Origin of the sequence: Sphingomonas sp. NCPPB 2930 (assembly GCF_042867205.1) — a bacterium.
In the GTDB taxonomy this organism is placed as follows: Bacteria; Pseudomonadota; Alphaproteobacteria; order Sphingomonadales; family Sphingomonadaceae; genus Sphingomonas.
The window spans coordinates 230686-288356 of sequence record NZ_JBHZQU010000003.1; the positions used below are offsets into that span (position 1 = coordinate 230686).

Annotated in this window: 44 protein-coding genes (2 of these 44 only partly in view); 12 read left to right on the forward strand and 32 right to left on the reverse strand. The window is 66.1% G+C overall.

The window, feature by feature from the left end; genetic code table 11:
* The 4 genes in view from ACFX59_RS06090 to ACFX59_RS06105 are tightly spaced (each overlapping or abutting the next) and all read left to right on the forward strand, a layout consistent with a single transcriptional unit that may run on beyond the window.
* Positions 1 to 867 carry the 3' portion of an ABC transporter substrate-binding protein gene (locus tag ACFX59_RS06090; RefSeq protein WP_387430612.1) on the forward strand. Its footprint begins 660 nt before the window's first position, so the window shows 867 of its 1527 coding nt (coding positions 661-1527); its start codon lies beyond the left edge, outside the window; it ends in the stop codon at positions 865 to 867.
* Entirely contained in the window at positions 864 to 1823 is a 960-nt protein-coding gene (locus ACFX59_RS06095) for an ABC transporter permease (RefSeq protein WP_387430614.1), read from the forward strand. The genes ACFX59_RS06090 and ACFX59_RS06095 overlap by 4 nt, the downstream gene beginning before the upstream one ends.
* Entirely contained in the window at positions 1820 to 2617 is a 798-nt protein-coding gene (locus tag ACFX59_RS06100) for an ABC transporter permease (protein WP_387430616.1), read from the forward strand. Before ACFX59_RS06095 ends, ACFX59_RS06100 begins: the two co-directional genes overlap by 4 nt.
* On the forward strand, positions 2614 to 4404 hold the full coding sequence (locus tag ACFX59_RS06105; RefSeq protein ID WP_387430618.1) for an ABC transporter ATP-binding protein: 1791 nt from the start codon (positions 2614 to 2616) through the stop codon (positions 4402 to 4404). The genes ACFX59_RS06100 and ACFX59_RS06105 overlap by 4 nt, the downstream gene beginning before the upstream one ends.
* Positions 4405 to 4451: 47 nt before the next feature.
* On the opposite strand, the gene ACFX59_RS06110 is transcribed toward ACFX59_RS06105, so the two are convergent.
* Complete coding sequence (locus ACFX59_RS06110) at positions 4452 to 5150, reverse strand: cupin domain-containing protein (protein ID WP_387430620.1); 699 nt, start codon at positions 5148 to 5150, stop codon at positions 4452 to 4454.
* A 2-nt stretch (positions 5151 to 5152) separates the two neighbouring features.
* A complete protein-coding gene (locus tag ACFX59_RS06115; RefSeq protein WP_387430622.1) occupies positions 5153 to 5815 on the reverse strand; it encodes a haloacid dehalogenase type II in 663 nt (220 codons plus the stop codon).
* 336 nt (positions 5816 to 6151) lie between these two features.
* On the opposite strand from ACFX59_RS06115, the gene ACFX59_RS06120 reads away from it, so the two are divergent.
* The 3 genes from ACFX59_RS06120 to ACFX59_RS06130 all read left to right on the forward strand — a co-directional run bounded on the left by ACFX59_RS06120 (position 6152) and on the right by ACFX59_RS06130 (position 10343).
* The gene (locus ACFX59_RS06120; RefSeq protein ID WP_387430623.1) at positions 6152 to 7579 is read left to right on the forward strand and encodes an aldehyde dehydrogenase family protein; all 1428 of its coding nucleotides are present in this window, start codon (positions 6152 to 6154) and stop codon (positions 7577 to 7579) included.
* Between the two features lie 192 nt (positions 7580 to 7771).
* A complete protein-coding gene (locus ACFX59_RS06125) occupies positions 7772 to 8980 on the forward strand; it encodes a DUF1624 domain-containing protein (RefSeq protein ID WP_387430625.1) in 1209 nt (402 codons plus the stop codon).
* A 49-nt stretch (positions 8981 to 9029) separates the two neighbouring features.
* A complete protein-coding gene (locus ACFX59_RS06130) occupies positions 9030 to 10343 on the forward strand; it encodes an NAD(P)/FAD-dependent oxidoreductase (RefSeq protein WP_387430627.1) in 1314 nt (437 codons plus the stop codon).
* 260 nt (positions 10344 to 10603) lie between these two features.
* Here the strand turns inward: ACFX59_RS06130 and ACFX59_RS06135 are convergent, their stop codons facing one another.
* The 23 genes from ACFX59_RS06135 to ACFX59_RS06245 form a co-directional block, all read right to left on the reverse strand.
* Complete coding sequence (locus tag ACFX59_RS06135) at positions 10604 to 12235, reverse strand: GH32 C-terminal domain-containing protein (RefSeq protein WP_387430629.1); 1632 nt, start codon at positions 12233 to 12235, stop codon at positions 10604 to 10606.
* 126 nt (positions 12236 to 12361) lie between these two features.
* On the reverse strand, positions 12362 to 15166 hold the full coding sequence (locus ACFX59_RS06140; protein ID WP_387430631.1) for a TonB-dependent receptor: 2805 nt from the start codon (positions 15164 to 15166) through the stop codon (positions 12362 to 12364).
* A 106-nt stretch (positions 15167 to 15272) separates the two neighbouring features.
* Complete coding sequence (locus ACFX59_RS06145) at positions 15273 to 16772, reverse strand: glycoside hydrolase family 32 protein (RefSeq protein ID WP_387430633.1); 1500 nt, start codon at positions 16770 to 16772, stop codon at positions 15273 to 15275.
* The gene (locus ACFX59_RS06150) at positions 16769 to 18145 is read right to left on the reverse strand and encodes a sugar porter family MFS transporter (RefSeq protein WP_387430635.1); all 1377 of its coding nucleotides are present in this window, start codon (positions 18143 to 18145) and stop codon (positions 16769 to 16771) included. The genes ACFX59_RS06145 and ACFX59_RS06150 overlap by 4 nt, the downstream gene beginning before the upstream one ends.
* Positions 18138 to 19100, reverse strand: coding sequence for an ROK family protein (locus ACFX59_RS06155; protein WP_387430637.1), 963 nt, complete (start codon positions 19098 to 19100; stop codon positions 18138 to 18140). The genes ACFX59_RS06150 and ACFX59_RS06155 overlap by 8 nt, the downstream gene beginning before the upstream one ends.
* A gap of 213 nt (positions 19101 to 19313) precedes the next feature.
* Positions 19314 to 20399 (reverse strand): ROK family transcriptional regulator, encoded by a 1086-nt coding sequence (locus tag ACFX59_RS06160; RefSeq protein WP_387430639.1) that lies wholly within the window; start codon positions 20397 to 20399, stop codon positions 19314 to 19316.
* Between the two features lie 211 nt (positions 20400 to 20610).
* Positions 20611 to 21078 (reverse strand): hypothetical protein, encoded by a 468-nt coding sequence (locus ACFX59_RS06165; RefSeq protein ID WP_387430641.1) that lies wholly within the window; start codon positions 21076 to 21078, stop codon positions 20611 to 20613.
* Between the two features lie 175 nt (positions 21079 to 21253).
* The gene (locus tag ACFX59_RS06170) at positions 21254 to 22339 is read right to left on the reverse strand and encodes a YdcF family protein (protein WP_387430643.1); all 1086 of its coding nucleotides are present in this window, start codon (positions 22337 to 22339) and stop codon (positions 21254 to 21256) included.
* A 5-nt stretch (positions 22340 to 22344) separates the two neighbouring features.
* Positions 22345 to 24864, reverse strand: coding sequence for a TonB-dependent receptor (locus tag ACFX59_RS06175; protein WP_387430645.1), 2520 nt, complete (start codon positions 24862 to 24864; stop codon positions 22345 to 22347).
* 91 nt (positions 24865 to 24955) lie between these two features.
* A complete protein-coding gene (locus ACFX59_RS06180) occupies positions 24956 to 26980 on the reverse strand; it encodes a glycoside hydrolase domain-containing protein (protein WP_387430647.1) in 2025 nt (674 codons plus the stop codon).
* A 275-nt stretch (positions 26981 to 27255) separates the two neighbouring features.
* The gene (locus ACFX59_RS06185) at positions 27256 to 27855 is read right to left on the reverse strand and encodes a hypothetical protein (RefSeq protein WP_387430649.1); all 600 of its coding nucleotides are present in this window, start codon (positions 27853 to 27855) and stop codon (positions 27256 to 27258) included.
* Between the two features lie 5 nt (positions 27856 to 27860).
* Positions 27861 to 28208 (reverse strand): thioredoxin family protein, encoded by a 348-nt coding sequence (locus ACFX59_RS06190; protein WP_387430651.1) that lies wholly within the window; start codon positions 28206 to 28208, stop codon positions 27861 to 27863.
* Between the two features lie 52 nt (positions 28209 to 28260).
* Positions 28261 to 29676, reverse strand: coding sequence for a metallopeptidase TldD-related protein (locus ACFX59_RS06195; protein ID WP_387430653.1), 1416 nt, complete (start codon positions 29674 to 29676; stop codon positions 28261 to 28263).
* Positions 29677 to 29702: 26 nt separating this feature from the next.
* Entirely contained in the window at positions 29703 to 31055 is a 1353-nt protein-coding gene (locus ACFX59_RS06200) for a TldD/PmbA family protein (protein ID WP_387430655.1), read from the reverse strand.
* Entirely contained in the window at positions 31052 to 32836 is a 1785-nt protein-coding gene (locus ACFX59_RS06205) for an ABC transporter ATP-binding protein/permease (protein WP_387430657.1), read from the reverse strand. The genes ACFX59_RS06200 and ACFX59_RS06205 overlap by 4 nt, the downstream gene beginning before the upstream one ends.
* Before the next feature lie 17 nt (positions 32837 to 32853).
* Complete coding sequence (locus ACFX59_RS06210; protein WP_387430659.1) at positions 32854 to 35172, reverse strand: TonB-dependent siderophore receptor; 2319 nt, start codon at positions 35170 to 35172, stop codon at positions 32854 to 32856.
* Between the two features lie 279 nt (positions 35173 to 35451).
* A complete protein-coding gene (locus ACFX59_RS06215) occupies positions 35452 to 36369 on the reverse strand; it encodes a LysR family transcriptional regulator (protein WP_387430661.1) in 918 nt (305 codons plus the stop codon).
* A gap of 260 nt (positions 36370 to 36629) precedes the next feature.
* The gene (locus ACFX59_RS06220; RefSeq protein WP_309703130.1) at positions 36630 to 37358 is read right to left on the reverse strand and encodes a GntR family transcriptional regulator; all 729 of its coding nucleotides are present in this window, start codon (positions 37356 to 37358) and stop codon (positions 36630 to 36632) included.
* A gap of 2 nt (positions 37359 to 37360) precedes the next feature.
* Entirely contained in the window at positions 37361 to 38254 is an 894-nt protein-coding gene (locus tag ACFX59_RS06225) for an N-acetylmuramic acid 6-phosphate etherase (RefSeq protein ID WP_387430771.1), read from the reverse strand.
* Complete coding sequence (locus ACFX59_RS06230) at positions 38254 to 39834, reverse strand: sodium:solute symporter (protein ID WP_387430663.1); 1581 nt, start codon at positions 39832 to 39834, stop codon at positions 38254 to 38256. The genes ACFX59_RS06225 and ACFX59_RS06230 overlap by 1 nt, the downstream gene beginning before the upstream one ends.
* 99 nt (positions 39835 to 39933) lie before the next feature.
* Entirely contained in the window at positions 39934 to 42672 is a 2739-nt protein-coding gene (locus ACFX59_RS06235; RefSeq protein ID WP_387430665.1) for a TonB-dependent receptor domain-containing protein, read from the reverse strand.
* Between the two features lie 118 nt (positions 42673 to 42790).
* Entirely contained in the window at positions 42791 to 43909 is a 1119-nt protein-coding gene (locus tag ACFX59_RS06240) for an anhydro-N-acetylmuramic acid kinase (protein ID WP_387430667.1), read from the reverse strand.
* The gene (locus tag ACFX59_RS06245) at positions 43891 to 44748 is read right to left on the reverse strand and encodes a hypothetical protein (RefSeq protein ID WP_387430669.1); all 858 of its coding nucleotides are present in this window, start codon (positions 44746 to 44748) and stop codon (positions 43891 to 43893) included. Before ACFX59_RS06245 ends, ACFX59_RS06240 begins: the two co-directional genes overlap by 19 nt.
* A 116-nt stretch (positions 44749 to 44864) precedes the next feature.
* Here ACFX59_RS06245 and dld point away from each other — a divergent pair, with 116 nt between their 5' ends.
* The 5 genes from dld to ACFX59_RS06270 all read left to right on the forward strand — a co-directional run bounded on the left by dld (position 44865) and on the right by ACFX59_RS06270 (position 50144).
* On the forward strand, positions 44865 to 46625 hold the full coding sequence (gene dld, locus ACFX59_RS06250; protein WP_387430671.1) for a D-lactate dehydrogenase: 1761 nt from the start codon (positions 44865 to 44867) through the stop codon (positions 46623 to 46625).
* A gap of 241 nt (positions 46626 to 46866) precedes the next feature.
* Positions 46867 to 48045, forward strand: a complete 1179-nt coding sequence (locus tag ACFX59_RS06255; RefSeq protein ID WP_387430673.1) for a serine hydrolase domain-containing protein — start codon at positions 46867 to 46869, stop codon at positions 48043 to 48045.
* Positions 48036 to 49100: a beta-N-acetylglucosaminidase domain-containing protein gene (locus ACFX59_RS06260; RefSeq protein WP_387430675.1), complete on the forward strand. Its 1065-nt coding sequence runs from the start codon at positions 48036 to 48038 to the stop codon at positions 49098 to 49100. Before ACFX59_RS06255 ends, ACFX59_RS06260 begins: the two co-directional genes overlap by 10 nt.
* A gap of 19 nt (positions 49101 to 49119) precedes the next feature.
* Entirely contained in the window at positions 49120 to 50004 is an 885-nt protein-coding gene (locus tag ACFX59_RS06265) for a BadF/BadG/BcrA/BcrD ATPase family protein (protein ID WP_387430677.1), read from the forward strand.
* Positions 50001 to 50144, forward strand: coding sequence for a hypothetical protein (locus tag ACFX59_RS06270; RefSeq protein WP_387430679.1), 144 nt, complete (start codon positions 50001 to 50003; stop codon positions 50142 to 50144). Before ACFX59_RS06265 ends, ACFX59_RS06270 begins: the two co-directional genes overlap by 4 nt.
* 11 nt (positions 50145 to 50155) lie before the next feature.
* Here the strand turns inward: ACFX59_RS06270 and dacB are convergent, their stop codons facing one another.
* From dacB to ACFX59_RS06305, 7 genes are all read right to left on the reverse strand, one after another.
* Positions 50156 to 51580 (reverse strand): D-alanyl-D-alanine carboxypeptidase/D-alanyl-D-alanine-endopeptidase, encoded by a 1425-nt coding sequence (gene dacB, locus ACFX59_RS06275; protein WP_387430681.1) that lies wholly within the window; start codon positions 51578 to 51580, stop codon positions 50156 to 50158.
* Entirely contained in the window at positions 51577 to 52461 is an 885-nt protein-coding gene (locus tag ACFX59_RS06280) for a LysR family transcriptional regulator (RefSeq protein ID WP_307098271.1), read from the reverse strand. The genes dacB and ACFX59_RS06280 overlap by 4 nt, the downstream gene beginning before the upstream one ends.
* Positions 52462 to 52470: 9 nt before the next feature.
* Positions 52471 to 53739 (reverse strand): dicarboxylate/amino acid:cation symporter, encoded by a 1269-nt coding sequence (locus tag ACFX59_RS06285; RefSeq protein ID WP_387430683.1) that lies wholly within the window; start codon positions 53737 to 53739, stop codon positions 52471 to 52473.
* Positions 53730 to 54728: an N-acetyl-D-Glu racemase DgcA gene (dgcA, locus tag ACFX59_RS06290; RefSeq protein WP_387430685.1), complete on the reverse strand. Its 999-nt coding sequence runs from the start codon at positions 54726 to 54728 to the stop codon at positions 53730 to 53732. The genes ACFX59_RS06285 and dgcA overlap by 10 nt, the downstream gene beginning before the upstream one ends.
* Positions 54686 to 55732, reverse strand: a complete 1047-nt coding sequence (gene dgcN, locus ACFX59_RS06295) for an N-acetyltransferase DgcN (protein ID WP_387430687.1) — start codon at positions 55730 to 55732, stop codon at positions 54686 to 54688. The genes dgcA and dgcN overlap by 43 nt, the downstream gene beginning before the upstream one ends.
* 71 nt (positions 55733 to 55803) lie before the next feature.
* Positions 55804 to 57390: an amidohydrolase family protein gene (locus ACFX59_RS06300; RefSeq protein ID WP_387430689.1), complete on the reverse strand. Its 1587-nt coding sequence runs from the start codon at positions 57388 to 57390 to the stop codon at positions 55804 to 55806.
* Positions 57387 to 57671, reverse strand: partial view of a penicillin acylase family protein gene (locus ACFX59_RS06305; RefSeq protein ID WP_387430691.1) — the end only. It continues 2052 nt past the right edge of the window; only the last 285 of its 2337 coding nucleotides appear in the window; its start codon lies beyond the right edge, outside the window; it ends in the stop codon at positions 57387 to 57389. The genes ACFX59_RS06300 and ACFX59_RS06305 overlap by 4 nt, the downstream gene beginning before the upstream one ends.

The window sequence follows — 57671 nt, forward strand, 5'->3', positions numbered from 1 at the left end:
CTCTTCTCCATTTCGGACGACAGCGCGCGGATCAATGCGCTGCTGTCGGGCGATGTCGACCTGATCCACGCGATCAATCCGCGTATCGCCCATCATCTGGAGCATGCGGGCTTCGACCTGCTGGTGACCAAGTCCGGCGGCTATACCAACCTGATCGCCCGGCTGGACCGGGGGCCGACCAGCCATCCGGATTTTGTGGCAGGCCTGAAGCTGCTGCTGGACCGCGAGACGATGCGCAACGCCATTTTCCGCGGCTATGCGACGATCGGCAACGACCAGCCGATCGCGCCGACCAATCCCTATTTCGACCCCAGCGTGCCGCAGCGCGCCTTCGACCCGGACCGCGCCCGCCATCATTTCGCGCGAGCCGGGATGATCGGCGCGCGCCTGCCCATCGTCACCTCGACGGCGGCGGACAAGTCGGACGACATGGCCGTGCTGATCCAGAATGCCGGGCGACGCGCAGGGGTTCGGTTCGATATCCGGCGCGTGCCTTCCGATGGTTACTGGACGAACAGCTGGATGAAGGTCCCGTTGGGCTTCGGCAACGTCAACGCCCGTCCGACGGCGGATATCATCTTCACCCAGTTCTTTGCCTCCGACGCGCCGTGGAACGAGAGCGGTTGGAAGAATACGCGTTTCGACAGCCTGCTTCGGGCCGCGCGCGGCGAGACGGACGAGGTACGCCGCAAGTCGCTCTATGGCGAGATGCAGCATCTGGTCCATGACCAGGCGGGTATCGGCATTCCGCTGTTCCTCAGCTCGCTCGATGCGCACAACCCGAGGGTGAAGGGCCTGCGACCCATGCCGCAGGGAGGATTGATGGGTTTCGACTTTGCCGCCGACGCATGGATGGAGGGCGCATGATCCACTCTCCCCTCATGGTGCTGATCGGCCGCCGGGTGGCTGCGGCGCTGGCGACGCTGATATTCGTGTCGCTGGCGGTGTTCGCCATCGCGCAGCTGATGGAGGGCGATGTGGCCGAGGCGATACTGGGCCAGAGCGCTACGCCCGAGGCACTGGCGGGCCTGCGCCAGGCTATGCATCTCGACCAGCCCGCCTGGCGACGATATCTGGAATGGGCGGGCGGCGTACTGACCGGCGACCTGGGCCATTCCCTGATCACCGGCCTGCCGATGCGTGAGATGATCGGGGCGCGATTGGTCAATTCGCTGACGCTGGCCGGGCTGACCGCACTGGTGTCGGTGCCGCTGGCCCTGGCGCTGGGCATCATGGCTGCGGTCAGGCGGGGTACCGCATTCGACCGGGCTATCAGCATCGCGACGATCGGCATCGTGTCCGTACCGGAATTCCTGATCGCGACGCTGGCGGTCATGCTCTTCGCGGTGACGCTGCGCTGGCTCCCCGCCCTGACCTCCACCCGCGACGTTCATTCGATCTGGGACCTGGTCCGGGTGTTCGCGCTGCCGGTATTCAGCCTTGCCTGTTTCGTCATGGCGCAGATGGTCCGCATGACCCGCGCGGCGGTGATCGACGCGCTCGACACGTCCTATTGCGAGGCGGCGCGGCTGAAGGGCTGCTCACCGGCCCGCGTGGTACTGCGCCATGCCTTGCCCAATGCCATCGGGCCGATCGCCAATGCGATCGCGCTCAGCCTGTCGACCTTGCTGGGGGGCGTCATCGTGGTCGAGATCATCTTCAACTATCCCGGCATCGCGCGACTGATGGTCGACGCGGTCGCCACCCGCGACCTGCCGCTGGTCCAGGCGGTCGCGATCATCTTCTGCACCGCCTATCTGATCCTGGTGACGACCGCCGATGTGGTCACGATCCTGGCCAATCCCCGGCTGCGTCACCGATGAGGAGGTTCACGACCAGCGGCCGGATCGGCCTGGCCCTCGTATCGGCATGGATCCTCGTCGCGCTGCTCGGCCCCGGCATCGCGCCCCATGGCGTGGGCGAGGTCGTGCATCTCGACGTGTTCGACGGGGTCAGCCGCCGCTTCCCACTGGGCACCGACTATCTGGGTCGCGATATGCTCAGCCGGGTGCTGTACGGCGCGCGCTATACCGTCCTCATCGCCTTTGTCGCGACCAGTATAGCAGCGATGTCGGGCATCCTGCTTGGCCTGGCCGCCGCGGCCGGCGGGTGGATCGACATGGCCCTGTCGCGAACCTTCGACATCATTATCGCCATCCCCAGCCTGATGCTGGCGCTGGTGGTGATCGCGGCGACCGGCGCTTCGATACCCGTGCTGATCGGCACGCTGGCGATCATCTATACCCCCGGTGCCTTCCGCACCGCCCGCGCGCTGGCGGTGGGCGTGATGGCGCTGGATTTCGTCGCCGCCGCCCGCGCCCGCGGCGAGCGTCTGCCCTATATCGTCGTGCGGGAGGTGCTGCCCAACGTCACCGGCCCCCTCGCCGCCGATTTTGGTCTGCGTTTCGTGTTCATCGTCCTGCTTCTCAGTGGCCTGTCCTTTCTGGGCCTCGGTGTCCAGCCACCCCAGGCGGACCTGGGCGCGCTGGTTCGCGAGAATATCGCCGGGCTGGGCTTCGGCGCGCCCGCCGTGCTGTTCCCGGCGGTGGCGATCGCTTCCCTTACGATAGGAATGAACCTGGTGATCGACTCCCTTCCCGGACGGCGGCGGCGATGACCGGCGTGCCGCTTGCCCGCATCGACCATCTGCGCATCACGGCCGTCGGCGAAGACGGACGCGAGATCGTGATCGTACCCGATGTCAGCCTGTCGATCACGAAGGGCGAGGTGCTGGCCCTGATCGGGGAGTCGGGGTCGGGCAAGACGACCATCGCCCTGTCGCTGCTCGGCTATGCGCGTCCCGGCTGCCGGATCGCGGGCGGCGTGATCGAGGTAGCCGGCCATCGGCTAGATGGCGCGACGCCCGAACAACTGCGTCAGGTCCGTGGCCGCACCGTCGCCTATGTGGCACAGAGCGCCGCCGCCGCATTCAACCCGTCGCTGACCATCATGGCGCAGGTGATCGAGCCTGCGCTGATCCACGGTACGCTCGACCGCGCCGCCGCCGAGGACAAGGCCAAGGCTCTGTTTCGCCGCCTCGCGCTCCCCGACCCCGATGGCGTCGGCGCACGCTATCCGCATCAGGTATCGGGCGGGCAGCTCCAGCGGCTGATGGCGGCGATGGCGCTGATCACCGACCCTGCCCTCGTCATCTTCGACGAACCGACCACCGCACTCGACGTCACGACCCAGATCGAGGTGCTGAAGGCGTTCAAGGACGCGGTGCGGGATCTGGGAACCACCGCCGTCTATGTCACCCACGACCTGTCGGTCGTCGCCCAGATCGCCGACCGCATCGCGGTACTGCGCGGCGGCGAGGTGCAGGAACTGGGAACGACCCGGCAGATCCTGTTCGCCCCGCGCCACAGCTATGCGCAGGCCCTGGTCGCGGCCGCCGCGCCCCGTGCCTGCGTCGTTCCGCCACCGACCGACGAGGCGCCGCTGCTCGATATGTGGGGGATCGTCGCGGGTTATGGGGGGACGGGGCCGGACGGCGCGCCTCGGACCAAAATCCTCGACGGGATCGATGTCTCGATCCGGCGTGGCCAGGTGCTGGGCGTCATCGGCGAATCCGGCTGTGGCAAGAGCACGCTCGCACGGGTGGCGGCAGGGCTGCACGCGCCCTCGGCGGGCCGCATCCTGCTGAACGGCCATCCTCTCGCACCGCTCGTCCGGCACCGGTCGCGCGACGAGCTTCGCCGGGTGCAGATGGTTTTCCAGAGCGCCGACACCGCGCTCAACCCATCGGTCAGCATCGGTGCTGCCATTGCCCGGCCGCTCGCCTTCTATCACGGGCTGGAGCGACGATCGGCCAAGGCGGAGGTGGCGCGACTGCTCGACCTTGTCCGCCTGCCCGCATCGCTCGCCGACCGGTTGCCCGGCGAACTGTCCGGTGGACAGAAGCAGCGGGCCAATCTCGCCCGCGCGCTGGCGGCACGCCCCGACCTGCTGCTGTGCGACGAAGTGACCTCGGCGCTCGACCCGGTCATCGCGGAGGCCGTGCTCGACCTGCTGGTCGAGCTGCGCCGCGAACTCGGGCTCGCCTATATGTTCATCACCCACGATCTCGAGATCGTGCGGGCGATCGCCGATGACGTGCTGGTCCTCTATGCCGGTCGTGTCGCCGAGCAGGTGACGCGCGATGGCCTGGGTCACGGGGCCCACCATCCCTATACGCGGTTGCTGACCGCTTCGGTCCCCGAATTGCGGCCGGGCTGGCTGGAGGAGACACCGGCCCGACAAGCCGGGGCGGCGGGTGCGCGGATGTCGGCAACCGGATGCAGCTTCCACCCGCGCTGCATCCGCGCGAACACGTCCTGCGTCGATACGATGCCGCCGCGCCTGCTGGAGGGGGATCGGCAGATATTCTGCCACCAGTCGCTTGACCTTCTCGCGACGCCCTGAGCGGGCAAGCGGGGCGATACCGTCTTCGGCATCGCCCCGGAAAGCGATCAGGTGACCATCGGCCGCCAGATTGCATAGACCTTTTTTACATGCTCCCGGCTGTCCCACAGACATTGCGCAGCATGTTCCGCCAGGAAGATGTCGCCCTTGGTGAAGGTGCGGCTGGCCCCCGTCTCGTCCTCGAACGTCACGCTCCCTTCAAGCAGGTGCATCAGCTCGTGATGGCGATAGCGCATCGCGATGCGGTGATAGGGCGTCGAGTCCCAGGTGCCGCAGATGAATACGCCATCGCTCGACCGATAATCGGTATGGTTGCGGCACGACGGCGTCGGCCCGACCAGCAGCTCGGCGAGCGGCGGATTGGAAGGCCTCAGCTCGGCGCTCTCGTCGATCGGCACGATCCGGTCGACGGCGGGCGTGTCGGTCGCATAGCGCATCGCAAGCGCGCGCGTGCCGGGCGCCGCTTCCCAGTCAAAGGCCACGCCGCTGGGAATCACCGCACAGCCATCCGCCTCCAGCACCACCGGCCCCAACCGTATCGAACCCGCCAGCACGATGACGAACTCGTCGCCGGGGAGGCCCGCCTCCGACCCCGCCCCGCCATCGAGCGCGAGCAGGTCGAGCTGGCACGGCCCCTCGACCAGCGGCAACGCGGTGCGTGCGGTGCGATAGTCCCCCGTGGCGGGCGCTTCGGCCGACGCGGCAAAGGCGCGCAGATCTATGAACGACCGCACATCGGTCGCCACGCTCACAGTCCCACCAGACCCGGCAGGCCCGCGATGCTCGGAATCTCGTGCACCTGATAATAGCTGTTCAGCGGTTCGTGCCCGCGATTGACGAAGGCCTTGTTCCTGATACCCATGTCATAGGCGGTCATCAGGTCGTACCGGAAGCTGGACGAGACGTGCAGCACATCCTCCGGCCCGCAACCCAGCTGATCGAACATATACTCGAACGCCTGCATCCGGGGTTTGTAGGCCTGGGCCTCCTCGGCGGTATAGACCGCGTGGAACGGCGCCTCGAGGTTGCGGACGTTCTGCGGGATCAGATCGACCATCGAGTTGGACAGGATGACCAGCGGATATTCCGCCGCGACGCGCTTCAGCGGCTCGACCACGTCCGGGTGCGGCCCCCAGGTCGGGACGGCGGCATAGACGTCGGCCGTGTCGCTATCGCGATATTCGATGCCCCACTTCGCGCAGGTGCGGCGCAGCGATCCTTCCACGACGTCGCGATAGGGCTTCCACGCACCCAGCACCTCGTCGAGGCGATAGGCGGAAAAGTCGTCGCAGAACCGGCCCATATCAGCCGCCGCGATCCGATCAGCGTAGAGGCGCCGCGCGATCGGAGCCATCTCGAAATAGATCAGCGTGCCATAACAATCGAAGGTGATATATTTTGGACGAAGCATGGTCGGCCCCCTTTGCTGATGTGAATTGCCGAACACGGTGATAGCGGCCGGCGTTCGGCAGAATCGCTCGTTGCAGCCGCGCCGATGCGGCACGACAAGCAACCTTGATAACGTCACAGCATAATATGCTGCGCATTTCCGGTGGCGGATAGCCTGCTGGCGCGCATGCCACGGGGTAAATCGCTGCTCGTGGCGGCCGGACACTGCGGGAATGCCGTTTGCCCCCCGATTTTCGGAAGCGTCTGCCGACCGGTCTCCGCTACACTCCGGTCAGACCTTATCGCGTCGGGAGCGCCTGCGCTCAGGGGAATGCGGTAGGGCCGGGACGGGTGGGACATGACGAACGACAGAGCGGGACAATTCTATGTCGATGGCGCGTGGTGTGAGCCGGCGATGCCCGCACCCGCAATTCCCGTCACCGACCCGGCGACCGAGAGCCTGATCGGCACCATCGCAGCAGGGTCTGCCGCCGATGTCGACCGGGCGGTCGCCGCCGCCGCCCGCGCCTTTCCTGCTTTTGCGGGCAGTCCGGTCGCGGAACGCGTCGCGCTGCTCGGCCGGATCGCCGCTCTGCTGGAGGAGCGCGCCGAGGCCTTTGCCCAGGCGATCTCGACCGAGATGGGGGCCGCCATCGGATTTGCCCGCGCGTCGCATGTGCCCTTCGCCATCGCGCATGTCCGCGCTCAGATGGAGGTACTGGCGGACTATCGCTTCGAGCGGCCGGAAGCGGGATTCACTTTGTGCAAGGAAGCGATCGGCGTCTGCGCGCTCATCACGCCGTGGAACTGGCCGCTCTACCAGATCACGGCCAAGGTCGCGCCCGCTATCGCCGCCGGATGTACGGTCGTCCTGAAGCCCAGCGAATTATCACCCTATAGCGCGCTGTTGTTTGCAGACGTGATGCACGATGCGGGTACGCCCGCGGGTGTTTTCAATCTGATCGGCGGGACCGGTGAGGCCGTCGGCGCGGCACTGGCGGCGCATCCCGACGTTGCGATGATCTCGATCACCGGCTCGACCCGCGCGGGGGTGCTGGTCGCACAGGCTGCGGCGGTAAGCGTGAAGCGCGTCGTGCAAGAATTGGGTGGCAAGTCACCCAATATCCTGCTGCCCGATGCCGACTTCGCGCAGGCCGTTCCGCGTGGCGTGATGGCCGGAATGCGCAATGTCGGCCAGTCATGCAGCGCGCCGACCAGGATGTTGGTCCCCGCCGCGCGGCTGGCCGAGGTCGAGCTTCTGGCGGCGAGTGCGGCCGCCGAATGGCGCGTAGGCCCGCCCGATGACACGGCGACGACCATGGGCCCCATCGCCAATGCCGCGCAATACGCCCGCGTGCTGGACATGATCGCGGCCGGCCAGGCGGACGGCGCGCGGTTGATCGCGGGTGGCCCCGGCCGCCCCGCCGGGCTCGACCGGGGTTTCTACGTGCAGCCGACGATCTTTTCGGGCGTCACCCGCGACATGCGCATCGCCCGTGAGGAGATTTTCGGACCGGTGCTGTGCATCATGCCTTACGAAAGTGAGGATGAGGCGGTGGCGATCGCCAACGACACGGTCTACGGCTTGGGAGCGCATGTCCAGTCGACCGACCCGGTCCGCGCCAGGGCCATCGCTCGGCGCATCCGATCCGGACAGGTCCATATCAACTACCCCGCCTGGACCGCGCATGCGCCCTTTGGCGGCTACAAACAGTCGGGCAACGGCCGCGAATATGGGCTGCATGGCTTCGAGGAATATCTCGAAACCAAGGCGATCCTGGCCTGAGCGCGCCATGGAAACCAAGATGATCCTAGCCGACGCACCCACACCGGTTCCGCCACCGATCACCGAGACGCTGGCCACTGTGCAGATGCCGTGCCCGTTTCCGAACTTCATCACGGCCATTTGGTCGAAATCGACGCCGTCGCGCTGCTGAGGCGCGACCGAGTTTTCCCTTCTCCTGTGGAGAGCATCACCATGGCAAGCATCACGACAGCGGGCCTTGCACCCGATGGGACCGTGTCCCGGCCCCAGTCTTTCAACAGCGTAGCGCGGACGGGCGCGCGGTTGGTCGGCATCGACGCGCTGCGCGGCTTCGTCATGGTGCTGATGCTGCTCGACCATGTCCGCGAGGCGTTCCTGCTATGGGTGCCGATCGGCGACCCGGTCGACGCGCTGACCGTCGCGCCTGCATCCTTCTTCAGCCGAATGACCAGCACCCTGTGCGCGCCGATCTTCGTCGCGCTGACCGGACTGGGTGCCTATCTCTATGGCCGGAAGCACAGCCGTGCAGAGACGAGCGCATTCCTGTTCAAGCGCGGTGCGTTGCTCGTCCTGCTCGAACTGACCGTCGTCAATTTCGTTTGGCGTGCCGAATTTCCACCGACGATCGTCTATCTTCAGGTCATCTGGGCGATCGGGTTGAGCATGATCGTGCTCTCGCTGCTGATCCGCCTGCCGCACGCCGCCATCGTCGCGACCGGAGTGGCCATCGTCGCCGGGCATAATCTGCTGAGCCCGATCACCGTGCCCGAGGAGAGCATGTTCCACACCGTCTGGGCGTTTCTGCACGATCGCGGGACGGTGAGCTTCGGCGGCCTCCCGGTTCGGTTCAGCTATCCGCTGCTGCCGTGGATCGGCGTGATCTGCCTGGGCTGGGGGATCGGGCCGTGGTTCGTCGGTGTCGACGCCATGGCACGGCAGCGGCGGCTGGCGCAGACCGGTGCGCTGATGCTGGTCGGATTCGTCGCGTTGCGGGCGCTCAACATCTATGGCGACGCCCCCTGGTTCGTGGTGCCCGGTTCGCCGATCCGCACCGTCATGAGCTTCCTGGCGCTGACCAAATATCCGCCCTCGCTGCTTTACGTGATGGCGACGCTGGGCGTCGGGTCGCTTCTGCTGGCGCTGTTCGACCGGGTGGACGACACGCGGGTGATCGGCTGGCTGGCGGTGTTCGGCGGTGCGCCCATGTTCTTCTATCTCCTCCACCTGTATGTCCTGCGCATGATGTACCTGGGCGCGGTCGCGATCTGGGGCACCAATCACGAAACGGTCTTCGGCTTTCCGTCTATCCCGTGGATCTGGCTGATGTGGATCGCGATGATCGTGCCGCTCTACTTCCCGACGCGCTGGTTCTCGAACCTGAAGAAGCGCCGCAAGGACCTTGGTTGGCTCAAATATTTTTAAGCCAGCCCCCCTTCCCCGGACCCGTTGGAGCCCCGGAATGCCCGCACCCTTGACCCTTGTAGATCCAAGCCCCGCCCTGCCCGACATGGCCGATGTCGTCGTGATCGGCGGCGGTATCGTCGGCTGCTTCACCGCCTATTATCTGGCAAAGCGCGGATTGAAGGTCGCGCTGGTCGAAAAGGGCCGCGTCGGTGGCGAGCAATCCAGTCGCAACTGGGGCTGGTGCCGCCAGCAGAACCGCGATGCGCGCGAACTGCCCATGGCAACCAAGTCGCTCGACCTCTGGGAACAATTCGCTGCCGACACCGGCGAGGCCACCGGGTTCAGCCGTTGTGGGCTGCTCTATCTCAGCGACAATGAAGCCGAAATCGAGGGCTGGGCACGCTGGCGCGATTTCGCCCGGACGGCGGGAGTCACCACCCACATGCTCTCGTCGGCCGAGGCCAGCGAGCGCGGGCGGTTCAGCAACAAGCCGTGGAAGGGTGGCGTCTTCTCCCCGACCGATGGCACCGCCGATCCGTCGCAGGCCGCGCCCGCCGCCGCCCGCGCGCTGATGGCGCTGGGTGGAACGGTGCATCAGAATTGCGCGGTGCGTGGGCTGGAAACCGAAGGCGGGCGCCTTTCCGCCGTGGTCACCGAACGGGGTACGATCCGCACCCGCATCGCGGTGCTGTCGGCGGGCGCCTGGGCTTCGTCCTTCTGCAATCAATATGGTATCCGCTTTCCACAGGCCACGATCCGCCAGACGGTCATGGCGGTCGGGCCGGGCGAAGACATCTTCCCGGCCGCAATGCACAGCGAGTATATCTCCATGACCCGGCGCGGCGATGGCGGCTATACGCTGTCGATCAGTGGCAGCGGCAAGGTCGATCCCACCCCGCAATTCCTGCGCTTTTCGACCCAGTTCCTGCCGATGTTCCTGCGTCGCTGGCGCAAGCTGTCGCCCGGCGGGTTGGAGGGCGTACGGTCGGGCCATGAGCGGCTCGTGCGCTGGCGGCTCGACCGGCCGACACCGATGGAGGCGATGCGGATTCTGGATCCCAAGCCCGACCGCGCGGCCGTCGCGCGCACCCATGCCCGCGCGCTCGCGCTGATGCCGCGCCTGTCGGAACGCGTCGTGACCGGGGCCTGGGCGGGCTATGTCGACAGCACCCCAGACGGCGTGCCCGGCATCGGCGAAGTAGACGAACTGCCCGGCCTGATCCTGGCGGCGGGCTTTAGCGGGCATGGCTTCGGCATCGGGCCTGGGGCTGGCCATCTGATCGCCGATATCGTCAGCGGCGCGGCACCCATCGTCGACCCCAAACCCTATCATCCGAACCGCTTTCGCGACTCCGCCTGGGGCAAGGTCGCGGAATTCTAGGGCCGAACGGCATTCAGCGACGCCTTTCGTCCCTCGCCCCTCGCAGAGGGGAGAGGGTTGCGCAGACTTGGCCTTTGCGAGAGCAAAGGCTTAGTCGGAGCTGGGTGAGGGGTGGGCGCTCGCTTGGCGAGCGCGCGAGCCTTTGGGCTCGCTCAACCCCTCACCCAAGCTGCGCTAGCCAGCAGGCTGGCAAGCTTCGCTAACCCTCTCCCCTGTCCAGGGGAGAGGGAAGAAGAAGCAATGCTGAATGTCGATCCGCCCTAGCTCCCCCCGAGAACCCGAACCTCGGATACTCGAACCGAACCACCGCTTGCGTTGAGGTTCAAGCTGGTCGCATTCCTTGGCGCATTGATGAGGTCGGAAAGGACGCTGTCACCATCGTTGATGAACACCTCGATCGAACCGGCATCGAGGAAGATGCTGACCGTCACCTTTCCGCCAGCGGCTTCGCACCGTACGCTGCGAGTCTCGCGCCATGCACCATGGTCGGGCGGGTAAGGACCACTGGTGTCCCGTTTCACAAATACATGGCTTTTGTTCAGTTCGAAGCCGATCTGAGTGAAGTAACCTTGGCCGCCGCGCACCGACAACCATACCCCGCCCGGCCATTCGGCACCGACGCGCGTGAGCGTCAAGTCGATCCGCCCGGCGATCATTCCGGCATCGGCGGGCCAGACATAGTCGCGTCCCTCGGCGATGGTCTGATCCGTCCCGAGCATCACGCTCTGGAACGCATTATTCTGGGCCGCGATCGGCGTCATGCGTAGGCTGGGCGTGCCGTCGGAGTTTCGCTGCAGGCGGATCTGGCGGACGATGCTCAACTGTCCGCGATAGCCGGCGGGGGCGGGCAGTTGATTGGCATAGGCCCAATTGTTCATCCAGCCCATCGTCCATGCCGCGGCTAGCGGATCGGCCGCTCGCGGGTCCTGCCACACCATGGCGGCATAATAATCGGCCCCGCCGTCGAGCCAATGGCCGGTCGCGCTGTCGGCGGTGAAGCCGGTCCCGTCAAAGCTGCCCACCCAATAATAGCTGCCGCCGGTAAAGCCGCTGCCCGTCCCGTCGCCGCCGACCAGCAACACCCATTTGTCGACGCCCGTGGCCCCGTTCGCGTCGTAGAGGTGCAGCGGGAAGAGGTGCGAACATTCCATCACCCCGCCGACCAAGGTGGAGACAAAGCCGCTGGCATAGCTCCACTGTTTCAGGTCCGGAGAGGTGTAGAACCCGATCTTGCCCTCTTCCGACAAGGTCATCACCCAACGCGACGTGGGTGCGTGCCAGAACACGGTCGGGTCGCGGAACGGCTTGTTGCCCGGAAAATTGGGATGGGCGATCGCGTGGAAGGCGAAGCTCGCCCCGCCGTCGCGCGAATACCACAGCGCGGTCGACTGGTTCTGTCCGGCGGCATTGTCGGCGGGCATGGTCGCCAGCGCGATCAGCGTACCCGCCCCGAAGCCGGCGGTGTTGTCGGTGTCGATCACCGCGCTGCCGCTCCACACATCGCCGAACGCCGTCGTCCGACGTGGGATCGAGACACCGCGATCGGTCCATGTGACGAGATCGGTCGAGGTCCAGCGGCGCCATTCGGTGCCGCCATTCGGCCATGTGGGATTGTAGAGCGCCCACATCGTCCAGCCGTCGCCGATCCGCACCGGGCGCTGCGGATCGTTGATCCAGCCGCCATCGGGCGCGGCGATATGATAATGCGGACGGCCGCCGACCGCCGCCGGAGCGGGGCTTTGGGTCGGGCTGGGCGTCGGCGTCGGGGCCGGAGCGAGTCCGGCGGCCAAGGCGCTGCCCCCTCCCCCGTCGCCCGATCCGCCACAGGCGGACAGCATGGGCAGGGTCGTGATGAAGCCGAGCGTCTGACGACGCGAAAATATCGATGCCATCTGCTTCCTCTCCGCGTGCGACGAGCCGCCGCACGTCCTCCTCCGCGCATCGCTTCTTCGAGCGATCGCGCGATATTCGCAGCGGGACGGTCCGGCGAACGCGGCGATGCACGTCCGCCGCCCGGATTACATCTTGAAGCGGACGCCCAGGCTGAAATAGCGCCCCTCCACCCGCAAATCGCGGCCAAAGAACTGCGTTTCGTTGTAGAAGCGATAGTTCTTGAACGGCTGCGCCAGAATATTGCTGACGTTCGCGACCAAGGAGATATTGCGGAACGCGTCGTAGCTGGCCGAAAAATCGAGCCGGGAGACCGGCCGCACCAGCTCGCCGGCATATTGGTCTTCGTTGATATTGCGATTGTAGCTGGTGACGTAGCGCGATCGCCAGTTATAGGACAGCCGCGCGGAGATGCCGCTCTTCTCGTAAAAGGCCGTCAAGTTGTACGCCCATTTCGACAGGCCGGTAATCTCCACCTGTCGGTCGCCCTCGCCCAGCACGCGGGGCAACTGATTGGTGCCATCGAGATAGGTGACATTGCCCTGGACGCCGAAGCCCGACAGCGCACCGGGCAGGAAGTCGAAAAAGGTCTGGAGCGACGCCTCGATCCCCTTGATCCGCCCGTCGCCGGCATTTTCCGGTCGGTTAAGCTGGACGCGGCCATAGATGGGATCGTTCACGACCTGGGTATAATAGCCGATGAAGCCGTTCAGGTCGCGATAGAAGGCGGCGACCGACGCCGATCCGTTCTTCGAGAAATACCATTCGAGCGACGCATCGTAATTCTTCGACGTCAGCGGTCGCAGATCGGGATTGCCGCCCGAACCGCTCGCGTCGAACACCGGCGGCGTGCCGTCGGGACCGGGGCTGTTGCGGGTGATGTTGATCGAGGGATTGAGCTGGCCGAAGCCCGGCCGGGTCCGCGTCTGGGTATAGCCCAGCCGTATCTGCCATTCGTTCGAGAAGCGGATCCGCGCGATCGCGGAAGGCAGCACATCGACATAATTCTGGCGCGTGACGCTGGGGACGATACCGACCGTGCCGTCGGCGGCCTGCACCCGGCTGAACCCGCGATAGGTGCCGTCGGTGTTGACGATGCGCGCGCCGACCGTGCCGTCGATCCGCACCCCGCCCAGGTCGATGTCGTATTTCGCCTGGCCATAGCTGGCATAGCTCGCCTCGCTGGCGGTGAAGCCGCCCAGCGGATCGAACGGAATCTCGGCGGTCGCGAACTTGGTCACCGCTTCGCGAATGCCATTGTCCGAGGGGAATAATAGGGTCGCGCGCTGGACCGATTGCAGCGCCAGCAGGCGCAGGGCCTCGCCATTGTCGCGGATCGCATCGCGACTGGGGGCAAGCCAGTTCTTGAAGCGTTGCGGGTCGTCGCGAAACCCGTCGGTGATCAGTCCGAGCGCCCCCGTCGGCAGGCTGTCGAGCGGGATGTTCAGCCCGGCGGTATAGGCATAGCGATTGTTGTTCTGCGAATAGGCGTTGCGATCGCTGGCGCGGAAGCCGAATTGCAGCCGCGGCAGCCAGCCCCAGTCCGTTTCGAGATCCAGGTCGATGCGACCCTGGACGCCATCGCCCTTGGTCACCAGGTCGCGCTGGTAATAGCCGCGCCAACGGCTATTGGCCGGATTGTCGATGGCATAGCCGCCCAGATCGAACACCGCCGATCCGCGCACGTCCCAATCGACGTTGATGGTGGGCGCACTGGCGAGCTGGGCGTCGAGGCTATATTCTGACGCCTGATATTTGCTGTTGGTATAGGCGAAGTCGCCCGACAGCGTCGCGCGGCCGGTGGTCCATTTGAAACCCGCCGCCGCCTGCCACGTATCGGTTCGGTCATTCTGGGTCGAACGATAGAATTCGGGGACATAGCCGCCGGTCTTGGTGAAGCTGGCCGCCTTGTCCGGCTCGCCCGGCACCAGCACGACATTGCTGAGCGTCGGGGCGACGCCGTTCGCATCGCGGCGTTCAAAATTGACGTTGAACGCATCGCGCAGCACCTCGCCGCGATAGGCCTGCCACAGCCCTTCGGCGAAGACTTCGAGATCGGGGGTCGGGCGCCACTGGATCGTGCCGTTGACCGCCGGGCGGTGGCGCACGCCCTTTTCGTAGAAGTTGCCCGCATTGGCAGGAAAGCGGAAATCCATGCCCACGCCCGGCGTGGTCACGGTCAGATCGTCGGCGGCGTCGTCCACCCCGAAGCCGCGCGGCGAGATGATCGCGGAATCGGCATAGCGATCGGCGTTGCGATAGGTGGTGCGGACATAGCTGACGTTGATCAGCGCGCCGACCTCCCCGATCGGCGTATCCCAGCGCTTGGTCAGCAGCAGATTGCCCGCCGGGTCGAACGCCCGCGCCTGGTCATTATAGGAAGCGCGCAATTCGCCCGCGATCTCGGTATCCTTGACGTCGAACGGACGGCGGGATCGCAGATTGACCAGCCCGGCAAGCCCCGGCTCAATGAGGTCGGACGTCCCCGATTTATAGACCTCGATCCCCGCCGCGACGCCCGCCGGAAAATCCTGAAGGTGCAGCACCCGGTCCTCAGCCGAGAAGAATTCGCGGCCGTTGAAGGTGGTCGCGACATCGGGCAGGCCGCGCACCAGGATCACCCCGGCTTCGTCATTATAGCGCTGGACGGTGACGCCGGTGACGCGCGCAATCGCTTCGGCGGCATTGTTGTCGGGCAGCTTGCCGATGTCGTTCGACACGATCGCATCGACGATCGATGCGGAGTTGCGCTTGATCTCCTGCGCCGATCCCAGTGCGGCGCGATAGCCGGTGACGACGATATCGGCGCTGGCATCGTTTTCGGGCGCGGCATCGGCCTGCGCCTCAGTGCTCCTGTCCTGCGCGACGGCGGGACTGGCAGCAAGCGGCACCAGCGCACTGGATGTCAGCAGGGCGAGCAAGGTCTTCGGCATAAATCCTCCCAGATTTCCGTTATGTTTTTTTTGATTTTCAAAAGATCGACGGGGTGGGCGTCAGCCCGGCGCGATCGCTTCCACCGTCATGACGAAGCCGTTCATGTCAGCGCGAGCCCCCGGTCATCGGCCAAGCCTGCATCGTCAGTCGCGCCGATCCGCCCCTTGCGCTCGCGCTCCAGCGAAGCGGGCCGCCACCGCGAAAGAAGCGGTCCGTAATGGTGCGCGTGCCGTCGCCGACGAACACCTCCAGGATCGACTGATCGGCCAGCACGCGCAGCCGAACCCGCTTTCCCTTCAGATCGACCGGCGCGATATGGCGGGTGGCGAAACCGTCATGGAAATGCGGGCCCGAGCGGGTGCGGTCGACGAACACCTCGTCGACGGTCGGATTGACGCCGATCAGCGTCTGGTAACCCTGTTCGTCGGTCAGGGCGATCGTCACCTGCTCCGCCGTGCCGGTGTCGAGATCGAGCGTCAGGTCGGCCGAGCCGCCTGCGATCGGCAGATCGACCGGCGTTTCGCCGAGCGTCGCGGCGAAATCCTGTCGCTCGCCGCGCAGGCTCGCCACCTCGCGCACCGGCGCCTGGGCGATGCGATAACCGGCGGGGGTCTTCTTCAGCGTCACCTCGCGCGGCACGGTCATCAGTCCCCGGGCGGGCCAGGTCGGTATGGCCTCGGCATAGCGCCAGTCATTCGCCCAGCCGATCCAGATGCGGCGCGGGTCATCCTGGGGCAGGTCGTTCCACGACACGGCCGCGTAAAAGTCCGCGCCATAGTCCATCCACTGCGCCTCGCCGGGCCAGCCCGGCACCGGGGTGAAGCGCTTGCCGTCGAAATCGCCGACGAAATACTGCCCGCCCGAACCGCCGCCGACCGCATTGTCGCCGAGATTGATGCCCAGCACCCAGCGCTTCTCGCCCGGCGCCCCGCCTTCGACCGGCAGTTCGAACAGATCGGGGCATTCCCAGTTCTTGCCCCGTCCGCCAGCGGGCCCGAAGCTGCTGGCAAAGGTCCATTGCTTGAGGTCGGGCGAGGTGAACAGCACCGCGCGGTTCTCCAAAGCCATCACCGCCACCATCACCCAACGCTTCGTGGGGGCATGCCAGAACACCTTGGGATCGCGGAACTCGGGCGATCCGACGCTCAGCACCTCGCCATGCACGGTCCAGGTCCGGCCGCGATCGTTGCTATAGGCGACATATTGCGATTGCAGCTTCGCCTTGGGATTATGCCCCGTATAGATGGCGACCAGCGGCGGCTTGCCGTTCCGGCCGAAGCCGGTCGTGTTGTTCCAGTCGACCACCGCGCTGCCCGAAAAGGCCATGACATCGGCGGTCTCGGGGATGGCGATCGGCAGTTCCTGCCAATGGACCAGATCGCGGCTGACCGCATGGCCCCAACTCATATGGCCCCAGCGATCGCCATGCGGATTATACTGGAAGAACAGGTGATACTCGCCGTCATAATAGACGAGGCCGTTGGGATCGTTCATCCAGTTGCGCTGCGGCGCGAAGTGATAGGTAGGGCGCGGATCGGGACGCTGCGCCGACGCGGCGGAGGCCAGCGCGATCCCGGTCATGGCGAGGAGGGCGATGGTCTTCATGCCGCCTGCCCCTTCAGGTTCATGTCTTCGAGTGCGACGCCGTTGGTCTCCGGCATCACGCGCAGCGTCCAGAGCAGTTGCAGCAGCATCATCGCCCCGAAGAATGCGAAGACCCAGCCGCCGACCGCGCTCGCCACGATCGGGAAAAGCCAGGTGATCGCCGCCGCCGCGACCCAGTGGGTGGTGGACCCCAGCGCCTGTCCCTTGCCGCGCACCGCGCTGGGGAAGACTTCCGAGATGAAGACCCAGATCACCGCCCCCTGGCTGATCGCGAAGGCGGCGATGAAGGCGAGCAGGCCGCCCAGGATCAGCGTACCGTTCGGGACGCTGCGCTCGAGCTGCCAACCGACCAGCAGCAGCGCGGCGGCGCACACGACCGACCCGACGATCAGCAGCGGCTTGCGCCCGAACCGATCGATGAAGAACAGGGCGGCGACGGTGAAGAGCAGGTTGGTGCCCCCGACCGCGATCGACTGGAGCAGCGCGCTGTCGGCCCCCGCCCCCGCCAGTTCGAAGATGCGCGGCGCGTAATAGAGCAGCGCGTTGATGCCCGACAGCTGGTTGAACAGCGCGATGGCGATGGCGCAGGCGACCGGGAAGCTGTACGCGCTCTGGAACAGCCGGGCATCGCCCTGCCCCACATCGCGGCGTTCTGCGGCCTCGATCCGCGTCAGTTCGGCCGCAGGGTCCAGGAAGCCGAGGCGCGCCATGACCTGCACCGACTTTGCCTGTTGCCCGTGCACCGCCAGCCAGCGCGGGCTTTCGGGCAGCAGGAAGGTCACGGCCAGGAACAGCGCCGAGGGCACCGCGACGATGCCGAACATCCACCGCCACGCCGCTTCGGGCGGCAGCGCCTGCGCGATCAGATAGTTGCTCAGGAACGCGATCAGGATGCCCAGCACGATGTTGAGCTGGTTCATCGCCACCAGCCGCCCACGGAACTTCGCGGGCGACACTTCGGCGATATAGATCGGCGTCACCACCGATGCCGCGCCGATCGCGAGGCCGCCCAGAAACCGGAACGCGATCAGCATCGGCCAGCTTTGCGCGAGACCAGTGCCCAGCGACGAGATGACATAAGCGATGGCGACCGACAGCATGATCGCCTTTCGCCCATATCGGTCGGCGGGCGCGCCGGTGACCAGCGATCCGATGACGGTCCCGATCAGCGCGGAGGCGACGGTGAACCCCAGCGATGCGTCGGTGAGGGCGAAGCGTTCCTGCAACGCCTGCGTGGCCCCGGAAATGACGGCGGTATCGAACCCGAACAGCAACCCGCCCAGCGCCGCCCCAGCCGCGCTCAGCACGATCGCGATCGTCGCCCGTGCATCGTCCACATCCTGCCGACCGTCCGGCGTGGTGATGCTATGCATCGACCGTCTCCTTGTTCGCGTGAAAGGGTTCGGCCATGCGCCAGTGCATCGGCCATTGGCGTGTCGCGGTGCGATAGGCGAGCGCCAGCGCGCCGGTCAGCCCCGCGGAGGCCCCGGCGGTCGGCGCGGCGACATATTGGTCCATGTCGATCGCCCGCATGCTGGCATCATAGCCCGCGAGCTTCGCGAACAGCGCGGATCGCACCCTCGGGTACATTTGCGGCTGCATCACCCCGCCGCCGACGATGATCCGGTCCGGGCGAACGACATAGGTGAGCGTGGCGCAGAGCGCGGCGATATAGTCCGCCTCGATATCCCATGCCGGATGGTCGGCGGGCAGGCGTTCGGCTGGCATGCCCCAGCGCGCGCGCATCGCCGGACCAGAGGCCAGCCCCTCCAGGCAATCGCCATGAAACGGGCAAATGCCCTCGAACGCGTCGTCTCCCGGCGCGCGCGGCACCATGATATGCCCGGCCTCCGGGTGGTTCGCCCCGCCATGCGGCGCGCCACCGATCAGCAAGCCGACGCCTATCCCCGTACCGATCGTGACATAGCAGAAGCTGTCCAGCCCCTGTCCGCTGCCGAACAGCCGCTCGCCCACCGCCGCGCAGTTCACGTCGGTGTCGAGCGTCATCGGCGCGTCCGTCATCCGGCGCAGATGGCCGAGCAGGTCGACATTTTCCCAACCGGGTTTCGGCGTCGAGGTGATGCTGCCGTAATCGGCCGACAGCGGATTGAGCGAGAGCGGCCCGAAGCTGCCGACCGAAAGGGCCGACAGATCGCCATGGACGCGCTGCGCCTCGCGGAAAAAGGCGCTGGCGGCGCCCAAAGTCTCGGCCGGGGTCGTGGTCGCGATCCGGGTTTCGGCAAGAATCGTCCTATCACGATCGGCGACGGCGCACAGGAACTTGGTACCCCCGGCCTCGATCCCGCCCAGCAGCAGCGGTTCGGTCACCACGAGCAGCCCGCCCGCCTTGTACGCCGAGATACGGTCGCCATCGTCATCCTCCCATCACCTGCCGCTATTGCGGTCGATGCCATTAAATCTACTAGTGTGATTTAGTTGGTCAAGGACAAATTTTGCGACTTTTCAGGGGCTTGCCAAGCAATCGTTTGCCGTTAGCGATACCAGGCACTCCTTGAGCTGTCGTGCTTTCGCAAAGGTCGACTAGCTGCGCTTGAACAAGCTGCTGAGATCAGGCGAATACTGTGCGTGCAGCGGCAACAGTCCTGCGCCGATCGCCGCAGCCTGCCGCCCCAGCGTGCCGATGCGCAGTTCGGGCGCGAAGAAATCAGGTGGGGCATGTTCGGCGAGCTGCCGTTCCACCGCCGCCGCGATGTCGGCCATTTCCTCCGCTGCCAGCGATCCGTCGAGGATGACCGCTTCGAGATCGAGCAGGCTGTTCGCACCCGAGATCGCGAAGGCCAATGCTTCGGTACAGCGCCGTCGCCAGCCCTCCAGTTCGGCCGGCGTCGCCGCGAGATCCCGATCGTATAGCGAGGCATGATGGATCAGCGAATCGCGCCGACCATCGGCCATGACGGGCATCGACGCCAGCGCCCCGGCATTGCCATGCCGCCCCTGCACCACCTGCCCGCCAAGGACCAGGCCACCGCCGACAAAGGTGCCGAGGTTGATCAGAAGATAACTCTGGAGGTCGGCCCCCGCCCCGCACAACAGATGCGCCAGCGCCGCCGCATTACCGTCATTGTCGAAAAAGGTCGGCCAGTGCAGTCCGGCGCGCAGGCGGCTGGCGACATCGCCGCGCCGCCACTCCTCCGCCTGATCCTCGGAAATGCCGAGTTCGTCGCGCCATTCCCCCAGGAACCACGGCATCGCTATGCCAATGCCCAGAAAGGTGCTGGGATCGCGCAGCGACGCCGGCAGTTGCTCGTGCAGGAACCGGTCGATCCGTTCCACAACCAGATCGATGGTCGGAAAGGCGCTGGCATCGCAATGCACCGCCTTTTGCTGCCCGTCGAAGTCCAGCAAGACCAGCGTCATGGCGTTCCGGCCGATTTCCACGCCGACCGTGTAACCCCGCGCGCCGTTGATACGATAGACCGTGGCGGGCTGTCCCATGCCGCCCGTGCGCTTTTCGGCCTGGAACAGCAATCCGTCGTTGTCGAGTTCGTCGATGATGCGGACCACGGCCTGGGGTGACAGTCCCGTCACCCGCGCCAACTCGGCCTTGGATGCACCGTTTAGTCGCCGGATTGCAGACAGGATCAGCCGCTCGTTATACCGCCGCATTCCGCTCGCGTTCGTGCCCTTTCGCACCCCATGCATATGGGCATCCGCTCCTATCGAACCATCGTTATCACCCTGTGATACACGGGATTCGGCGGAAAGTACCGCGTCACGGGCGCATTCATGATGCGGGCGAAGTCAGAGCGTGATGGGCGGCGGCACGTCTATTGCTACAACGCCGGACGCCCCTGCCGGCGGGGATCGGTCGCTTCGGCTACCCCTCGCGCGTCGCGACACCCGCCGTCCGCTCCTTCCCCCCATTGGCCATCGTCGAGCGTCGCGGGATGAGGGTCGGCGCTGCCATCTGGATCGGCTCGCATGGCCGACTGCGGCCCGAGATGAGCAGGTCGAGGAGATGCCGTGTCGCCAGATTGCCGCCCAGCCGGTCGTCGCCGATGGAGGACAGGCTCTTGCCGTCGGTCCGAAGCGCCAGCACGAACGGCACGCCGCGTTTGGCCAGAATGTCGGGCAGATCGTCATCGTCGCGCGCGGTGGCCAGGATCAGCCCATCCACGCCACGCTGCAACAGGGACTCGGCGGCCCATAGCTCGCCCTCGACCTGCTCGTCGGTCGTCGCGACCAGCGCGATACGACCGGTTCGCCCGCATGCCCGGGCGATGGCTTCGTACAGCATCGCCATGACCGTGTCGGTCAGCCTGGGCACGATGACACCGATCGTCATCGTCTGCCCCCGGCGCGGCCGCAACATCGAGGATCATCACCCTGCCCGGCTTGGTGTTGCCATCCATCTTCGCGATACCCCGTTGACGCAGACCGAATTCGGCCGCCTGCTCGTAAGATCTGGCATTCGGCCTGCGTGTCTCTATCGACGGAGCCGCATTGTTGGGCATGCCCGTTCAGGGATCGAGCGGGTCCGCGGGATCGGCGCGCAGCGCCTCACGGGATGGCTTCATGGCGATCGCGGTGAGCGCGATCCGCCCATCAACGGTGGCGGGCTGATAGCCGAGTTCGCGGCGGTTGCGCTCGACAAAGGCCGGGCTGGCGACCGCATCGATATGGGAGGCGTTGCTGACCACGAGCATGTCCCGGTCGAGCGGCGCGCCCATCGCGATCAAGCGGCGCGTGGCGTTGCGGACATTGGTCGTGGTATGCCGCGCATAGGGTTCGACCACGATCGCGTCCGCCGGAATGCCATAGCGTTCGATCAGGGCGCGCCGCATCTCCAGCGCCTCGACATGCGGCGTGTCGCGTGGATGCACGGCACTGCCGCTGACGATCAGAAACGGCGCCGCGCCCTTGGCAAATTGCTCGGCGGCGACGCGCACATTGACCTTCCCCTTGGCGCTGAGCGGCGTTTCCAGGTCATCCGGCCCGACCCCGAGGACCAGGATCGCGGTGTAGCGATAGCGGCTCCACGCCATGGTCCGCGCCCGCCGGATGGCGGCGGCATTGTACCGCTGATCCAGGGGCTCGAAGGCGACGGCCGCATTCTTGTCATTGGCATCGAGCAAGGCGAGCGCCAGCGACAGGCTGATGTCGCCGCCGACCGCCGGATCGCCGCGCTGCGCCCCGGCCATGACGACCGCATCGGCCACCTTGGCCGCAAAGGCTTCGCTCCCGAACGGCGCGTCGGACCCGTCGATCAGCGGATAGCGCGGCAATTTGCCGACGCCGTACACGCGCAATATGTCGTTCAGCCCATCGACCTGCCGCCGCACGTCATCCCCTTGATCCGGGAAGCGCGCGGCGAAGGCTTCCCGCTCCTCGTCACGCAGGATCGCCGCCGCGACCACGCAAGCAGGCGCTCCCGCACAGGCCGCGACGCGCCGATCCCGCGCGTCTCCCGCCAGCGGCCCGTGCAGCGCCGGAAACAGCCGCTCCGCCATCGCCGCCAGCTGGGTATCCCGTACCGCTGGCGCGGCGGCGGGCAGCGGCTGGGCAATGGAGATCGCCAGTGCCACCGCCGCCATCAGCCGCCCCATGGGCCTCACCAAGCCTTGCTGACGACGAAGCGGACGCTGCGCCCGAAGATCGGGCGGCCATAGATCGCATCGCGCGAAGTCTGCCCGTCGAGCTGGTCGGTGCGCGGATTGCCCTCGGTCAGTCCCTTGTTGTTGAAGATATTGTCCCCGACGACCTGGAACTGGAACCCGCCATGGGTCAGCGTCGCGCCGAGCCCGAAGGTATTATAGGCGGGCAGGCCGGTATTGTTGAACAGGTCGACATACCGACGTCCGACGAACTCGTAGCGGCCATAGACCTCCACCTGATCGCCGCCTGCGTCAAAGGCGAAGGTCGGACGGATATTGCCGAACACCTTGGGCTCGCGAATGATCTGCTTGCCGTTGACGGCCGAGGGGTCGGCGCCCGAGCTGTTCTGCAGATTCTTGTACTTGGGTTCCTGATAGGTGAACGATCCGGAGACGAAGAACCATGGCACCGGGGCCAGCGTGCCGTCGACCTCGACGCCCTTGACCTCGGCCTGGCCGATAAAGGGCACCGACTGGTCATTCCGGCCGGTCGTGGGGTTGAACGCCACGAACGAGGCGTTGAACGGATCGAACTTCGTATAGAAGCCCGTCATATAGAAGTAGTTGCGCCCGAAGGATGCCTTCAGCCCAGCCTCATATTGGTCGGCCTGCGTCTTCACCAGCACGGGGTTGATATTATAATAGCTGGCGGACTGCGGCGGCACCTCCAGATGCGACGCACGCAGATAGCCGCCGAAATGGGTGCTGACGTCGTAGTTGATGCCGATCGTCCAGTTGGTCGCGACCGGGCTGTCCTTGCGTGTCTGGCGTCCGCCATCGAAGCTGCGGACGCTGTTGTCGGCGAGCGTGGCGGGATCGCCCAGATTGACCGAGGTCGATGTCAGGCCATAGCCGCTGATATTGTACCATTCATGGCGAATGCCGCCATCGATGCGCAGGCCGGGCGTCACTTCCCAGGTGTCGTTGGCATAGAGCGCATAGACGGTGGAATCGACATCGCCCTGGTTCAGCGTCGTGCCGTAACGCAGCACGCCCTTGTCGGTCACCGAGCCCAGCACGGCCCCGCTCGCCGAATAGGCGACGAGGTCCAGCGTCCGGGGCTGGCCGCGCACCTCCATCAGATAATCCTGATAGACCGCCTTGTTGGTCAGCCCATAGGCCGAGGCATAGCCGCCCAGCCGCACGTCATGCGTGCCGAAGCCCGTCTCGAACTTGCGCGTGACGCTGACATCGCCCTGCCCCGAATAGAAGCTGGAATCGACGCCGCGATACTGGCCCTGCACGACCAGGCCAGACGCGGCATAAGGGTCATAGGCCGTCGCGCCATTGGTCCCCGACAGCGCATAGCCCAGCCGCGCGACCGGCCCGAACGCGGCGGTCGCCGCACTCTGGAAACCATTGGCAAAGCTGTTGGCGTCGACCGGGTTGGAGGTCGAATAGAACGCGTCGAAGCGCAGCTTGCCCTGGGTGTAGCCGGTCTTGGCCGAGAACTGCCAGCCGCCGAATTCGGCGTCATATTGCAGGCCGATATTGCCATATTCCATGTGACGGCCATCGGCCAGATCCCGCGTCTCGCTGCGCACGACCCCGGCAGAGTCGCGGTACTTCAGCGTCACCCCGCGAAAGGCGGGCGAGTTCAGCGTGCCGTGGAAGAAATCAATATAGGGATTGAGCGACACCGACGGATTGCGCGGATCGGCGATCGGGATCGGCAGGTAGAAGCTGTTATGGTCGTTCAGATAGTTGACGCTGATCTTGAGCGTGCCGTTGTCGAGGTCACGCTTGATATTGGCACGGATCTGGCCGCCGCGATCATTGGGAAAGCCATTGTCGCGCTGGCCCCCATCCTGCCGCAGATAGCCACCGATCGCATAATAGGTCCGCTCGCCCAGCGGCCCAGCCTGCATCGCGTCCAGGCGATACAGATCGGTGGTGCCCACCGTCACCTGGACCTTGCCGCGCGTCGTGTCGGTGCCGGTCGCCGTGATCGAGTTGACGATCGCCGCCGCCTGGCTGGCGAAGATCGGCGCCGGGCCGCCGCGCACCACCTCGACCCGCTCGGTCATCAGGTCATAGCGGTTGAGGCTGTCGCCGCGGAAGAAATTGCCGTTGATATCGTGGAACAGCGGCAGGCCGTCCTGCTGGAACACGGCATAGCCGTCATCGGTCGGAATGCCGCGAATGCGCGTGACGTTCTGCACCTCGCCGCCAGTCGCCTCGACCTGGATACCGGGCAGCTTGCCGAGCAGATCGGCGAAGTTCAGCGGGGCAAGTCGCTTCACATCGTCCTGCCCCAGCGAGTTGACCGCATAGGACACGTCGAAGCGCCGCTGCCGCCGCGCCGAACCCGTGACGATCACCTCTTCGCCGGTCGCCGACTGCGCCGCCATATCGCCCTGCGCGGCATCGGTCGCCGCCGTCTCATTGGCTGTCTGCGCACTCGCCAGTTGCGGGGTGACGAGAAGGGCCGCGCTCAGGGCGGTCGCGCGCAGCAGCGCGGCTTTGGCAAAGGTCATGATTTCCCCCGTTTCGGATGAAGTGGCGGCTCCGATGCCCGTTGTTCGCGACAGATTTGTGAAGCTTTTGAGGGAAATGCATCAACCTGGATCAACGCGGCCGTGTCGTGACAGTCAAAATGCCCCCTTCCAGCAACGCATGATGCCCGACCCGCCAGTCCGCCAGGGTCCGTCCGTTCCAGTCCGCGCGGACGACCACGCCATCGCGGGGGCCGATCCGCCGCACCGTCATCCGTCGCCCCTGCCCCAGATCGATGCTCGTGCGCGCAAATGCCGGGACCGTAACCACATACCGGGGCTCCCCCGGCACCAGCGGATACAGCCCCAGCGAGGCGAAGACGTACCAGGCGGTCATCGCCCCGGCATCGTCGTCCATCCCGTCGGCAAATCCCTGCGGCGCCAGCGCAAAGCTGTGGCCGACAAAAGGCTGCGGCAGCTTGCCCGCATTGGTATAGGGATGCGCCATCGGCTGCGTCAGGATCTTGCGGACGAGATCGGCGGTCGCCTGGGGCTGCCCCGCCGCCGCGAACAGCCAGGGGACCTGGATGTCAGGCTCATTGGTCATGTTGAACAGGCCCGCGTCGAAAAAGCGGTGCAACTGCGCCAGCCACTCGGACCGGCCGACCGTCGCCACCATCCAGCCGAGATCGAAGACCGGCGCCCAGCGATATTGCCACAACGTCCCTTGATACAGGCCCCTCGCCTTGACGATATCGCCGTCCGCGCCCGGCGTCTGAAAGACCGAACGCCACATCGGGCGATAGCCATAGGCCTGCGCCGAGAAACGGCGCGCCGTCGCCCCGTCCCCCAGGTCCTGCGCCAGCTGCGCGGTCGCCCAGTCGTCATAGGCGGCCTCGATCTGCTGGTCGGGCGTTTCGCGCTGGAGCGTGGCGCTGTCCGCCACCATGCCGTTAAGGGCGGCCCTGGCGTCGAACCCGGCGATGCCTTTGCGCCGCATGTCGAGCAGCGCGATCCCGGCATGTTCGGTGCGAACCGTCAGGAACGGCTCGTTCATCGTCGCCCATTGCGCCTTGCCGCGCCTATAGAGATCGGCGAGCGACCGGGCGATATCCTGGCTGCGTTCGGGTTGCAGCAGGGCAAGCAGGGGTAGCTGGGTCCGGTAATTGTCCCATAGAGACCAACTCGCATAACGGGTCTGGCCTGCGGCCGACCGGGCAATCGTGCCGTCATTCTCCCGATGGCGACGATCGGGATCGTCGATCGCGACCGGGGTCTGGAACACCCGGAACAGCGAGGTGTAGAACAGCGCGCGTTCGGCACGAGACCCTTCCGGCCTTACCCGCCCGAGCACATTGTTCCAGGCCGCGCGCGTCTCAGTGGCGACCGCCTCGAACCGGCGATTTCCCAATTCCCGCTTGCGAACGAGCGCGGCGCCATCGACGTCGACACTCGACAGGCCCGTCGCCAGTTCCACGACGTCGCCGCGCCGCACATCGAGGTCCAGGGTCGCAAGGCCCTCCTTCACGGTCAGCGTGCGGTGAAGCGGGCGACCGTTCAATGTCACATGGCTGGACGAAAAGAGACGATAGAGCCCTTTATCGCACACCGTCCCCGCCACCATCTCGGCGCGCAGGTCGTCGCTGTCCGCCGTTCGCCATGCGGCGGAGGCCCGCTTGGCATAGCTGTGCCCCGCATCGATCCGCAGCACGACCCGTCCCGGCCGTTGCACCAGAAAGCGCAGCAGCCCCGCCCCCCGAGTCGCAGTGGCCTGTGCCGTGACCCCATCGTTGGACGCGACCTGATAGAAGCCCGCACTCGCGCGCTCGCTGCGCTTGTCCATGACCGCCGGGCCGCTTGTCCCAGCGGGCCGTAACGATACCAGCAGGTCGCCACCCCCGCCACCGCAACCCACCCCGACGCCGCGTGTCAACGAAAAGCCGTGCAGCCGATCCGCCGCGAAATCATAGCCCGCATGGTTGGCGGGATCGGTATCGGGCCCCAGCTGCACCATACCGAATGGCGCCACCGCAGCGGGCGTCAACTGCCCGAAATCGGCCAGCGTCCCGACGAACGGATCGACCAGATCGGCAGGAGCATCGCGCCCGAATGCGGGTGTCGCGGTCATGACCAGCCCAGCCGCAATGATGAATTTCATTCCTTGCTTCCCCGTTCGTCGCTCCGCCGAGCGAAAGGGCCATTCCCTATGCGCCTTTTTTGACGCCGCCATGACCTGCCGATCGGCTATGAGCCCGTTTTAGCGGGGTAAAAGCCCTTTTGCGTTCATGTGGTACTATGGCAAACGTCAGAAGCGGCATGGAGCCCGTTTTGGCCGAACAGAATTCACCATAAGGCGAAGGCTTGGGGCTATTTCCTGCGCACCCCCGGTCTTCGACACCGGGCGCGTGCTGCCCGACCTGCGCCGCCAATCCGTTACCGGGCTGCGCCCGCGATCCAAGCCGCGACCTCCGCTTTAAAAGCGCCAAAGGCGGCGTTCGCGGCCGTCAGGTTCACGCAGAATCTTTTCTCCAGAGCCGGGTTTGCAGCCATGAAAAGAGCGGGGATGTCCTCACGCCGGGGTTGCATCGTACTGTCGCCCGCTTCGATCTCCGTCAGGATGACATGGGCGGCCTGCTCGTCCTCCTCCGTCCACCCGGTCGCCCTCGCCATCTGCTGGGCGCGGAGCTGGCAGATCGCTTGCATCATTTCGACCAGCCCCGCCCGCGCGGTCGCAAGGGGCCAGGCCGCGGCTTCCGCGACATGGCCAAACGCCCGAACCTCGGCATCGCGGTCATCGCCCAGCGCAACGGCGGCGCTGCGTAGATTTCGCCATTCGGCGGAACCAGTCCGACCTTCCCGATGCGCCATGAGCAAAGCCTGCATGACGTTCCGTGCCGCCTCGGGCCATGGCCGGATGGCGTTCAGCATCCAGCAGGCCAGCCGCGTCGCATCATCGGCTCTGGCTGTCACGGGATCGGGCTCCTCCATCCCCAATGCGTGGCGGAGCGTCACCATCGCGGGCACGGTCGTCATGCCGTTCATTCCGCAGCGTCCCCGCGCTTCAACGCGTCCTCGATCATGAGCGCAAGCCGTGTCCGTGTCATGCCACCGACATGGCGGTCGATGACCGCGCCCCCGCGGCGCGTGATCACCGTGGGCACCCCGCGCACGTCGAATTCTTTTGCGAGGTTCGGCGATGTTTCGATATCGATCTTTACCACGACGAGCTCCCCGGCATAATCCTGGGCGATATCCTCGATTGCCGGCGCCATGGCCCTGCACGGCCCGCACCAGGTCGCGCTGAAGACCAAAAGTTGCAGCGCCTCACTCGAGACGGGGTCGGCCGTTTCCGGACGATTTTCATGGCCGGGAAGAATCGTGGTCACGTTAGGCATCTCACTTTCCTGGGAATTTCTGGTTGGGCGCCGAGCGCGACGATCACGACGCGCCGCCGACCATCATCGCATCGATCCGGATCGTCGGCTGGCCGACACCAACGTCGAGATGCTGGCCGTCCTTGCTACAACTGGCGACCCCATCGTCGAGGGCAAGGTCGTGGCCGACCATCGAAATTTGCTTCAAGGCCTCATGCCCCACCCCGATCAGCGTCGCGCCCTCGACCGGGGCGGTGATCCGGCCATTCTCGATGAGCCAGGCCTGCGTCGTTGTGAAGTTGAACCGGCCGCTGACGATATCGACCTGCCCTCCCCCAAAGGCGGTGGCGTAAATGCCGTTCTTGACCGAGGCGATCACATCGTCAGGCGCGTGGCGCCCGGCGAGCAGGAAGGTGTTGGTCATGCGCGGCATCGGCAGATGGGCATAAGATTGCCGACGCCCGTTTCCGCTCGGCCGGGCGTTCATCAGCCCGGCGTTGAGCCGATCCTGCATCAACCCCGTCAGCACGCCATCCTCGATCAACGTCGTGCGCATCGCCACCGAGCCTTCGTCATCGACGCCAAGCGAGCCGATCAGGCCGGGCAGGCCGCCATCGTCGACCACCGTCACGCCCGGCGCCGCGATCCGCTCGCCGATCCGCCCGGTAAAGGCCGACTGATTCTTGCGATGATGATCGCCCTCCAGACCATGGCCGATCGCCTCATGGAACAGGACACCGGGGTAGCCGGGCCCTAGCACGACCGGCATCATGCCCGACGGCGCCGGCCGGGCATCGAGATTGATACACGCCATCTCCACCGCCTGTGCGACGAGCCCGTCGATCCGGGTGTCGCTCACGCCCTCGACCCCATGACGTCCGCCCAGCCCCGTCTGCCCCTGCGCGCGGCGACCTTCTTTTTCCGCGACGATGGTGACGAACAACTGCATTGTCGGCCGAACGTCACCCGCGACACGCCCGTCGAGATCGGCGACGAATATGGTCTGGTCGACGATCCGCAGAAAGGCATCCACCCTGGAGACCCGCGGGTCCGCCGCGCGGGCGACCATGTCGATCCGCTCCAGCAAGGCGATCCACGGGCCGGCGCTGCCCGGCGCGTTCAGCGTGATCGGCGGATAGAGATTATGAACCTGCGGCGTGCCGATCATCGGCACCGCGACCTCACCGCCCTCCCCCCCGTCCAGCGCCCGCACCGCCGCCGCCAGCGTCGCGAGCGCCTCCGCGCCCATGTCCGCCGAATGGGCAAAGGCAACCTGGCCGCCCCGCGCCGCGCGCGCCCCAACTCCTTGTCCGATCTGGTACGATCCGCCCGCGACGCGGCCGTCCTCCAGCCAGAAAGTCCGCGTGCGTTTCGTCTCGAAGAACAGGTCGGCGAGGTCGGTGCGCGCGCTGGCCAACTGGCCCAGCGCGCGGGACAGGTCACCCATGTCCAGCCCGGCGGGCGCCAGAATGCGCGCCATGGCGCTATCTATCGGGGTGCTGGGGGTCATGGCGCTCCTCCAATCTGCATGACATCGATCAGGATGGATCCGGTGGAAAAGGCACCGTGCCGCTCCACATCGTCGCCGACCGCGACGATGCCGGTCAGCATGTCACGCAGATTGCCGCCGACCGTGACGTCGGTGACGGCGTGGACCGGCGAGCCGTCCTCCACCCACGCGCCCGCGACGGCATAGGTCCAGTTGCCGGTCACGGGATCAGCCGCGCCCCCGTTCAGTCGGCGCACGATCAGCCCCCGCCCCATCCGTCGGCACAGGTCCGCGAATGATCCACGCTCGGCCCGACTGGTCAGTGCGAGGTTCCACGGGCCATCGGCATTGCCGGTCGATGCCATGCCCAGCCGCCGCGCCGACCGCGTACCCAGAAACAGCCCCTCGACCGTTCCACCCCGGATGATGGTGCGGCACCGACCCGCAATCCCTTCGCGGTCGAAGCCGCCGCTTGCCGGACCGAAGGGCTCATAGGGGTTCTCGTACATGTCGAGATGGGGCGCTGCGGCGGCCTTGCCCAGCGCATCGGGCAAGAAGGTCGCGCCGCGTAGCTGCGGATGGCCGGACAGAGCGTTGACCAGGCTGCCGATCACCGCGATCGCGGCGCGCGGCTCGAACAGCACGGGTGCCCTCTGCCCCGGCACCGCGCGCGCTCCCAATTGGCCCGCCGCCCGTGCCACCGCGCGCTCGGCCAATAGCTGGGTCGGGATCAGCCGGTCGAAGCGTCGATCGAAGCTGTCGGCGCTGTCGTTGACCGCACCGCCCGCATCGCGGGCCAGCGCCACCAGCCACCGGCCATGGTTGGAATATGTCTGCCCGCGACAGAAACCCGCGCTCGTCGCCAGCGCATGGACGCCCTCGCTGGACGAGACACCTGACGACACGGTTTCCAGCGTCATGCCTGATCCCGACGCGGCGCGGATCAGCGCATCGCCCTCCAGCGCCATCATTCGCAGCCGGGCGATATCGACCCCCGACGGCGCATCGAGCGGCGGCAGCGGCGTATCGACGGCCATGTCGGCCAGGAGAGGCGGCAGCGCGTCGAGGTCCTCGCCGACCAAAGCCGCCATCGCATAGGCCTCGTCCACCGCCTCGGCGATCGCGTGCCGGTCGAGCGCCGCCGTACTAGCCGTTCCGCCCCGCGTCCCCCGATAGACGGTGACGGTAAGCCCCTGCCCCGCATCGCGCAGTGCCGTGTCCGTGGCCCCGGCGCGGGCCGTCACCCGCACGCCCGCCCCGGCGCTCGCCGAGGCGACGGCATGATCCGCCCCGATCCGCCGCGCGATGGCGACCGCCTGTCCGGCAATGTCCTCCATGTCCGCGACATCCGCGGCCAGCAGTCTGGTCATGATCGTGACTCCAGAGGTCCTGCCACCGCGCGACCGTCGGCAATGATCAGCGCATGGTCGTGATAGCGGTGGAGCCGCTCGTCATGGACGACGCTGATGATCGTGACGTCGGCCAGGCGCTGGCCGAGCAGATCGTGGAAATGCTGCGTGTTCGCCGGATCGAGCGCGCTCGTCGCCTCGTCCAGGATCAGCAGATCGGGCTTCTGGAGCAGGATCCGCATCAGCGCGATCCGCTGCTGCTCGCCAGGGGACAATTCCTCGGACCACATGCGCAGGGCGTGCAGGTCATCGGCGAGATGCGACAGATGGACCGTGTCGAGCATGGCGGCAATCTCGGCATCGGCATGATCTTCCGGCGCATCGGGAAAGCAGATCGCTGCCTTCAGCGTGCCGAGCGGCAGATAGAGGCGCTGCGGCACGAACATGGCCGTGCTCCGGTCCGCCAATGCGACCCGGCCCACGCCATCGGGCCACAGCCCGGCGAGTGCGCGCAACAACGTGCTCTTGCCCGCGCCCGACGGCCCACGGATCACCCAGCGTTCGCCCGCGCGCACCTGCCAGTCACCGACATCGACCAGCGGCTCGCCATGCGGGCGGCGGATGACGAGGCCAGCGGTTTCCACCGCGATCGCCGCCGAGGTGCCGACGGTCGCCGTGATGCCTGCCGGACGTTCGTAATCGATCGCATCGTCCAGGGCCTTCAGGCGGTTGATGTACGAAATCTGCGTCGCCATCCGGGGGTAGAGGTGCACGAAGAACCCCAGTTGCGGCACCAGTGCCTGAAAGGCGTCCCGGCCGCCCATGACCTGACCGAAGCTGATCGCACCGGCGAAATAGCGCGGGACGAGGATGAACAGCGGGATGATGGATCCGATCCGATCATACAGGCTGTTGGCGGCGTTGAGGCCGATCAGCGACCGGATGACGGACCGCGAGGTCAGATAGATGTTCTGGAGGGCAGTACGAAGCGAGAGCCGCTCGGCTCCGATGGCATTGGCGAGTCCGATCTGAGGGGCGTTACGGCGGACATGGATCAGGTTCGACCGAAAATCCGCCTCGCGGTGCTGCCACCTCATCATCGCCCGGATATACGGCCTGCCCAGCAGCACCATCACCACGCTGCTCGCCAGCACGTACAGAACCGCATAGACCACCGTGCTACCCGGTATCGCCACATGCCGACCGAACAGCGCGAAGCGGATCGGTGCGGCGGTTTCGAGCAGGATCATGATCGAAGACGCGGCCGACACGACCGCGCTGACCAGGCTCAGCAGGATCGACAAGGTGCCGACCTCGGGATCGGAGACGAATTTCACGTCGTCCGCGATGCGCTGGTCGGGATTGTCGATCATCCGCAGCCGTTCGATTTCGGCATAGCGGTTGCGCGCCAGCCAGCGGTCCAGATAGGTCCGGGTCAGATGGACGCGCCAGCGCAGGCACAATATGCGGCGGACATAGGGCTCGATGGTCTCGAAAGCGACCTGCAACGCCAGGATGCTGATGAACGCGGTGAGCAGCGAGGCAAAGCCCGCAACGTCGCGATTCTCGACACCGTCGAAGAAGCGCTGTTGCCAACGGTTCATCAGCACGAAGAGCCATGCGCCCGCGAACTGGAATGCCAGCAGGACGATCAAGGCGCTCCACGCGAATTTCCAGTCCTTCGACGTCCAGTAATCGCGCAACAGGCCAAAGGCATGCCGCCACCGCTCGCCCGCCGGTTGCGGCCGGGCGAGCCCCGTTTCACGACGGGATTCACCGGATGGAACGGGTTGTGGCAACATCGATCAGCCAGCCTTCATCAACGGAAACGATAACCGACGGTCAGCCGCCATGTGCGCGGTTCGCCGAGTGGGACATAGCTTGTGGTGATCGTCGGACCGTAATTCCGGCGGTCGAACAGGTTGCGGACGCCCAGGTTCAGGTCCAGCTTACCGATCGTAAGGAAGCCGTTGAGATCGGTCTGCACCGACGGGCCCACCCAATATTGCCCGGCCATGTCGATGGCGGCACTCGATCGCCCAAAGACGCCCGCGCCGAGACCCGCCGTCACATCATCGGCCACGCGGTGGCGATAGGAGGCATAGGCGCTGTACTGGTCGCGCGGCTGAAGCACCACCGTGCTCCCGACGTCCGCATTGCCGGGCGTCAGCATGGAATATCCGGTGCGGGTGAACGCGCCGCTGACCATCAGGCCTTTGAGGGGTTCGCCCGAGACGCTGACATCAACACCCTCCGCCAGTTGCGCGGGCAGATTGATGTAATAGAGCCGGTCGAGCGGATCGGGGACCTTGTAGTTGCTCTGGCTCAATCGGAACCAGGACGCATTGAGCAACACGCGCTTGTCGAGCAGATCGAGCTTGATCCCCGTCTCGGCATTGCGCGTCCGCGTGTCGGGCAACAGGTTCCCGCGTCGGTCGTACTGAAAGCTGGCGATGAAACCGAAGGCGAGCTGGCCATAGACCGACACATTGTCCGTCACCGCGACCACCGCGCCATAGCTGGGGGTGACGGCGCCATTGGACGTGTAGCGAGCCGTGGGTCCATCCCGGAAGCTCGATATGGCGTCGGACGATGTCTTGCGCACACTGGCGAGCAAGGCGAGCTTCCAATATTTCACCAGATACTGGGCATAATAGGAGGTCTGCTTGCCGGTGCCGCTGCTCGTCGTGAAGTAATCCCTTGGCAGGGGCGGCAGGGGCGGATCGCCCGCGACGTAATCATAGGGGAACATGTCGCCCGAACCGGTATCGTCTGCGGACGTCTTAAAATTCGTTGCCATCGCGCCGGCGATCAGCTTGTGCTCGACCGGCCCGGTCTTGACCGCAATGCGGGCATAGCCGTCGACCGCGTTGTTGGTGGCGTGCTGCTTCACGCCGCTCGTGCTGACGAGCACCAGGTTCGGGGCGAGCACGACGAAGGGCGAATATTGGCTGATGAACAGGTCGGTATTCTGATGCTGCCAGTGGCCCACGATCGTCAGCCAGCTTCCGACCGTCTGATTGACCTGTGCATCGTAGATGGTGCTCTTGATCTGCGAATACTGGTTCTGCCCACCGATCAGGGGCACTCCGGCCCGGATCGGCACGGGCCGCTTCGTCGTCGTATCGTATAGCGTATAGGGCACCATGCCGAAAATCTGGTTCCCGGTCGTGATGCTGGCGATGATGTCGGTCCCGCCCTTCTTGTAGCGGATCGAAGGGGCGAACAGATAATCCTCATTGCCGCGATAGCCGCCGAAATTATGGTCCGCGGTGGCCGCCGTCGCGATGATACGGGCGCTGAGGCTGTCGTCGGCGGAGATGGACCGGTTCGCATCGACCGTTCCGCGCACCGAACCGAAGGAGCCGACCTCGCTCGACACGTACAGCCGCTCATCGGCGCTCGGTTTCTTGGTGACGATGTTCACCGTCCCGCCCAGGCTGTCACTGCCGAGCAGGATGGCATCGGGCCCCTTCAGGACTTCCAGTCGCTCGACATTGGCGATCGGTTGGGTGCTGCCCGCCGCGAAGCTGCTGTTGGACGGCGTCGGCAGACCGTTGACCGCCCCGCCCGACGAAAGACCGCGCACGGTATAGCCGACGCCGCCCTGCACGGTCGCGGCGTTGACGGTCACACCACCCGCGTTCCGCAGCGCGTCGGGCAGGTTCTGCGCTTGCTGCTCGGCAAGAAGTTTGGCGGACAGGACCTGAACATTGCGCGGCTGATCGCGCAAGGTCTCCCCGGTCCGCGTCGAACTGGTCGCCCCCCGCACCGTCACATTGGTTTCCGCTTCATCGCGATGCGCGATGACGATGATGTCATTGACGACCAGAATGCTGCCGTCACGCTCGTGGCTGACGGCAAGGCGCAGGCCCCGCGTCGCCTGCCTGACCGCCGCCATCGCGTCGCGCGCGCCCTTCACCGACTGGGCGCTCAGCCCGCGCACCGCATCGGGATCGGCGTTGATCGTCACCCCCGTCTGCTCATGAATACGCGCCAGGGCATCCTTCAGCGGCATCGCCGGCACCGTGATGCGCTGGCCTTGCGCCGAGGCGGGCCCCGGCATCCCCCAGGCGGTCATCGGCACCATCGCGATGGCCGCAACCCGAATTTGCAATTTCGCACGACGACTCAGCATGAAAGCCCCCTTCCCCGCGTCGCGGCCACACGTCCCCATGCCCTGTCGGACACCCATTTGAAGCGTTGGCCACGCCACGCTTTACAGCGATGACAGCGAGCCCCACCCTAAGGCGGGACGGTCGATCGTCGATCGTCGTCCAAGACCATCGACGGTTCACTCTGCAGTCGCGAAGTCGGCCGCCGATTGTCACGGGGCTTGCCCGGTGCGATCCTTTCCTTCGTCGGGAAGAAACTGCGCGCAACCACAGGCATCATCAAATTGTATTTGGTTATGCCCCTATAATTCCAGATCGAGCGGCTTGCCGAGCCCCGCCGCCGCGCGTTCCAGCTCGGCGACCAGCCAGCGAATGACAGGCTCCTTGTCGCGATAGGGTTGCCACTGGACGACGAGATCGGTCGATGTGACGGGGAAATCCAGTTCGAGAATGGTGACGGGCAGGAATGCGGCCTGATGCTGCGCGAACCAGTTGCTTGTCGTGACGATCAGATCGGACCCGATCGCCAGCACCGGCAACATCGAATGGAGGCCCGTCCGTATCGCGACGTTACGCCGTGCAAGCGGACTGTCATTCGCAAAGTCGCCGAATATGGCGCGTTCCATGTCCGCGTGGACGCCCGCATGAGACGCTTCGAGATAGGTCTTTTCGCCGACGCGACGGCCCGCCAGCGGATGCGACGCACGCACCAGCGCACTCGGCGCGTGATCGATCAGCCGCGCGGCACATAGATCCTTGTCGACCATTGCCTGCGGAACGACGGCAACATCCACACCCGCATCGAACAGACGCCGGACGGAGCCATGAACGAAAGGCGTCATTTTCAGTTCGATACCCGGTGCCACCGCACGCAGTCGCGGCACGACGCGGCTGAAGAACATCAGTTCCACGACCTCGGGTGCCGTCATGGTGATGGTCCGCCGCGCCGTTGCCGGATCGAAATCCAACGTCAAGTGGAACGTGTCATCGACCTCGCGCAGCAGGCGACCGACCCGTTGGCGCAGCGCATCGCCAAGGGCGGTCAACTGACGACGCTCGCCGAACACGACCAACTCGTCTTTGAATTGATCGCGCAACTGGCGCAGCTTGACGCTCATCGCGGGCTGGCTGATCGCGATGGACTGCGCCGCGGCGGTCAAGGATGGTGAATGGAGCAACGCGTCGAGCGCGTAGAGCAGGTTTATGTTCAGGCGACGCAACCGGGTTCGCCCTTCAGCCAGCGGTGTTGGATCGCCTGAATCCTGCAACTAATGCCCCTATCCCTTGCCCTCCGATGCTACCAGATGACCGCCTCCCAGCGCATTTGGCAAGATTCCTCCTGTCTGCCCGCCAGTTGTCGCAAACAGGATCATCCGGAATAGCCGCAAAGGTGCCGACCTGTGAGACATCATGGCTATTCCCAGCATCAAAGTTGCCGGGGCAGAACGGCACACCCAGGGTTTCGCAAGGCACCGGCTGCTCAGACGACATTCAAATCCGTTACGAATTCGTATCGATCCCCACGATAGACCGAACGGGTGAATTCCACGATGCGGCCATCAGGAATGCGAGTGCAGCGCTCGATCCGCAAGACCTCGGAATTGTGTCGTACATTCAGGATTCCAGCTTCGGTTTGCGTGGCGAGCGAGGCGCGGACGCGCTGCGTGCCGGATGTCGGGCGAAAGCCATGGGTCTCCAACGCCTGATAGAGGGAGTCGCCCAAGGCATCGAGATCGGGCATGAAGATCGCAGGGATCACCGCATGTTCGATCGCCAACGGCTCGTCGCCGACCAGACGGACGCGACCCAGCCGGGCGACGCGGACATTGGGGGCCACCCCCACCGCCGCAGCTTCCTCCTCGGTAGGCAGCGCGTAGGATTTGTAGATCCATACAACGCCGGGATCCTGCCCTCGCGACCGGGTGTCATCGGTAAAGCTATTCAGCTTCGCGCCCGATGCTTCGATCCGCCGCGCGACGAAGGTGCCCGACCCGTGGCGGCTGACCAGCACGCCTTCGTCGATCAACTGCCTTATGCCCTTACGAACGGTGACGCGCGACAGGCCCACCATTTCGCTCAGTTCCCGTTCCGAGGGCAGCGCGCTGCCCGGATCGATCCCCCCGCCGTCGATATGCTCGCGCAGGCTCTGGGCGAGTTGAAGATACAGGGGCGTCGCTTCGTCGCTCCGCGTCCAGGCGATGTCGCGCATCGTCACGCCTCCCGCGCATCCAACGCCTGCAGCACCTCGCGCAGGCTGCCATGATGCGCATCGAGCAGCGCGTCGGCCTCGCCCAGGGAGACCCCCATGGCGACGAGGACGCCACGCCTTATATCGTTGTCTGCCACGTCGAGCGCACGGATCGCCACCTCTGCCTCCACACCGGCCAGTTCCTGGATCATGCGGCGACCGCGTTGCAAGAGTTTCGCGTTGGAAACGCGCATGGCCACCATTCGCCCGCGATAGACAAACCCCAGGCGCAGCATCAGTGCGGTGGACAACAGGTTCAACACCGCCTTTTGCGCGGTGCCCGCCTTCATCCGGGTCGATCCCGCCAGAACTTCGCTGCCCGTATCGGCCAGCACATGATGCTCTGCATGTGCAATCAGCGGAGTCCCCGCATTGTTCGAAATCCCGATCGTCAGCGCACCGAGCGTTCTGGCATGATCGATTGCCGCGACGGTGTAGGGCGTTGAGCCGCTGGCTGCCACGCCGATGACGACATCGGACGGGGTGATAACGCAGCCATCGATATCGGCGCGTGCCGCCTCGGTATTGTCCTCCGCCCCTTCATATGCCTGTGTCAGCGCCCCGTAACCGCCCGCCATCAGGAAGATCAGGCGTTTCATAGGCCAGTTGAACGTGGGGTTCAGCTCCGTCCCGTCCTGCACGGCGAGCCGGCCGGACGTACCTGCCCCGACATAGATCAGGCGCCCCTCATGGCCGAGCCGTGCCGCCGCCGCTTCGGCGGCCCGCGCGATCGCAGCGGTCTGCGACTGGATGGCGGCGATGGCCGCCATCTGGCCTTCCAGCATCGCCTGGACGGCCAATTCCGTCGGCCACTTATCGAGGTCGAGATAGCGTGCGTCGAGCGTTTCGGTTTTCATCATAGCGTCGATCCCGATGGGAGCTTCGATGCGGAGCGGCCTGCGCCCGATGGCGCAGCGCAGACCAGGAACGCCAGGGCGGTTCCTATGCAAAGCTGAAAAGGAAAGGAGAGCCCGCTCAGTTGGTGAGGCAGGCCGACGGCGCGCGCGATGGCAGGTTGCAGGAGGATGATCGCCAGGAAACCGATCAACATGGCGGCGATGGCCGAACCGGTCGTCCCGCGCGTGGTGAACAAGGCGGTGAAATAGACACCCAGCAGCCCCGCATAGCTGAACACCATCACCTGCAGCGCGAACTCCAGCAGGCCCATCGAGCTGTGGCGCTGCCAATAGAAGGAGAGGACGGCCATCAGGAACATCGCGAAGCCGATGATGCCCATGCCTGCGCGCCCGGCCTGGACGAAGTGGTGCTCCTCGACCGGCCCGCGCCGTTCTCGCCAGGGGCGATAGAAATCCTGCACCAGCACCGACGACATCGCATTCAGCGCGGAATTGGTGGTCGCCACCGCCGCCGCGCAGATGCCGATCGTCACCAGGCCGCGCAGGCCGCCGGGCAATTGCGTCAGGATATAGTGCATGAAAATGCTGATCTTCTGCCCCTCAAACTCGCTGGCGGCGGCGGCGCCGGAACCAACCATCAGGTCGGGGCGGTCATAGAACACGTACAGCAACAGGCCGATGACAATGAACATGCCGACGGTCGGCACCGTCGCCAGCACCGACAGATAGAGGCTACGCGTGCCCGTCTTTGCATCCCTGCACGAAAGCAGGCGCTGCGTGGTGTCCTGATCCATGCCCGCATTGGCGATATAGAGCAGTGCAAGCCCGGTAACGATCGCCAGAATCGAGAAGGGCCGCGAGAGGTCCAGGGAGAAATCGAACAGCCGCAGCTTGTCGACGCCCTGCGGGGTATGGGCCAGCGCCTGCAGGATCTGGGCATTGGAGGCCGGGATCGACAGGCGCAGGAACACCAGCACCGCGACCGCCGAGCCGACATAGACGACGAACTGGATCAGGTCGTTCCACAGAACCGACTTCAGACCGCCGACGAAGGTGAACGCGACACTCGCCACGACCAGCGCGGCGGCGGCGATCACGATGCCCTGCACGCCGACGCCGCCCGTGACGACCATCGCCAGCGCGATGGCAGCGAGATATACGCGCGCACCACCGGCAAAGACCCTCCCGACCAGGAACATGCCACCCGCCCAGCGGGTCGCTCGCTCGCTGAACCGCAGGGTCAGCAACTCATAGGCGGTATTCGCGCGGATCGCGTAGAAGCGTGGGATCAGGACATGGGCCACGAAGATCGCCCCGATCAGGCCGCCGCCGATATTGGCGCTGAGATAGGTCAGGTCGCCGTGATAGCCATAGTCCGGCCCACCGAGGAAAGTCGCCGCCGACTGGGTGGCGGACAGGACCGAAAGCGCCGCGAGCCAGGCGGGAACGGTGCCGCCCGCCAAGAAATATTCGCGAGCCGACGCCGTCTGGCGCGGCGTCAATAGCCACCCGCCCGCGACCAGCAGCAGCAGATAGCCAGCGATCACGAGCCAGTCGGCCATGGAGAAGGGCAGCATCATCGAAGCATACTCCGATCGCCCCGGACCAAAGGCCCGCAGGCATGAGGCGATGGCGTCCGGCCCACCGATCGGGCCGGACGCCGTGGCAAGGCTATCCGGTCAGAGATGCGCGGTCAGCGAGAAGCCGATCGTCCGCCCCAGAATGTCGTAGGTGTCGGGGAAGGTGTTGAACACACCGCCCGTCGACACACGCGGCGGCGCCTTGTCGAACAGGTTGTAGACGCCCGCGCTCATCGTGACGACGTCGGTGAAGTCGTAGGAGGCCGACAGGTCGAAGACATCCTGCGTCTTCAGCGTCTCGGTCGATCCGACCGTGCTCGACCGGACCTTGCCGATGCGTTGCCAGTCGAACTGGATCACGCCCCTGTCCAACAGCCAGCCGAGCCCGGCCGTGTGGCGATAATCCGGCTGGACGAGCGTCGTGCCGTCGCTGGAGCAGGTAGCACCGAACGTCCCCTTGCACTGAACCGCGGACACGGTCGGGTTCGCCTGGATCAGATAGGATGTGACGATATTGCCCTGATAGCTCGCGCGAAGGCCCTTGCCCGGCAGCCAGTCCGGCCGAAGGGTGTAGGACGCCGAGATGTCGAAGCCGCGTTGCAGCAGGCGACCCAGATTCTGGTTGTTGACGAAGGCATCGGCGAAGGTGCCGTTCGGGTTGCGCGTGACCAGCGCGCACAGCGGATTGTTGGCGGTCGGATTGGTGATGTAGCAGCTCGTGATGGCCGCGATCGGCTGGATCACGCCGACAGCCCCACGCAGGTCGAGATTGTAATAGTCGACCGTCACGTTCAGGCCCGGCAGGAAGGTCGGCGTGAACACCGCACCCGCCGTCGTCGTATAGCCGGTTTCCGGTTTGATGTCGGGATTGCCCCCATAATAATAGTTGCCGGTCAGGTAGCCGGGGGCGGTGGAATTGGCCGATCCCACCGACGGAGCGCCGAACCGCGCGCATTGCGCCGCATTGCCGGTGCCGATCACGCAAGGATCGCCGCCATAGCGCGGCTTCAGGCGATCGACGGTGACCAGGCTGTTGAGCGGCAGCGACGAGGTGCTGGCGGCGAATTCCCCGAAATTGGGCGTCCGCAAAACGCGCTGATAGGTGCCCCGCAGCCGCAGGTTGCGGTCGACTTCCCAATTACCCTCGACCTTCCACGTACCGTGCGTGCCGAACCGATTATAATCCGACAGGCGATAGGCGCCGCCGACATCGAGCTTTTGGATCAGCGGAGTGTCGTGGATCAGCGGGACAAGGACTTCGCCATAGAGTTCGATGACATCGAACGCGCCGCGATAGGCGGCCTGCACGCCCTGGCGATAGGTGTTGCCGGTCAGCAGCGCACTATCCTGATTGATGCTCGCCGTTTCCCGCCGATATTCGACGCCGCCGGCAAAGCCGATCGGCCCGGCAGGCAGGGAGAACAGCTCGGCCAGCGTGCCGCTGACCGTCCCTGCCGTGACGAACTGGTCACGCTTGCGGTTGAAGCCGTCGATCGTACTGCCCAGCGCGGCGGCCAGCCCGGGCCGGTTGGGCCCGAAGATGTTGACCGTATTGACGATCGACGCGAAATTGTTCGCGCCCGCCGGGCTGGTGACGAGGCCATCGCCCGAGATCAGCGACGATTCCGTCGAACGGCCATATTGCGCATAGACGTTCCATCGCACCGCATCGGTCAATGGTCCGCGCAGGCCCGACTGGACCTGCAATGTATCACGCTCGGTTGCATAGCGGATCAGCCCCAGTTCGCTGAGCGACCGGGACATGTTTACCTGGGCGGTGCCGTTCACGAACGTCAACTGGTTGCGGATCGCATCCGTCAGAAACGGATTGGTCGCGCTGATCCCAACGGTGCGGTTGACCGATGCGGGCGCCGCCCCGGGGGTACCCGTCTCCTCGGTACGGGCATTGGTATACATGGCCCGGCCATAGACCTCGATCTGCGGCGTGATCTCATATTTGTACAGCGCGGCCACGTTGATCCGCTTGAGCGGCGAGATCAGGGGATAGGTGGCCGAGATGTTGGAGGTGGCGGAAGGAGTGGTCGTGAACGTGCCATCGTCCGTGAAGCCGAAGCGTCGACCGCTCGCGACGTCGGTGAAGACGCCGCCGATGCTCGGAATGGTTTGGTTGGGCGTCGCGGCCCAGCTGCGCTGTCCCGCCCGCACACCGTCGCGCTGGGTATAGTCCGCCGCGATCACCAGATTGCCACGGTCACCAATGCCGGTTCCCAGCATCAGCGAGCCGCCATATTGCGCACCGCCATGGACCGACAACCGGCTGGTCGCGGTGCCGCGGATGCCCTCATATTCGTCGTTGAGGATGAAGTTCACGACGCCCGCAACGGCATCCGCGCCATAGACCGCCGCCGCACCACCGGTCAGCACATCGACGCGCTTGATGAGCGATGCGGGAATGGCATTGACGTCGACCGAGTTCCGGAAACTGAACGGTGCCGCACGAGTGCCGTCGATCAGCACCAAGGAGCGGCTTTGACCGAAATTGCGTAGTTCGAGAACCTGCGCGCCGAACGCATCGCTGCCCTGCGAGCCCTGGCGCACACCGCCCGAAAGCTGCGGGATGGTGGTGGAGAAATCCTCGATCGTCAGCGCGGACCGCAACCTGATCTGCGCCTCGTTCGTCGAGGCGACCGGGCTGCTGGAGGTCAGGCCGGCGGCGGGGATGCGCGTCCCGGTCACCACGACCTCGTCGCCGGACGTCGCCCCCTCTTGGGCAGCGGGCGTCACAGAGGCGGTCTGGGCCTGCACGGCTGCGGGTGCCTGCACAAGGGCTGCCGCCAGTGCGGCTGCGGCTACGCTATGTCGGTACGACGTCATCATTGCAGTCCCTCCCTGATATGCCCAAACCCAGTCCGCCGATCATGGATCATGACCTGTGGCAGGCCTCGGGCCCCACCGGGATCATGTATACCTCTCCTCAATATGTAAACATGTGGTATTATGTTTTGGTATTATTGCGTGGGCGCCAAAGGCGACCGCCGGTCAAGGGTTCGACGACACCGGTCGTGCCCGGAAAGGTCAGCGGCAGACCATGCAGGCTACGTGCAGCGAGGAACGCCATCGCCTCGGCCTCGATGAAATCGCTGCGCAGACCGATCTCGTCCGCCGTCCGGCAGACCCCGAGGCGATCGCGCAACGCCGCCATCAATACCGGATTATGTCCCCCGCCCCCGCACACGATCCACAATTCGGGCGGGGCGGGCAGTGTCCGCGCCGCCAGGGCCACCGCCTCCGCCGTGAACGCAGTCAGTGTGGCGGCGGCATCCTCGATCGAACAGGCCGCCACCCAGTCGAGCGGAAAGTCATAGCGATCGAGCGATCTCGCTCCCTCTTCCTGAAAATAGTCGTGCGTCAGCAGACGGGCCAGAATGTCCGTGTCGACACGGCCCGCAGCGGCAAAACGGCCCCCATCGTCATAACGGCCCGCCCCGCGCGCCTGGACGAGCTGGTCGATCAGGCCGTTGCCCGGCCCCGTATCGAACGCGATCAAGCTCCTGTCCGCCCCGATCCAGGTCAGGTTCGCAACGCCCCCGATGTTGAGGAACGCGACCGGTCGCGTGATGCCAAGATGCTCGGCAAGCGCGGCGTGATAGACAGGCACCAGCGGGGCACCCTGCCCGCCGGCCTGCAGATCATCCTGCCGCATCTGCGCGACTACCGGCACGCGCAGGACATCCGCCAGCATCTGGGGATCGCCGATCTGGACCGACAGGCCGCGCTCGGGCCGATGGAGCAACGTCTGGCCATGAAAGCCGATCAGGTCCGGGCGCCGCCCGCCCTCCGCCATCAGCCGCTCGCCAGCCTCGATATGCAGCCGCTCGATGACGGTTGACGCCGTATCGAACGATGACGGCATCGCACCATAGCCATTCCATGCCAGCGCATCGCGCGTCGCCTGTTCGATGCTCACGCGTTGAGCGTCGGCAAAGGGGATCATCGCCGTGGAGCCGAACGCCTCGATCCGCTCGCCATCCGTCTCGATCAGCGCGACGTCGACGCCGTCCAGCGACGTCCCGCTCATATAGCCCATCACCAGCATCAGCAGGACGGGTCCCAAGTGCAGACGATCAGACTGGCATCGTCGTGCCGCTTCACCCGGATATGACGCCGCAGCGAATCCGGCTCGCTTTCGATATCGCGCAACCGCGCCAGCCAGGCGGCACCGTCCTCCGGCGTGGCGATAGCCAGCAGATCGTCGGGCGTCGCCGCATCGAACAGTTCCACGAGTCGCAGGAACCCGTCGCTGGCAATGGCGAAGCGCTGGCCGGGATGGAGCGGAACCGTCACCTGCCAGAGATGGTCAGCCGCGGCAGGCTCCGTCCCGAGCACCCAATAGCCGCCGTCGCGGTTCTTGAGATGGCGATTGGCGCTCAGTCCCGGCAACAGCAGATTCTTCAAGGCCTCGGAGTCGATCGAGGGGTTTTCCTCGCGAATCGCCTTGACCGCAGCCAACGTCCGCGCCTCGACGACATCGAGCGCATAGGTGCCGAACAATCGCGCAACCCCGGCATCGTCCACCGTCGCTACGCGGCAGTCGGCCAGCGCGGTGATCTCGGCAGCATCACCACGCAACCGGATCATGGCAAAGGCCGCCGAGGGCAGTTCGTGGGTGCCATCGAAAGCGCGAACCTGCGCATCCGCAAGCGCTGCCGCGCAGCGCCTCATGACATCGCGCAATATCTCGATCGTGGAACAGTCCGGATCTTCGGCAAGGGCGTCGGCGATCAGCCGATTGGCGGTCTGCGCCAGCCATGCCGCGTCGCTGGGTGCGTCCAGCAGGGATGGGCCGATCCCCGTGGCTCCGTCGATCACCCAGGCCGCATCGCCGAAATGGCCGATCGCATCCTCGTTCACCATGCTCCCGGCATCGGAGAGCGCGACGTCGATCCTCAGCATCCCATGCTCCTCGAGCCGATCCTCATGCGATGCGAAATGCTATCCCGATCCTCCCCGCCATGCAAACCAATAGCATGCCACTTGCACCGCTGTGCATAGTGGTATTTACTCAGGTTATGACGCGCCCCACCGCCCCGAACGACGCTGCTACGCTGCTCGCCCTGCTGCGCAACGCGGTCGGCCGCCGTCATGTCCTGACCGCGCCACGCGCTACGGCACGGTTTCGCAAGGGCTATCGCACCGGCGAGGGAGCGGCGATCGCCGTGGTGCGTCCGGGAAGCCTGGTCGAGATGTGGCGCGTAGCCCAGGCTTGCGTCGCCGCCGATGTCTCGATCCTGCTTCAGGCGTCGAACACCGGGCTCACCGGCGGCTCCACCCCCGATGGCGACGATTATCCCGGCGGCCTCGTCATCATCAGCACCACGCGCTTGTCGCGGCTGAGCGTGATCCGGGGCGGCAAGCAGGTGCTGTGCCTGCCGGGCACGACCCTATACGCGCTCGAACAGGCCCTGCGGCCTTATGGGCGTGAGCCGCATTCGGTCATCGGGTCATCCTGTTTCGGCGCGTCGGTGGTCGGCGGCATCTGCAACAATTCGGGTGGATCACTGATCCGGCGCGGGCCCGCCTATACCCAGCTGGCCCTGTTCGCGGCCATCCAGCCTGATGGCCGACTGCATCTGGTCAATCACCTGGGCATAGCGTTGGGCGAGGAACCGGAGACGATCCTGTCGCGCCTCGATCGCGGCGAATTCAGTGACGCCGACATCGAAGACGTGGATGATCGATGGGCGCACGACCATCGCTATGCCGAACATGTCCGGGCGATCGACAGCCCTGTCCCTGCCCGTTTCAACGCCGACCCGCGCTGCCTGTTCGAGGCGGCGGGAAGTGCGGGCAAGCTGATCGTCTTCGCGGTGCGCCTCGACACCTTCCCGCGCGAAGAGGGCACCGCCACCTTCTATATCGGCACCAACGAGGCCGATCGTCTCACCGATCTGCGCCGCACGATGCTGCGCAATTACGACAGGCTGCCGATTGCGGCCGAATATATGCACCGGACCGCCTTCGACGTGGCGGATCGTTATGGGCGTGACACCTTCTTCGCGATCGAGCGGCTCGGCACCGAACGGCTACCCGCCCTCTTCGCTGCCAAGGCACGGTTCGACGCGCTTGCGGATCGCCTGTCCAGCGGCCTGAGTGATCGTCTGCTCCAGGCGGCGGGACGTTTCATCCCGGATCCGCTGCCCGGCTGGATGCGGAGCTATCGTGATCGCTTCGCCCATCACCTGATGCTGAAAGTGTCGATCGATCAGATCGACGAGACCCGCGTCCTGCTCACCCGGCTTCTTCCCAGCGGCGACGCGGGCGACTATGTCGAATGCAGCGCCGTGGACAGCGCCAAGGCGTTCCTTCACCGGTTCGTCGCGGCGGGAGCGGCGGTCCGTTATCGAGCGATCCATGCCGACGACGTCGCCGACATCGTCGCGCTCGACGTCGCGCTACCCCGCAACGCCGGGATATGGACCGAGACATTGCCGTCGGCGCTGGATGCCCAGGTCATCCATGCGCTCTATTACGGCCATTTCTTCTGCCACGTCTTTCATCAGGACTATATCGTGCGCAAAGGCACCGATCCCGTGGCGTTCGAACATGCGCTATGGGCCTTGCTCGACACGCGGGGCGCGCAATATCCGGCCGAGCACAATGTCGGCCACCTCTATGTCGCGCCGCCCGCACTGGCCCAATTCTATCGCCACATCGATCCGCGCAATCAGCTCAATCCGGGGATCGGCCACACGCCGCGTGCACGCCACTGGACCTGCGAGAACCCGGAAAGCGCCGAACGGCCCCAGTCACTATCGGAGAATCGGGTTTGAGAATCGGTCACCGTCGCCAAGGGCATGGCCGGCCGTTATGGCGGTCCGCCATGGTGGAATGGGTGACCATTGGCCGCCATGCTATGACGGAACGATGAAGCGCATGACGATTCGAGCCGCGCGAACACGCCGCGCCCGCATCGCCCCGCTTTTCATGTGCCTCGGCCTATGCGCCGCACCGGGCCTCGCGGCTTCCCCCGTCTGTCCGATCCTGAACACCACATCCGCTCGCGCCGACGACATGCGTTTCGCACCGATCGATGCGGCGGTTCGCGATGGCGTCGGCACACTCTATCCCGGCGCGGTACTGATCGTCACCGATCGGGGGCGGATCGTTCATCAGGCGGCCTTCGGCGATGCCCAGACGCTGACTAGCGCGCCCGACGGCACGCTGCGGACGCTCGCCACGCCGCGCGCAATGGCGGTCGACGCGCTTTTCGACATGGCCTCGATCACCAAGATCGAGGCGACCACCGCGGCGATCCTCCATCTCGTCGGTACCGGCCGCCTGTCGCTCGACGACCGGCTGGGTACGTTGCTGCCCGCGTTTCGGGGCACCGACAAGGCGGACATCACCATCCGTCAGTTACTGACCCACCGAGCAGGGCTTTGGGAATGGCAGCCGACCTGGTTGCACCGCGACGCCTCGGGCCAGGTGCTGCCCTATCTGGCGGCGCTGCCGCTCCGTTATCCGAGGGGCTCGCGCTTCGCCTATTCCGACATCGGTTTCATGCTGCTGGGTGCCGTCGTGGAGCGGGTCACGGGCACACCGCTGGACCGTTATGTCCGCAAACGAATCTATCGCCCACTCGGCATGACCGATACCGGCTTCCTGCCGTCACCGTCCTTGCGTCGGCGCGCGGCCGCGACATCACAGGGCGACGCCTATCAGCGGCGCATGGCGGAGACCGGCAAGCCCTACCCCGCCGCGCCTTTCCCATCGGCCCAGCCCTTCGCCGGATATCGGAACCGAATGCTGGTCGGCGAGGCGAATGATGCCAATGCCGCGCTCGGCTGGCGGGGGGTGGCTGGCCATGCCGGGCTGTTCTCGACCGCGACCGATCTAGCCCGCTATGCCCAACTGCTCCTCAACGGCGGCTGCTACGGCGGCTGGCGGCTCGCGCCCGCCCGGACGATCGCGGCGTTCGAGAACACGCCCTTCGATGCCGATCAGGCACTGGGTTTCCACAAGACGCAGCTCGCCGGGATCGCGGCCCCCTTCTACGGGCATTCGGGTTTCACCGGCACCTGGTTCGCCTTCTCGCCCCAGCTGGACATGACCGTCGTCCTCCTCACCAACCGGGTCCACCGGCCGGACGGCGAACCCTATCCCACGCTCGACGCCCTGCGGGAGACGGTGCTGCGGCAAGCGGTGACGACAGTGCTCGAAAACCGGAAAAAGGAGAAGACATGGCGCTGAACCTGGGCGTGATCGAAGGCTTTTTCGGCAAGCCATGGAGCTGGGCCGATCGAACGGCCGTGCTACGGACGCTGGCAGGGGCAGGCTATCGCTTCTATCATTACGGTCCCAAGGCCGACCCGTTCCTGCGCCGCCGCTGGCGCGAGCCGCATCCGCCCGAACACTCCGCCGCCCTCGCGGCCTTCGCCGCCGAGTGCAAAAGGCTGGGCGTGCGCTTCGGTGTCGCGCTGACCCCGGTAGGCAGCACCCATCCCTTCAGCCAGGAATCGCGCGACGCCCTGAAGCGGAAGCTGGGGCAGCTCGACGCGCTGGGCATCCAGGACCTCGCCATCCTGTTCGACGACCTACCCGCCGAACTGCCCGATTTGGCGCGCGGCCAGGCCGAACTCGTCGATTTCTGCGCCAGCAACAGCCGCGCGACCCAGGTCTTCTTCTGCCCCAGCTTCTATTCGGACGATCCCATTCTCGAGCGTGCTTGGGGAAAGCGGCCGCCCACCTATCTGCCCGAGCTGGGGCGCTATCTCGATCGCAGCGTGCGCGTCTATTGGACCGGCGAGGAAGTCGTGTCCCGCGAGATCGGTGTTGCCCATCTGGAACGGATACAGCACGAACTCGGCCGCAAAGTGTGCCTTTGGGACAATTACCCCGTCAATGACGGTGTCCGCATGTCGCAATATCTGCACCTGCGCGCCTTCACCGGTCGCCCGGCCGCGATCCGCCATCATGTCACCGGTCATGCGATCAACCCCGCATCGCAACCGCTCCTCTCCTGCATTCCCGCGCTTACGCTCGCGGCCAGCTATCGGGAGGGAGAGCGCTACGCTTATGGCCAGGCATTTCTGGCGGCAGCGACCCAGGTGCTGGGCGCCGACTTCGCCACCCTATTGCACCGCGACATCCTGCCGCTCCAGGATACCGGGCTCGACAATCTCGGTCCGCGTTTCGCTGAGTTACGCGAACGCTATGGGGCGATCGATCATCCCGCCGCCCGTGAAATCACCGACTGGCTGGACGGACGCTTCCGCACCACGCTGGACGAGGTGCAGACGCAATAACGAAAGGGCAGAACAGAACATGACGCAGTTCTTTCTCGGCGTGGATGCGGGCGGCAGCACCTGTCGCTGCCGCCTGGTCGACGGCGCGGGTCGGATGCTGGCCACCGAACAGGCCGGTCCCGCCAATGCGGGACTTGGGCTGGACGCGCTCTATACGGCGCTGCGCCAAGTGACCGAGAATACGGTGCGCGCAGCCGGACTCAACGCGGAGCAGGTCACGAGCATCCGGGCGGCGATGGGCATCGCAGGCATCTCGCGCCCCGGCGTTCGGGCGGCGCTGGAGGGCTTTGCCTTTCCCTTCGCCTCGACGGTGTTCGACACCGATGCCGTCATCGCCAATCTGGGGGCCCATGGCGGCGGCGACGGGGCCGTGCTGATCATCGGCACCGGCAGCATCGCGCAAGTGCGGGTAGACGGGCAGAGCTTCCGGATCGGCGGCTATGGCTTTCCCATTTCCGACGAGGGCAGCGGCGCGGCCCTGGGCCTCAGCGCGATGCGCCACGCATTGCGCGCGCTGGACGGACGGACACGCGCGACGCCGCTCAGCACGGCAGTCACGGAGCGGTTTGGCCATGACACGGCGCGCGCCATCGCCTGGATGGATCAGGCGACCCCGCGCGACTATGGCAGCTTCGCCCCGCTGGTGATGGACTATGCCGAAGCGGACGATACGATCGCTCGCTCGATCGTCGAGGACGCGGCAGGCCATATCGAGCGGTTCATCGAGACGATCTACGAACGCGGCGCACCTCGATGCGCGCTGCTCGGCGGCCTGTCGGCGAAGATGCGCCCCTGGTTGCGCGCCCGGACCGTCGCCCGGCTCAGCGAACCGCTGGGCGATGCATTGAGCGGCGCCCTCTATCTTGCGGGCCTGCCCGCCCGCGCAACGGAGACTTTGATATGATCGAGCGTCGCCGCTTCCTCGCCGCCACAGGGCTCGCCGCGCTAGGCCGGGTCACCGCGCCGTTTCCCAAGGCGTTGGCGGCCCAGCCGCCCGCCCCGACGCTGCTCGCCTCCAACGTCTTGGCGCTCGTGCGGGGCTGATCAACGGGCACTCAATTCGCCCCGGCGATCGCCACCAGCGCTGCGTCGATCGCCGGGGTCGCGCTCATGTCCCCCGGCATGTCGTTGGCATAGGCCGCGAAGGTCAGCATTTGACCGCTCGCCGCGATCATCGTGCCAGCCAGCGCATTGGCGGCGTTAAGCGTGCCGGTCTTCGCCCTCAGCCGACCCGCCAGCGGCGTGCCGACGAACCGTCGCGCGAGCGTCCCGTCGGTGGCCGCGACCGGAAAGGTCGCGCGCCAGTCCGCGCCCCAGGGCTGCGTCTCCGCCCAGCGCAGCAGCGCCACCGTCGTGCGGGGGGTGACCCGGTCGTAATTGGACATGCCCGCACCATCGGCAAAGTCGTAGGTCACGCGGGCAATGCCCGCACGTGCCAGAACCGCATCGACGACGGCATGACCATCGGCGACCGAGCCGCTAGACCCAAGTCGGCGTAGCAGCAGTTCGGCATGGAGATTCTGGCTCGTCTTGTTGGTCTGGTATAGATCCTCGGCCAGCGGTGGCGGCGTCAGGGCCGCCAGTACCGGAACGGGTGCGGCCACCGCACCAGGAGCGCGGCCACGGTGCGCGGGATCATCCGCGTGCGTCAACGACCGGTGACGCACGGTGATACGCCCCTTCACCATCACACCCGCCGCGCGCAAAAGCTGCGAGAACCGCCAGGCCGCTCTGTGAGCCGGATCGTCAACGCCCAGCTTCAGGACCACCGGAGTCGCCCCGGCCGCGAGACTGCCGGTCACGCGCAGCAGATCGCTGCCCGGCATGCGCTGGACCGACAGCGCGTTCCCATTACCGGCCTCACCGGTCGTCGCGGCATTTTCTATCCGGTAATAGCCGTCCCCGACGACCTGGAGCGGTTCGTCCGGTGCCGTGGGGGACACGGTCAATATCGTGACATTGTCGTCCAGGGTCAGCGCCGAGATGCCGGTGCCATAGACGCTGTCCATGTTGTTCCAGCTCATCCCCTGCGGCCAGCGCTCGTCTGGGAATGCCGTGTCGTCGCCGACCACATCGCCCACGACACGCGTCCGTCGGGCGACCGCCGCCGCCAATTCGCCCAGGCAGTCGACACGACAACCCGGGGCGGAGGACAGGCGGGCGTCGCCATGCCCGGCCAGCATCACCGTCGGCGTCCCCTGCCCCTCCAGCCGGACGGTCGCCCCGCCCCGTATATCCGGGCTCGCCACGTCCAGCGTCGCGAAGGCGGCGGCGGTGGTGAACAGCTTGGTGTTCGACGCCGGGATGAAGCGCTCGTCGGGGCGCAGCGCGACGATCTCGCGCCCCTCGGCATCGACCACCACCAGCCCGAGCCGCGTGCCCGGCGGCGCCTTGGCCAGCGCTTCGACGGCGGCGGGTGGCAGCGGCGCCCCGACCGGCGCGCCCGCCAGCAACAGCGGCAGCAACAGGCTCCCCATCATCGGCGTTCGATCTCTTCGCTCAGCAGGGTCAGGAACTCGGCGGCCAGCATCGAAGGTGGCCGATCGAGCAGGTGGATGGCGTGGACGTCGAAGGTGATCGAGGGGCGAAGCGGCCGCATCGCGAGCCCCGGCGCCATCGACGCCGCCGCCGTGAAATTGTCGACGATCGCCAGCCCCACCCCTGCACGGACCAGGGCTGCGGCGATATAGAAGGTCCGCGCCACCACGATCTCGTCGAGGACCAGATCGTGCCGGTCGATCTCTTCGGACAGCAGCTTGCCGATCGGGCCGCTGCCCTTGAGCGAGATCAGCGGACGCCCGACCAGTTGCGACAGTTCCAGCCGTGGCGGGGCGTCGGGCATGTCACGTTCGCGGTAGAGGACGACCATCTCGCCCTCGCCCAGCCAGTCATGGGTCAGGGCCACACCGCGCGGCGGCTCGCTGGCGATGGCGATGTCGCTTTCGCGTTCATAGAGTTTGCGCAGCAGGTCGTCGTGATGCACCGTCTGCAAGTCGAAGCGGACATCAGGACGCCGCGCGAGGAACCGCGAAACCGCATCGGGCAGCACCCCCAGCCCCAGGCTGGGCAACGCGGAAATGCGCAACGTCGTGCCCGCGCCCATGCGCAGGTTGCGCCCCGCCTCACGCAGCGCACGCACCCGCTCCTGAATATCGGCCACGTCGGCGAACAGCGCATGCGCATCCTCGGTCGGCAGCAACCGCCCGTTCGAACGCTGGAACAACTCGAATCCCAACAGGGTCTCGGCATGGCGGAGCGTCTTGGACACCGACGGCTGCGACACGTTAAGCGCCCGGGCCGCGGCGGATACCGAGCCGTTGACATAAACGGCGTGGAAAATCTCGATATGGCGAAGGTTCATGGATGCAGCCTAGGCCCTGTCCTGTGCCTGTTCCACCATCGACCCGCGAAAACGCGCCGCGTCCAGTTCCCCCTCGGCGCGCGCGACCAGCGTGGCCACCGCCAGATTGGCCGAGGCGGATGGCACGGTACGCGTCATGTCGAGCAGTCGGTCGAACGGCAGGACGAGGCCTACGACGAGGGCGGTCTGCTCCGCCCCCACGCCCACCGCCGACAGCATCGCCGCCAGCATGAACAGCGAAGCCGAAGGGACGGGTGCCGTACCGAAGGCCGCCAGCGCGCCGGTCACCAGCATGACGACGAGCATGGTCGCGTCCGGGACGATCCCCAACGCCTGCAACGCGAACTGGCCGAGCAGCCCGACATACATGGCCGTGCCGTCCTTGCCGATCGATGCGCCCAGCGGCAGCACCGTCGAGGCGACGCTGCGCGACACACCCAGATTGTCCTGCGCTACCCGTAGCGCGACGGGCAGCGTCGCCGAGGACGAGGCGGTCGAAAAGGCGACGATCAGTGCATCGACGATCCCCCGGAAGAATCGCACCACCGGCAACTGTGCGACGAGCCCGACCAGTGCGGCATGAACGACCAGCATCTGCACCAGCGACGCGATTATGACCGCCAGCGCGAGCCAGCCGACATGGACGAACAGCGCCGCGCCGTTCACCGCCACCGCCTGGGCGATCAGCGCAAGCACGCCGAATGGCGTCACCTCCATGACCACGCGGACGATATGCAGCAGTACCGCCGACAGCCCCTGGAGCAGCGCAACGACCGGCCGCCCCGCCTCGCCCGCCATCACGCTGCCGGTGCCGAGCAGCACGGCGACAAAGATGATCGCCAGCATGTCGCCGCGCCCCAATGCCTCGACGATGTTGATCGGCACGATCGACAGCAGTTGGTCAGCCGGCGTCACCGGCGCCCCGAGCGGATGGGGAACGACGTCCGCCAGCTGCATCGCCGCGCCGGGCCGCAGGATGAGACCCATCGCCATGCCGATCGATACCGCCACCAGCGTGGTCGCCGCGAATAGTCCCACCGTACGCAGCCCGATCGACCCCAGCCGCCGGGGATCGCCCAGCGTCGCTATCCCGCCTGCGATGGTGACCAGCACCACCGGCACCACCAGCATCTTGATGAGGCGGACGAATAGCTCACCGACCAATCGGATCGCCCCGGCCCCTTCGGGCCAGAACAGACCGAGCGCGACGCCCAGCAGCAACCCGCCGATCACCCGCTGCCACAGCGGGATGCCGAACCACCCCCGGATCAGGCGCAAGCCGGCGCTCCCCAGAAGCCGGGCGCCGGCGCCGTCAGAATGCCGCAGTCATCCCGCGCGCCGCCGGGACGATCGGCCGCCAGCCACAGCGGACCGTCCAGATCAACGAAGTCCGCATGGCCCGCCACCAGCATCGCGGGCGCGATCCCCAACGATGAACACACCATGCACCCCACCATCACGCCGAACCCCCGCTCCCTGGCCTCTGCCGCCAGCGCCAATGCTTCGGTCAAGCCGCCGGTCTTGTCGAGCTTGACGTTGACATGGCTGTAGCGCCCGGCCAGCCGATCGAGATCGGCGCGGGTGTGTAATGCCTCGTCGGCGCAAATCGGGATCGTCCCTGCCAGCTCGGCCAGCCCCTCATCCTCTCCGACAGGCACCGGCTGTTCCAGCAGGTCGACGCGCTGGGCGAGCAGCATCGGCAACCGATCGGCGATGTCGGCCACCCGCCAACTTTCATTCGGGTCGACGATCAGCCGGGGCGTAAGCGCGACGGCACGGACCGCCGCGATTTGTTCGGCCGCGCCCTCGCGATCCACCTTGATCTTGAGAAGCGGCACCCGCGCCACCGTTCGGGCGACCTCCGCCATGGCCTGCGGCGTGTCGATACCGATGGTGATCGCCGAGGCGAGCGCCGCCACCGGCGGGAGACCCGCGAGCGCCGCGACGCTGGTTCCGGCCAGTCGCGCCTCCAGGTCCCAGAGCGCGCAATCCACCGCGTTGCGGGCGGCCCCCGCTGGCATCGCCCGGGCGATGTCCGCTCGCGTCGCGCCGCCCTCGATCAGGTCGCGGACCGCTTCGATGGCCGAGATCGCCGCCTCGATCGTCTCGCCATAACGGGGATAGGGCACGCCCTCACCCCATCCTTGCGCGTCGCCCTCGCGGATCGTCACCGTCACCACATCGGCGGCCGTCTTCACCCCGCGCGCGATGCGGAACGGCGCCCTTAGCGGGAAAGGGTCGTGACGAACGGCGAGGATGCGGCGCATGACGTTTCCAGCAGGAGGTCGACGATCGCCTCGGCACCGAAGCGATAGGGATCGGTGCAGGGCAGGCCCAGCGCATCCTCGGTCTCGGAACACAGACGCTGAGCGGCCGCTTCGTCGAGCTTGACGGTGTTCAGCGCCACGCCGACTGCGCGAACGTCCGGGCTGGTCAGCCGGGCAACGCGCAGATTGGCATCCAGGCACTCGGCCAGCCCCGGCATCGGGAAATGCGGCAGGCCGCGCATATGCGGGCGCAGCGGATCGTGGCAGATCACCAGCGCGGTCGGCTGTGCGCCATGGAGAAGGCCCGTCGAAACCCCCGCAAAGGCGGGGTGGAACAGCGACCCCTGCCCCTCGATCAGATCCCAGCCCTGATCCGTGCGGGCCGGGGCCAGCGTCTCGATCGCGCCCGCGATGAAATCGGCGACCACCGCGTCGAGCGGCACGCCCTTCCCTGCGATCAGGATGCCCGTCTGGCCGGTCGCGCGGAAATCAGCCACGACACCCCGTGCACGCAGCGCATCGCGCAGGCAGAGCGTGGCATACATCTTGCCGACCGAACAATCCGTGCCGACGGTCAGCAGCCGGTTGCCCGTACGCCTACGTCCATTGCCGACCGGCAGTGTCTCGGGCGCGTCGCGTACGTCGAACAGGGTAACGCCCGCCTCCGCTGCCGCCGCGACCAGCACGGGCACGTCGCGCAGCCGCTGATGAAGCCCGCAGGCGATGTTGAGCCCGGCGCGGATCGCTGACAGTGCGTCGCCTATCATCCAATCGGGGAAACGCCCCCCCGGATTGGCGATGCCCAGCACCAGCGTCCTGGCCCCGGCGGCGCGTGCCGCAGCGGCATCCATCCGGGGCAGGCCAAGCGTGAACGGGCAATCGTCGTGCCGCCATTCGCCCACACAGTCTTCGCTGCGGAAGGCGGCCAGACCGCGCGATGTCTTGAGGCCGATCTCGTCATCGGAATGGCCGAGATAGAGGAGGTAGGGGGCGGGAATGGTCATGATGCGAACATGATAGGAGCAACGTCCTAGGTGCCGCCAATCGCGCTCGCAGTGCCGCCTATAACGTGCGGCTATTGGCCGCAGCCGCCGGGCCGGGCCCGCAGCAGCGCTCGTCCCGCCGCCACGCCGGTCGCCGCCCCATCCGACACCGCCCTTCGCCCGTTGACGAACAGCGCGGTAACGCCGACGCCAGGCACGCGCGGATGCATATAATCGGCGCGGGGCGCATAGGTTTTGGGATCGAGCACCACGACATCGGCAAAATAACCTCGCCGCAGATAACCGCGCTGCGCGATGCGGTACATGTCGGCCGTCGCGCCGGTCGACCGGCGGATGAACTGTGGCAGGGTGATCACCTTCCGCGCGACGACATAGGTGCGATAAAGCTGGGGGAAGGTCGCATATTGGCGGGGATGGCCGTCCGATCCGTCCGATGACGTCACCACCCAGGGCTGCTTCATGATCAGGTCGACGTCACGATCGGCCATGTTGAAGCTCGCCACGCTGCTGCCCGCCGGGCCGGTGCCCGTGGCATTGGGCGTGCGCAGGATGCGGATCGCCGCGTCGATCGGCGAGAGCCCCCATTGCGTCGCCATCGCGGCCAGCGTCTTGCCGCTCCAGGGCTGGCCCTGCGCGGTCAGCAACAGCGAATCCGCCCCGCCCCGCCGACGCAGATTCTCCGCCATCTCGATCTTCAACCGCGCGAGCGTCGCGGGATCGTCGAACCGGGCGAGCAGCTTGGGATAGCCGCCATCCATCGCCCAGCCGGGCACCAGCGCGGCATCGACGCTCGACCCCGAGGCCAGCCAGGGATATTGGTCCGCGGTGACGGCCTGGCCCTTGCTGCGCGCCGCCTCGATCGTGGCGATCAGAGCGGGCGCCTGGCCCTGCACATCGACGCCCAGTGCCTTTAGATGAGCGAAATGGACCGGCGTGCCAGCGATGCGCCCGATCTCGATCGCCTCGCGGGTCGAGGCAAGAAGGCCGATCGAATAATGCGCCTCGTCGCGCTGGTGCGTGTCGTACATACCACCGCGCTTGCCCGCTTCACGAGCGACCGCCGCCACCTCGGCCGTCTTGGCAAAGCTTTGCGGCGGATAGAACAAGCCGGTGGACAGGCCATAGGCGCCCTCGCACATCGCACGGGCTGCAAGGCGCTTCTCTTCCGCCAGTTCGGCGGCCGTGGGCGCGCGGGCATCCTGTCCCAGCACGCGCTCGCGGATCGCCCCGAAGCCGACGAAAGGCACGACATTGGTGCCGATCCCGCTGGCCTCCAGCGCGCGCGCATCCTTGGCCACCTCGAACGTACCATAGCCGTCGACGCCGATCACCACGGTCGAGACGCCTTGCGCCAGCCAGGGAAGATTGAGCCGCGCCTTGGCATCGGCCGAGCGAATATAGCTGTCCGGATGAGTATGCGCATCGATCAGGCCGGGCGCGACGATCAGCCCCCGCGCATCGATCTCGTCAACCGCCGCCGTGCCGCGGGCGCGGCCGACATAGACGATGCGATCGCCCGCCAACTCGACATCGCCGACAAAGGGCGGCGTCTCGGCCCCCGTATAGATGGTGCCGCCCCGGATCACGACATCGACGCGCGGCGTATTCGACGCCGTGGCGACGCACCAGACCAGGGCGGTCAGGACAAGACGCTTCATCTCGGGCTCCTCTCGGGTTGCAGGTGGGTGACGGTCGTGGCGACCGCGTCGACCGCGGCGCGGCTGAACGGCATGGGCAGCATCTGGCCCGCACTCCACGGGCCCCCCTGATCCTGCCGGTGCGGGGAGCGCGGATCGTTCGACTGGCCCGGCAGGTTGAGCATCAGCGAACGATCCCAGTCACCGACATCGATCACCTCGAGATAGCTCGCGCCGCCGCCGACCCGCCAGTCCGGTCCGTTTCCCAGCCAGCGGGCCATCACCGTAAAGCCATCGCCGCC

Bases quoted from the DNA above. Each gene is read 5' to 3' on its own strand.
- ACFX59_RS06120 (WP_387430623.1), top strand. From the start codon at position 6,152: ATGACGAACGACAGAGCGGGACAATTCTATGTCGATGGCGCGTGGTGT.
- ACFX59_RS06205 (WP_387430657.1), bottom strand. From the start codon at position 32,836: ATGTTGCCACAACCCGTTCCATCCGGTGAATCCCGTCGTGAAACGGGG.
- ACFX59_RS06140 (WP_387430631.1), bottom strand. From the start codon at position 15,166: ATGCCGAAGACCTTGCTCGCCCTGCTGACATCCAGTGCGCTGGTGCCG.
- ACFX59_RS06260 (WP_387430675.1), top strand. From the start codon at position 48,036: ATGGCGCTGAACCTGGGCGTGATCGAAGGCTTTTTCGGCAAGCCATGG.
- ACFX59_RS06265 (WP_387430677.1), top strand. From the start codon at position 49,120: ATGACGCAGTTCTTTCTCGGCGTGGATGCGGGCGGCAGCACCTGTCGC.
- ACFX59_RS06135 (WP_387430629.1), bottom strand. From the start codon at position 12,235: ATGGCATCGATATTTTCGCGTCGTCAGACGCTCGGCTTCATCACGACC.
- ACFX59_RS06245 (WP_387430669.1), bottom strand. From the start codon at position 44,748: ATGCTGAGGATCGACGTCGCGCTCTCCGATGCCGGGAGCATGGTGAAC.
- ACFX59_RS06100 (WP_387430616.1), top strand. From the start codon at position 1,820: ATGAGGAGGTTCACGACCAGCGGCCGGATCGGCCTGGCCCTCGTATCG.
- ACFX59_RS06195 (WP_387430653.1), bottom strand. From the start codon at position 29,676: ATGGCGCGCATTCTGGCGCCCGCCGGGCTGGACATGGGTGACCTGTCC.
- ACFX59_RS06115 (WP_387430622.1), bottom strand. From the start codon at position 5,815: ATGCTTCGTCCAAAATATATCACCTTCGATTGTTATGGCACGCTGATC.
- ACFX59_RS06145 (WP_387430633.1), bottom strand. From the start codon at position 16,772: ATGAAGACCATCGCCCTCCTCGCCATGACCGGGATCGCGCTGGCCTCC.
- ACFX59_RS06095 (WP_387430614.1), top strand. From the start codon at position 864: ATGATCCACTCTCCCCTCATGGTGCTGATCGGCCGCCGGGTGGCTGCG.
- ACFX59_RS06185 (WP_387430649.1), bottom strand. From the start codon at position 27,855: ATGACGACCGTGCCCGCGATGGTGACGCTCCGCCACGCATTGGGGATG.
- ACFX59_RS06225 (WP_387430771.1), bottom strand. From the start codon at position 38,254: ATGAAAACCGAAACGCTCGACGCACGCTATCTCGACCTCGATAAGTGG.
- ACFX59_RS06300 (WP_387430689.1), bottom strand. From the start codon at position 57,390: ATGAAGCGTCTTGTCCTGACCGCCCTGGTCTGGTGCGTCGCCACGGCG.
- dacB (WP_387430681.1), bottom strand. From the start codon at position 51,580: ATGATGGGGAGCCTGTTGCTGCCGCTGTTGCTGGCGGGCGCGCCGGTC.
- ACFX59_RS06150 (WP_387430635.1), bottom strand. From the start codon at position 18,145: ATGCATAGCATCACCACGCCGGACGGTCGGCAGGATGTGGACGATGCA.
- ACFX59_RS06255 (WP_387430673.1), top strand. From the start codon at position 46,867: ATGCGTTTCGCACCGATCGATGCGGCGGTTCGCGATGGCGTCGGCACA.
- ACFX59_RS06160 (WP_387430639.1), bottom strand. From the start codon at position 20,399: ATGCGGCGGTATAACGAGCGGCTGATCCTGTCTGCAATCCGGCGACTA.
- ACFX59_RS06235 (WP_387430665.1), bottom strand. From the start codon at position 42,672: ATGATGACGTCGTACCGACATAGCGTAGCCGCAGCCGCACTGGCGGCA.
- ACFX59_RS06165 (WP_387430641.1), bottom strand. From the start codon at position 21,078: ATGACGATCGGTGTCATCGTGCCCAGGCTGACCGACACGGTCATGGCG.
- ACFX59_RS06210 (WP_387430659.1), bottom strand. From the start codon at position 35,172: ATGCTGAGTCGTCGTGCGAAATTGCAAATTCGGGTTGCGGCCATCGCG.
- ACFX59_RS06280 (WP_307098271.1), bottom strand. From the start codon at position 52,461: ATGAACCTTCGCCATATCGAGATTTTCCACGCCGTTTATGTCAACGGC.
- ACFX59_RS06220 (WP_309703130.1), bottom strand. From the start codon at position 37,358: ATGCGCGACATCGCCTGGACGCGGAGCGACGAAGCGACGCCCCTGTAT.
- dgcN (WP_387430687.1), bottom strand. From the start codon at position 55,732: ATGACCATTCCCGCCCCCTACCTCCTCTATCTCGGCCATTCCGATGAC.
- ACFX59_RS06125 (WP_387430625.1), top strand. From the start codon at position 7,772: ATGGCAAGCATCACGACAGCGGGCCTTGCACCCGATGGGACCGTGTCC.
- ACFX59_RS06200 (WP_387430655.1), bottom strand. From the start codon at position 31,055: ATGACCAGACTGCTGGCCGCGGATGTCGCGGACATGGAGGACATTGCC.
- ACFX59_RS06180 (WP_387430647.1), bottom strand. From the start codon at position 26,980: ATGAAATTCATCATTGCGGCTGGGCTGGTCATGACCGCGACACCCGCA.
- dgcA (WP_387430685.1), bottom strand. From the start codon at position 54,728: ATGCGCCGCATCCTCGCCGTTCGTCACGACCCTTTCCCGCTAAGGGCG.
- ACFX59_RS06170 (WP_387430643.1), bottom strand. From the start codon at position 22,339: ATGGGGCGGCTGATGGCGGCGGTGGCACTGGCGATCTCCATTGCCCAG.
- ACFX59_RS06270 (WP_387430679.1), top strand. From the start codon at position 50,001: ATGATCGAGCGTCGCCGCTTCCTCGCCGCCACAGGGCTCGCCGCGCTA.
- dld (WP_387430671.1), top strand. From the start codon at position 44,865: ATGACGCGCCCCACCGCCCCGAACGACGCTGCTACGCTGCTCGCCCTG.
- ACFX59_RS06230 (WP_387430663.1), bottom strand. From the start codon at position 39,834: ATGATGCTGCCCTTCTCCATGGCCGACTGGCTCGTGATCGCTGGCTAT.
- ACFX59_RS06105 (WP_387430618.1), top strand. From the start codon at position 2,614: ATGACCGGCGTGCCGCTTGCCCGCATCGACCATCTGCGCATCACGGCC.
- ACFX59_RS06175 (WP_387430645.1), bottom strand. From the start codon at position 24,864: ATGACCTTTGCCAAAGCCGCGCTGCTGCGCGCGACCGCCCTGAGCGCG.